This window comes from Ruegeria sp. CDSC051, assembly GCF_059610665.1.
Map to the genome: position 1 here is coordinate 1 of NZ_JBXWOC010000013.1, position 56,520 is coordinate 56,520.

Consider the following 56,520-nt stretch of genomic DNA (forward strand, 5'->3'; position numbering starts at 1 on the left):
GCGTCCGGCCGTCTCTCCAACCCGTCCCACCGTCTCTCCAGTGTGTCACAAGCGCCTCAGCAGCGCCGGTGAAGGGGTATTTACGGATTAGGTCTGGGACCTGCAACCCCCAATCTGAAAAAACTTTGCATTTCTTAACAGAAACTTCTCTAGGTTAATAAAAACAACAGGTTAGCTTAACAATTCTCTCTTCCGAGCCGGTAACGGACCGCACGGAATGGGGGAAAGAACGGCCCCTGGGCGGAATCGTACCCAATGCTGGGTATGCGCCCGGAACCGGGGCAGACAAAACGCCGCCCGAGTCTCCTCGGACGGCGCAAATTCTGCGAAGGTCGCAGGCTTACTTCAGATCGAACCTGTCTGCATTCATGACCTTGTTCCAGGCCGAGACGAAATCGCAGACAAATTTGCCTTCTGCGCCTGCCTGACCGTAGACCTCGACCAGAGCCCGCAGCTGCGAGTTGGAGCCGAAGACCAGATCGACGCGGGTACCGGTCCACTTGACCTCACCGCTGGCGCGGTCCCGACCCTCATAGACGCCCTTGCCCGCGGGTTTCCATTCGGTGCCCATGTCCAGCAGGTTGATGAAGAAGTCGGTGCTGAGCGTGCCGACGCGGTCGGTCAACACACCATGCTTGGTGTCACCAAAATTGGCTCCGATCACGCGCAGACCGCCAACCAATGCGGTCATTTCCGGCGCCGACAGAGTCAGCAGCTGGGCCTTGTCGACCAGAAGCTCTTCGGGTGAAACCGAATAATCCGTCTTCTGATAGTTGCGGAAGCCGTCGGCCTCGGGCTCGAGCACGGCAAAGCTGTCCACATCGGTCTGATCTTGCGTCGCATCGGTGCGGCCAGGTGTGAACGGAACCTCAACCTCCTGACCACCGGCCTTGGCGGCCTGTTCGACACCCACATTACCAGCCAGAACGATCACGTCGGCCAGAGACACTTTCTTGCCCCCGGATTGTGCGCCGTTGAACGTCGCCTGAACGCCCTCAAGCGCGGTCAGCGCCTTGGCCAGCTTCATCGGTTCGTTCGCGTCCCAGTCTTTCTGCGGAGCAAGACGGATACGTGCGCCATTGGCACCGCCGCGCTTGTCCGAGCCGCGGAAGGTCGAGGCCGAAGCCCATGCGGTCGAAACCAGCTCGGACACCGACAGGCCAGTGGCCGCGATCTTAGCCTTCAGCTCGGCCACATCCGCGTCACCGATCAGCTCGTGATCCACGGCGGGGACATTGTCTTGCCACAGCAGTTCCTCGGCCGGAGATTCCTCGCCGATGTAATTCGAGCGCGGGCCCATGTCGCGGTGGGTCAGTTTGAACCATGCACGGGCGAAAGCGTCAGCGAATTCTTCCGGGTTCTCGTGAAAACGCTTTGAGATCGGACCATAGATCGGGTCCATGCGCATCGCCATGTCGGCGGTGGTCATCATGGTTTTGACCTTCTTCGACGCGTCATGCGCCGCCGGGGCCATGTCTTCTTCTTTGACATTCACCGGTTCCCAAATCCACGCGCCCGAGGGGCTTTTGGTCAGGTTCCAGTCATATCCGAACAACAGGTCGAAATAGCCGTTATCCCATTGGATCGGATTTGCGGTCCAGGCGCCCTCGACCCCTGATGTCGTGGTATCGTCACCCTTGCCGGACCCAAACTTGTTGATCCAACCAAAGCCCATCTCTTCGATCGGGGCCGCTTCGGGTTCGGGGCCGACCAGATCGGGATCGCCCGCACCATGCGCCTTGCCGAAAGTGTGACCACCAGCAACCAGAGCAACGGTTTCCTCGTCATTCATTGCCATACGGCCAAAGGTGTCGCGGATGTCACGACCCGAAGCCAGAACGTTGGGCTCTCCGTCCGGACCTTCAGGGTTTACATAGATCAGGCCCATCTGCACTGCGGCCAGAGGGTTTTCCAGATCGCGCTCACCGGAATACCGGCTCTGCGGATTGTCGGTCGGGGCCAGCCATTCTGTCTCGGTTCCCCAATAGATGTCTTCTTCGGGGGCCCAGATATCGGCACGGCCGCCGGCAAAACCAAAGGTTTTGCCACCCATGGATTCGATGGCGCAGTTACCTGCCAGGATCATCAGGTCAGCCCAGGAAATCTGGTTTCCGTATTTTTGCTTGATCGGCCACAGCAGACGACGCGCCTTGTCGAGGTTACCGTTGTCCGGCCAACTGTTGAGCGGCGCAAAACGCTGGTTCCCGGTCGAGGCCCCGCCACGGCCATCTGCCGTCCGGTAGGTGCCTGCACTATGCCAGGCCATCCGAATGAACAGACCACCATAATGGCCATAATCCGCCGGCCACCACTCCTGTGAATCCGTCATCAACGCATATAGGTCTTCTTTCAGCGCCTTCATATCCAGCTTTTTGAACTCTTCAGCATAGTCGAAATCCGAACCCAGAGGATTCGACGCCGCTCCGTGCTGGTGCAGGATCGACAGGTTTAGCTGGTTCGGCCACCAATCCCGGTTGGAACGGGTTCCAGCGCCGTGCATCACAGGGCATCCGCCTGCTTTGGGGTTATCACTTCCGTCCATATCGGTCTCCAATCCTAGCTAATATCCGGCGATCTTGCGCAGTGAAATTCGTGGTAATCAAGAACACAGATTCAAGACACGTCTTCCCCATCCAAATACGCTGAGCATCTGGCAAGGGTATCGGTATTCCTGAAGTCCTGACCTAGTCAGAAATAGCAAATTGCATTCATGCATAAAAGTTTTGTTTAATGATGAAAACCATAGGAAATAATTATGAAGAGAACATCCCCGGATCCCGTGCAATCGGAGCAATTTTCAAATCCCTGAATAACCTTGGGTCACATATAGACCACAACCCTTGTTTTTCATCCGTATGCGACCACTGTCTTTATGAACGACATGAGCGCGGGTTCTTTTGTTCGGATCCGCGCCTAATACAGATTGACCGGCGTATTTGACTGCCGGTTCCGAAAATTTTTGGAGTCTGAATGCAATTTGATTATGTAATTGTCGGCGCAGGATCCGCCGGTTCGGTTCTTGCCGGTCGCCTGAGCGAAGATCCTGGAATACGTGTCTGCCTTCTTGAAGCCGGAAACGGCGGCAACGGCATGCTTACCAGATTGCCCGCGGCAACAGTGGCCTCGCTGCCGGGGCGGCCGAAAATCAACAACTGGGCATTTGAAACCGTGGCCCAACCGGGGCTGAACGGCCGCAAAGGATATCAGCCGCGCGGCAAGACGGTGGGCGGGTCCAGCGCGATTAACGCAATGTTGTACGTCCGGGGTCAGCGTCAGGACTATGATGGCTGGGCTGAAATGGGCTGTGCCTGTTGGGACTGGGACAACGTCCTTCCCTATTTCAAGATGTCCGAACATAACGAAGATGGCGCCGACGACCATCACGGCGACAGCGGCCCTCTGCACGTGTCAAACCAGAAAGAGCCGCGCCCGATCACGCGTGCCTTTATTGAAGCTGCCGAACAGATGCAGCACCGCCGAAGCCAGGACTTCAACCGGGGCGATAACGAGGGCGTTGGTCTGTATCAGGTCACACAGTTTCACGACCCGTCGAAGAATGGCGAGCGATGCTCGGCAGCGGCGGCCTATGTCTTTCCGGTCATGGACCGCCCGAACCTGACGGTCATTACCGACGCCCATGCCAAAGAGCTGACCTTTGAAGGAAAGCGGGCCACCGGCGTGGTGTACAGGAAAAAGGCCAAAGGTGCGGATATCACTGTCTCCGCCAGGCGCGAGGTTCTGGTTTGCGCCGGTGCACTTCAAACTCCGCAGTTGTTGCAGCTATCCGGGATTGGTGCCGCTGATGATCTGGTCAAACATGGGATCGAGGTGCGGCACGACCTGCCGGGCGTTGGCAAGAACCTGCAGGACCATCTGGATTTCACGCTGCTCTATAAAACCCGGGACACCAACACATTCGGCATCGGTGTCGCTGCCGCATTGAATTTGGCAGGGCATATTTGGCGCTGGCGTAAGACCGGTAAGTCGATGGCGGCCACGCCATTTGCCGAGGGCGCCGCGTTTCTGAAAACCTCCCCGGATTTGGATCGCCCCGACATCCAGCTGCACTTCGTCATTTCCTTGGCCGATGATCATGCAAGGAAGCTGCATTATGGCTATGGGTTCGGCTGCCATGTGTGCAAATTGCGCCCCGAAAGCCGTGGCACGGTCGGGCTGCACAGCGCCGATCCCTTTGCCGCTCCGGCAATTGATCCGGCTTACCTGTCCGATGACCGCGATCTGGACACGCTGATCAAGGGCGCGCGTATGACCAAAGACATTCTGCACGCGCCGGCCTTCAGTAAATTCCGGTACAAAGCGATGTACGGCATAGATGACGCTCAAACCGATGCGGATTGGGAGCACCATATTCGCGCTCGCGCAGATACGATCTATCACCCGGTCGGAACCTGCAAAATGGGTGTGGATGCGATGGCCGTGGTTGACCCCGAACTGCGTGTGCGCGGGATCGAGGGGCTGCGCGTGGTCGATGCATCGGTCATGCCTACTCTGGTTTCGGGAAACACCAACGCCCCAACCATCATGATCGCCGAGAAAGCCGCGGACCTGATCAAAGCCACCGCCCGATAAGGGCTCAGCCGTCCTTCATCAGGGCCTGCAGTCCAGCGCGGTAATCCGGATACAAAAGCCGGATACCCAGTTCATCCTTGATCCGGTCATTCCTGACCCGCTTGTTTTCATTATAGAAACTTCGGGCCATCGGGGACATATCGGCCTGGTCGAACGGAACCGCAGCGGGCAGAGGCAGGCCTTGAAGTTCAGCCGCATAGGCGATGACATCCTGTGGCGGCACCGGCTCATCGTCACAGACATTGTAAATCGCACCTGGGTTCGGCGATGCCATCGACGCCGCAAGCACCTGCGCGATGTCCGCCACATGGATGCGCGAGAACACCTGCCCCGGTTTGATTATGCGGCGCATTCCCACCCGTTTAAGTTTGGAAAATGGGCCGCGCCCGGGGCCATATATCCCGGCAAGGCGAAAGATGTGGACGGGCAGGCCCGGAATGTCTTGCCATTGTGTCTCGGCCCGGACGCGCCACCTGCCGCGCTCGGCCATTGGTGAAGGAAGGGTCGCCTCGTCCACCCAACCGCCTTTGTGGTCCCCATAGACTGCGGTTGTGGAAAGGTATCCGACCCAATCGAACTGACCTGCGCGGTCAGCGATTTTGTCGCCAAGCGCCGCCAGCACTGGATCTCCGCCCGCATTCGGCGCGGTAGAAATCAACAGATGTGTTACCCCGTCCAAATCAACCGTCTGACCGGGCCAGATCACCGGTTCGGCACCGGATGCGCGGACCGCACCCGATTGCGCCGGATCGCGCGTAGTTCCGAATACGCGCCAACCCGCCGGTTCAAGATGCCGCGACAGGGCCTGCGCCGAATATCCGTGACCGAATGAAAAGAGTGTCTTAACCATATCCTTCTTGATGATCGCCAATGGTCCAAGATGCAAGCACCCGCCACTGGATACTTGATTCGAATCCCCACATACGCCTTTCATGAGTCATGAGTACAAAATCGCCCGACCTGCATGCAGCTTATGCGCTAGACAGCCCCGAGGACCACAAACGGCTTTATGCCGAATGGGCCGGCGACTATGATGACGGTTTTGCGGCGCGCGAGGACTATCAGTTGCATATCCACACCGCCCGCGCCTTTGTCAGCGCCGGGGGACAGGGTCCGGTTTTGGATGTCGGTGCAGGCACCGGGCTTTGCGGTGCGGTACTGGCCGGGTTGGGCGTTGGTCCGATCGACGCCACCGATATCAGCGCCGAGATGCTGGATCAGGCCCTGCGCAAAGACATCTACCGCGACGCGATTGAGGCTGACCTGAACCAGGGCATCCCGGTGCCGCGCGACAGCTATTCGGGCATTGTGTCCTCGGGCACATTTACCCATGGCCATCTCGGCCCCGAGGCCCTGCCCGCGCTGTTGAACGTGGCCCGGACAGGCGCGCAATTCGCTCTGTCGATTAACGCGAAACACTACGAATCTCTGGGATTTGCTGACGCACTGCACCAGCTTGCCCATGGGCAGATACAAAACCTGTCCCTGCCCGAAGTTCGAATCTACGGCGACCTGGCTGCCGGGCCCAACCGGGACGATACCGCCCTTATCGCAATGTTCGAGAAGATCTGAACCCGCTCAGCGCCCTTTCCAGACCGGGTCGCGTTTCTCGGCAAAGGCGCGCGCGCCTTCGAGGTTGTCTTCAGAACCATATAGAATGTCCACCGTCGGCAACTGCCGCCCGGTGATCCGGTTCATGGCATCCTGAAACTTGGAATCTTCGGCGTCGCGCACGATCTCTTTGATCGCCGCGTAAACCAGCGGGGGGCCGCTGGCCAATAAACGGGCCAGTTCCCATGCCCGGTCTAAAAGCTGATCACTTGGGACAATCTCGTTGATCAGGCCCCACCCTTTTGCCTCAACCGGATCGAACCAGCGGCCAGTCAGCAGCAGTTCCATCGCGATATGGTAGGGGATGCGTTTTGGCAGCTTTACACTGGCCGCATCGGCCACGGTGCCCGACCGGATTTCGGGCAGGGCAAAGCTGGCATGCTCTGCAGCGATGATCATATCCGCACTCAGCGCCAGTTCCAGCCCTCCACCACAGGCAATCCCGTTCACCGCGGCGATGACAGGCTTGTTCATATCCCGCAATTCCTGCAGCCCGCCAAAACCGCCGACTCCATAATCTCCGTCCACGGCGTCTCCGTCCGCGGCGGCCTTCAGGTCCCACCCCGGGCAAAAGAACTTTTCGCCACCACCGGTCAGGATGGCCACGCGCAACTCAGGATCATCGCGGAATTCGCGGAACACTTCACCCATGACCCGGCTGGTGGCCAGATCAATGGCATTTGCTTTGGGTCGGTCCAGAGTGACCTGCAGAATCGCGCCATCGCGCTTGGTTTTAACCGGGTTCATATACGTGCCTTTCGGATCAGAGCATCCACGGCCACAGCGCCATCGGGATTGCAGATGAGTGGATTGATTTCAACTTCGCTGACATGGGCTGCATTGGCAATAACATAGGCTTGCACAGCCTCGGCTGCATTCAGGATCGCCTCGGTATCCGCCGCCGGTTTACCGCGATACCCCGCAAGCAACGGCGCACAGTTCAGCTTGCCCAGCGCCTGACGGACCACGTCCCGGGATGACGGGATCAGCACTGAAACACTGTCGCGCAGAATTTCGGTCAGCACGCCTCCAGCCCCTAGCGTCAGAACATAGCCATGGGCCGGATCACGGGTGACGCCGATCAATAACTCGGCAACACCGCCTTGGGCCATCTCTTCGATCAGAACTTCGTCGGTTCCAAGCTCGGTCGCAACCGCGCTCAGATCGTCCAAGCCGACGCCAAGGCGCACCGCACCGTGTTCGGATTTATGCGCAAGCCCGACGCCCTTGACCGCGAATGGAGCCGTCAGATTCGATGCAGCATGCGCAGCCTTGTCCGGACGCGTCACTACGGATTGAGGAATCCGCAGACCATGATCTGCCAGCGCCCGTTTGGCCTCTGCTTCGGTCAAGACATGGTTTGCCTCAGCCTGCGAGGGCAACAGTACCGGATCAGCCGGTGCCGCAACCGGCCGCGCGGCGGCCTCAACCGCAGCCAAGGCTTCATGCAGACCGGCAAAAGGCACCACACCGCCGACCAGCAGGCGCTGCGCCACTTCCTCTGGCAAAAGTTCTGGTAGGGTCGCGGCAACGGCAAAAGGTCGCCCGGTTTGGGCGGCGCAGTTCAACGCCGCTTGGGTGGCACATTCCCAATCCGATGCGTCGGTATGAGGATAGTCGACAATCGCAATGGTAATGGCTTGTTCCGGCCCGGTCATCGCCGACCACGCGCGGGTCATCGCTTCGGTATCGCGCCATATATAGGTGTGGTAGTCTAGCGGGTTCGCCAACGCCACCATTGGGCCCAAAGCCGCCCGCAGGTCAGTTTTCTGTGCCTCGGTCAAGGGGGGGAAATGCAGATCACGCCCCTCTGACATATCGGCGGCGAGGCTGGCCTCACCACCCGAGCAGCTGATCGTGCTCAACCCGGTGCCGTCCAACCGACCCGTGACATGCAACAGCTTGAGGCATTCCAAAAAGCTGGGAATGTCGTCCAGCCGGGCGATTCCCAACCGGTCCAGAAACGCCTGCGCGCCCGCATCACCACCTGCCAAAGACGCGGTATGCGAAATCGTCGCCGCCTGCGCATGGGAGGAGCGGCCCATCTTCAGGGCAACAACCGGAATGCCCCGGCTGCGTGCCTTGTCGGCCAAAGCCTCCCATTTTCGCAGATCGCCAAACCCCTCGATATGAACACCGATAGCGGTGATCCGGTCGTCGTCCAGAAGTGTTGAGGCAACGTCAGCCTGATGTGTCTGCGCCTGATTCCCGCAGGTCAGCATGAACGCCAGCGGCAGGGCCCGGCGTTGCATGGTCATGTTGATTGCAATATTCGAACTTTGCGTCAGGATCGCTACGCCTCGTTCCACCGGTTGCATCCCATGCTGATCCGGCCAGACTGCGACTTGATCCAGCCCGTTGACGAAACCATAGCAGTTGGGACCCAGAACAGGCATTTCCCCGGCGGCTGCTATCAACTGGTCCTGCAGATCCGCGCCCAAATCATCCTCGGCTCGCGCCTCGGTGAACCCCGACGCGAAACAAACCGCACCCCCTGCCCCGATCGCTGCCAGCGCCTGAACCGCCTCGATTGTTGCATGACGATTGATGCCCACAAAGGCCACATCCGGGGCCGTGGGCAAATCCTCGAGCCGCGCAAAAGCGCGCTCTCCGGCCACCTCAGAGGCTTTGGGATGGACCGGCCAGATATCGCCCTGAAACCCGAACTTGCGCGCCTGTTGAATGACTGACGCGCACCAAGCCCCACCACCGATCACGGCAATGGAGCTTGGGTTCAACGCCCGTGCCAGCGCCGTTGTCATGCGCCAAGTGCCCGCAACAGCTCACGACTGATGATGTGACGCTGAATCTCGCTGGTACCGTCCCAGATGCGTTCGACGCGCGCATCGCGCCAGAACCGTTCCAGCGGGTAATCGTCCATCAGCCCCATGCCGCCATGCACCTGAATCGCGGCATCGGTCACCCGCGACAGCATCTCGGAGGCGTAAAGCTTGGCCGAGGCAATCTCGCGGTTTGCAGGCAGCCCTTTGTCCAGCCGGTCGGCCGCTGCCAGCGTCAACAGGTCAGCGGCATCGATTTCGGTGATCATATCGGCGATCTGGAATGACACGCCCTGGAACTTGCCGATTTTCTGACCGAATTGTTCACGCGTGGCTGCATAGTCCAGCGCATAGTCAAAGGCGCGACGTGCGCGTCCGACCGACATGGTCGCCACGGTGATGCGGGTGGCATATAGCCAGGTATTCATCACCTCGAACCCGCCATCGACCTCGCCCAACACCTGACTGTCGGGCAGGCGACAATCGTCAAAATCCAGGACCATGTTCTTATAGCCCCGGTGGCTGACCGATTTATACCCGTCCCGGATGGTGAATCCCGGCGTGCCGCGATCCACAAGAAAGGCTGTGATCCGTTTCTTTGGACCTTTTGGCGTCTGATCTTCACCCGTCGCGATGAAAACGATGATGAAATCGGCATGCTCCGCGCCCGAGATGAAATGTTTGGTCCCGTTGACGACCCAATCTCCGCCGTCTCGAACTGCGGCACATTTCATACCACGCACATCCGAACCTGCACCTGGTTCGGTCATCGCCAGTGCATCCATCCTTTCGCCCCGAACTGCGGGCATCAGATAGCGTTCGACTTGCTCGCCCTCGCAGGCCATCAGGATGTTTTGCGGACGGCCAAAGAAGTGGTTCAAGGCCATCGATCCCCGACCCAGTTCGCGCTCGACCAGTGCAAATTCCCGATGGTTCAGCCCGGCACATCCGACGCTTTCGGGAAAATTGCAGGCATAGAAACCCAATTCAATTGTCTTGCGCTTGATCTCATCCGCTATTTCCTGCGGAACCTCGCCGGTACGTTCAACCAGCTCTTCATGTGGATAGATCTCTTTCTCGACGAAACTGCGAACAGTCGCGGCGATCATCTCTTGCTCGTCGGTCAGGCCATATTGCATCTGCGGTCTCCACATCTGGGGCTTGCGATATCGTGGCCCGGGTTGCAAAGTTCATCGTGCAGAAATAGACGTTAACCATGCGAAAATGGACAAAATCGCCTGCCGCGATGCAGCAATTCGGGGTTCTGCTTTTTGATGGGTTTTCAAACCATTGCCTTGCCAACACCGTCGAACCCCTGCGCGCGGCCAATTCGCTGGCTGGACGAAAACTGTATGACTGGGAATTCCTGTCGCTGACAGAAGGGCCGGTCACATCATCCTCGGGGTTGCAGGTTACGCCGCACGCAAGACTGCAATCTGCCCGCGGCGGTACATTGATGGTGATGCCATCATATGGGTTTCGCGCGCATGGCGGCTGGCCGACGCTGACCGGATTGCGATCCGCCGCAAATCGCTATGACGTTCTGGCTGGGCTGGACACCGGAAGCTGGCTGCTGGCGCTGGCCGGACTGCTGGACGGGTATCGCGCCACCATCCATTGGGAAGAGCTGACCGGCTTTACCGAGCGGTTCCCCGAGATCGACGCCCGGCGCGAGCGGTATGTCCTAGACCGGAATCGCATTACCTGTTCCGGCGCCATGGCCGCGTTTGATCTTGTGTTGCACCTGATCGGTCAGGACCACGGGCAGGCGCTGGCCCTCGAGGTGGCGCAACTGTTCATGACCCGCGATTCCGCGCGGTCGCATTCCGGAGGGGTCGGGGCAACCAGTGGGTATGTGAACAAGGCCTTGGCGCAGATGCAGGAGAATCTTGAAACTCCGCTGCCCATTACGGAGATCGCCCGACAGGTCGGACGCTCGCACAAGGCGTTGTCCACGCGCATGCAGGCCGAGCTTGGCGCAGGTCCGGCCCAGGTCTATCGCCGCTTGCGCCTGAATCTGGCGCGGAAACTGGTGACAGAGACCGACCTGACCGTCAGCGAGATCGCCCTGCGCGCCGGGTACGACGACCCCAGCGCCCTGACCCGTGCCTTCCGGGCCGAGTTCGGGATCACTCCGCGCGCCCTGAGGGTCGGCTAGGTATACATCTGCTTTTTATAGGCCCGCGTGCGTGTCGTCGCCTCGGCCGAGCCGTCATGATAGGTGCCAAACCACTTGTCGAACGGGATCTCTGAGGTGCCATAGTTGCACTCGAAATACCGGTGATGCAGCTGGTGGAAAAAATCGCCTGCGCGGGCGGCCTCGGTCTCCCCGGCTTTCAGCTTTTCGAACCCGGAATGGGACAGAACCGGGCTGACCTGCTGGAAATAGGCGTGGAATAACAAATGTATCGGGTGCGACGGCACGATCAGGTGGATGAAATAGGTGGTGAAGTACAACAGGTTCTCAAACCAGTGATTTGATATCCCCGACCACGGCCCGATATTGACGTTGCGGTGATGCACGGCGTGGACATGTTTATAGAGCTTGGGGTGATGTTCCAGCCGATGCACCCAATAGAAATGCAGCCCCGACCACATGGGGATTAGCGACATCCAGATCACAAACCAGACCGGTGCGGCGGACCATGTGACCGTGGGGACATAGCCATTTGCCATCGCCCAATAGATCCCCCATTGGTAAATCGTGGCGACACTCATGGCGCTGCCCAGGGTCCACCAGATATTGTCCCAGACCTGATTGCGAAAGGTGAAGGTCCCGTTGTCCCGGGTCAGATCCCGGCGGTCGAACTTCTTGTACATGCCCTGCCCTTTGCGCATGTACAGCCACCAATGCAGCCCGCCCGCGACCAGAATCTGAGGCACCATGTTCAGCAACCAGATTCGGAACATCCAGCCGGGCTGGAAGGTCTTCATCGTCTCTAAACCCGGGAAAAACAGCACATAGGCCACCACCGCAAGCCCCAGGCACAGGGTCAGGGCAGTGACCTGAAGCCATGCACCACCATACCATTTCAACACTGCAGACAGGCGGGGCGGCCAGTTAAACAGCGGGTTCAAAGCCACAGGCCCATCGGGGTGGTAATTCCAGCGGGCGGCCTCGGGATTTTGGTCAGTGTCCGGCATCACGGTCTCTCGTCAGCTTGCGTAATCCGAGCCTTCGGCATCCAACAGGGCCTTGATCTCACGCAAATGTGCCTCGGCCTGATCGGGATATTCTTCCAGTTCCTGAGCTGTCTTTTCCGCAATCTCGTCTGACAAAACGCGCAGGGGTTGGCCCGTCTGTAAGGCACGGATATACGTTTCAGCAGCGCGTTCGAAATAGTAGAGTCTATTAAAGGCATCTGCCGGGTTACTGCCCAAAATCAAAACCCCATGATTACCCATGATCATGACTTTCTTTTTTGGGTCTGCCAGCATGGTTGCGCAACGTTCCCCCTCGCTTTCGAAAGCAAGTCCACCAAATTCGTGATCGACCACATAACGGTTGTAAAACGTAGTGGTGTTCTGATCGATCGGCGGCAATGTGCTGTCGGCCAACGAGGCCAGAACCGTGGCAAAGATGGAATGCACATGCATTACACAGCGGGCATGAGGACAGTGCCGGTGAATCGAACCATGCAGGCCCCAGGCAGTTGGGTCCGGTGCGCCGGGTTGGGTCATGACATCAGCGTCTTTGGCATCCAGAAATAGCAGGTTCGATGCTTTGACTCGTGCAAAATGCATCTGATTGGCGTTCATCAAGAATTGCGTGCCGTCCTGATTCACCGCCAAGCTAAAATGGTTTGCGACCCCTTCGTGCATATTCAGACGTTCAGCCCATCGAAATGTGGCCGCCAAATCCACACGTTCAGGCCAATGGTCAATATTGGGGCGCAAGCTGGCAACGCTCATTTCCGTCTCCTGTCAGCGGATTGCTTGATTGGAAAATCGTGCCCGCAGTAGAAAAAATTGACCAACGAAAAAATCGCGCCTATTTCATAAGCTGAACTAATGGCCAGGTTATGCCCATGCAAAAACAGCTGCCCCCGTTGGGTTGGCTTCGGACTTTCGAGGCCGCGGCCCGCCACCTGTCCTTTACCGCTGCAGCGCGCGACCTGAACATGACACAAAGTGCAGTCAGCCAGCAAATCAAGTCGCTTGAGGCCTATCTTGGCCAACCGCTTTTCCTGCGCCGTCCCCGCGCACTTGAATTGACCGGGGCCGGGATCAGCTATCTCCCTGTCGTGCGTGAGGCATTTCGCACATTACTGCGCGGAACGCGGGCCGTGACCGGGGCCCAGCAGAACGCGGTGCAGGTACAATGCAACATCACTTTTGCGGTCAACTGGCTGGCCCCTCGCCTTCCAATGTTTCAGGCCGAACACCCGTCTGTACAGCTGAACATATTCACCGAGTTGTGGGAGCCCCGGGAAATGGCGGAGGGGGCTGCGGTAGAAATTCGATTTTCGCTCAGACCTTCGGACACGGTGCGAACCGAACTGCTGCGATCCGATCATTATTATCCGGTTTGCGCGCCGGGCTATGAGGTGTCGCTGGATACACTACAGCGAACCCCCTTGTATGACTGCTCAAACCTGCTGTCGAATTGGCAGAATTGGATCGAAGATCAGGGTCTAATTTGGGAAAATCCTCCGATCACATATTCCACCACCTATCTGGTCAGCCTGTCGGTTGCGATGGCCGGGGGTGGCTTGTGCCTGACGCATGACACAATCGCGCGCGACTTGATTGATGAAGGTCGATTGGTTGCACCATTCGAATATCGCGCGGTTGTGCCAGAGGCTTATTACCTGTTGCTGTCGCCTCAGGCAGAAGAGTCACCAGGAGCGATTGCCTTTGCCGAATGGGTCCGGCGCGAGATTGCGAAAACGTTCCCTGGCTAGGCCGTGGCTCTCCTGCCTAGCATAGCGGCTCTTAAGGGACCTTCACGGGGCTAGGCACAACAGCGCTGACGCGCTGCATGACGGAATCATGATAACTGCCGAGCAGGGGTTGCACCTTTCCGTGCGTTCGGGAAAGTTGGGCCATGGAATTCACACCTTTCCCAAGCTGGCCCGATACCGCCCCCCATTTGATCGCTGTCGCCGCAGGGCGTCAAGCCGCTGACCTTGTTGTCCGCAGCGGGATCTGGGTTAACGTGCACAGCCGCGAAGCCCTGCCCGATCATGACATCGCGATTGTCGATGGACGTATCGCCTATGTTGGCCCCGATGCTTCGCACTGCGTCGGCCCGAACACCCGGATCATCGAGGCAGAGGGGCGGTATATGCTGCCCGGCCTGTGCGACGGGCATATGCATATCGAATCAGGAATGCTGACCCCGGCCGAATTTGCGGGGGCCGTTATCCCTCATGGCACGACAAGCATGTTCACTGACCCGCACGAAATAGCCAACGTGCTGGGCCTGGACGGCGTTCGAATGATGCATGACGAGGCGCTGATGCAGCCCGTTAACATTTTCACCCAGATGCCTTCTTGCGCGCCGTCGGCGCCGGGGCTTGAGACCACCGGTTATGAGATCACCCCCGAAGACGTGGCCGAGGCGATGAACTGGCCGGGCATCATCGGACTGGGCGAGATGATGAATTTCCCAGGCGTCATTCATGGCGATCCCAAGATGCTGGCCGAGATTGCCGCGACCCAACGGGCAGGGAAAACCGTTGGCGGGCACTATGCTTCGCCTGATTTAGGGCCTGACTTTGCTGCCTATGTGGCAGGCGGCCCGGCGGATGACCACGAAGGCACCTGCGAAGCCGATTCCATCGCGCGTGTGCGTCAGGGGATGCGATCCATGATGCGGTTGGGATCCGCCTGGTATGACGTCGAAAGTCAGATTACCGCCATCACCGAGAAAGGGTTGGATTCTCGAAACTTCATCCTGTGCACGGATGATTGCCATTCCGGCACGCTGATAAATGACGGGCACATGAATCGTGTGGTGCGCCATGCTATCAGCTGTGGCTGCGACCCTTTGGTGGCGCTGCAGATGGCAACGATCAATACAGCCACGCATTTCGGGTTGGAGCGCGATATCGGCTCGATCACGCCCGGGCGCAGAGCGGATATCATCCTCAGCTCGGACCTGAAGGACCTGCCCATCGAGCTTGTCATAGCGCGCGGCCAAATCGTGGCAGAGGACGGCAAGATCACTGTGGACTGCCCGCATCTGAATTGGCCTGCAGCCGCTCGAAACACCGTGCATCTGGGCCATGCCCTGACCAGCGCGGATTTTCAGATCGAGGCCCCTAAGGGGGCGAACCGCGTTCAGGCCAATGTGATTGGTGTGGTCGAAAACCAAGCCCCGACCAAAGCGTTAAAGGCCGAACTGCCCATCATTGGCGGCCTGGTTGAAGCCGAGGGTGAGGTCTGCCAGATTGCGCTTGTCGAACGCCACCGCGCAACGGGCGGGGTCACAAATGCCTTTGTCTCGGGGTTTGGATATCAGGGGCGCATGGCAATGGCTTCGACCGTTGCCCATGACAGTCACCATATGATTGTTGTTGGGACCGACCGCGAACAGATGGCCCTTGCCGCAAATCGGCTGGCCGAGATCGGCGGTGGCATCACCATTTTCCGAGACGGTGAGGAACTGGCGCTGGTGGAACTGCCCATCGCTGGACTGATGTCTGATAGCCCGGCAGCCGAAGTGGCCGCCAAGGCCGAACAAATGGTTCGGGCGATGCAGGCCTGTGGCTGTAAACTGAACAACGCCTATATGCAGCACTCATTGCTGGCCCTGGTGGTGATCCCGGAATTGCGGATCTCGGATGTCGGGCTGGTGGATGTGCGCAAATTTGAAAAGATCGATCTTTTGGAACCCCTTGCATGACAATAATACGAGCACCTAAGGCCCCCGCGCCCGAGAACTTCACAGATCCCGCAGCCGCGGTCGCAAGGTTGGAAGAACTGTACGAGCAAGCCACCAGCTTCCTGTGCGAGAACTTTGCCAATGTGATCGAGCACGGAGCACCAACTGAACGCTTCAGAGCCTATTACCCGGAAATTCGCATCAAAACCTCCTCCTATGCGCGGGTCGACAGCCGGCTAAGTTTTGGTCACGTCTCGGAACCGGGCATCCACTCGACCACTGTAACGCGGCCAGATCTGTTCCGGTCCTATTTGACCCAACAGATTGCCCTATTGATCAGAAACCATGACCAGCCGGTCACGATCGGGGCCTCGGACACACCCATTCCGGTTCATTTCGCCGTGGCCAACAATCCTGATCTGATCGTTCCGCATCAGGGCGCCGCCGGATTTACCCTACGCGATGTATTCGACGTACCGGACCTGACAACCACCCATGACGACATCGTCAATGGCGTCCATGACCACGAGGAAGAAGACGGCCCGCTGTCTTTGTTTACTGCGCAAAGGGTCGACTATTCACTGGCCCGGCTGGCGCATTACACTGCGACTGATCCCAGTCATTTCCAGAACCATGTGCTGTTCACCAACTATCAGTTCTACGTCTCGGAATTCGAAAACTATGCACGCGCGCAGCTGGCCGAACCAGACAGTGGCTATACCAGCTTTGTCTCGACCGGAAATGTCGAGATCACCACCGAAGGCGGAACGCTGGAACAACCCCTGAAGCTGCCGCAGATGCCGACCTATCACCTAAAGCGGGCGGATGGATCGGGTATCACGCTGGTCAACATCGGCGTCGGTCCGTCGAACGCCAAAACCGCGACCGATCATATCGCCGTGCTACGCCCGCATGCCTGGCTGATGGTTGGCCACTGTGCCGGGCTGCGCAACACACAGGCATTGGGCGATTTTGTTCTGGCCCATGCCTATCTGCGCGAAGACAAGGTTCTGGATGATGACCTGCCGGTCTGGGTGCCGATTCCGCCTTTGGCCGAGATTCAGGTTGCGCTGGAACAGGCTGTAGCCGAGGTCACCGAGCTGGAAGGTTATGAGCTGAAACGGGTCATGCGCACAGGCACCGTCGCTTCGGTCGATAACCGCAACTGGGAACTGCGCGACCAATCCGGCCCGGTACAGCGACTCAGCCAATCACGGGCAATCGCGCTGGATATGGAAAGCGCGACCATTGCCGCCAACGGCTATCGGTTCCGTGTTCCCTATGGCACGTTGCTCTGTGTTTCAGACAAGCCGCTGCACGGCGAATTAAAGCTTCCTGGCATGGCCTCTGCCTTCTATACCACGCAGGTCAGCCGCCATCTCGCGATCGGAATTCGTGCGATGGAGCACCTGAGGGGCATGCCGCTGGAGCGCCTGCACAGCCGGAAATTGCGTTCCTTTGATGAAACGGCCTTTCTCTGAAGCAAAAAAGCAACGAATTCCCCCTATTTTTAGGGTTTTCGACGCTACTATTCGTTGTGTTCACCTACAATATCCCGTTACAGTTACGCGGTGAGGCCCTATTTATCGGGCACGTTAAGGAGACCAAGAAATGGCAAAGCCTATGACAAAGACTCAGCTGGTTGCTGCTCTCGCTGAGGAAATGGGAACCGACAAGAAAGCTGCGAACACTGCGCTGGAGGCCATGACCGGCCTGATCACCCGCGAAGTGTCGGCGGGCGGCGCGGTGACCCTGCCTGGTGTCGGCAAAATCTACTGTCGCGAGCGCCCCGAGCGCATGGTGCGTAACCCTGCCACCGGCGAGCAGTTCAAGAAAGAAGCCGACAAAGTGGTCAAAATGACCATTGCGAAGGCGCTGAAGGACAGCGTGAACGGCTGATCCCAGCTTTCACCGCAAAACGATCAAGGGCCGCCGCTTGGGGGCCCTTTTTCTTTTACCCCCCTATTGAAGCCAGTTTTTTATAAGGCTTTGGGAGGCCGGCCGTGGTCAGACTGGTGTTATGCAATCTGAGATCAGCGAAGAATAAATCTAGCGCCGCGCTCATTGGCTGGGTGCGCAACAGGACCGGTGGCCTAAGCTGGCGAATGCCACAAATTCGCGAGGCTGGCCCCGTCACAGAGCAAGAACGGACAATATCCGGTCGACTTTCGGACCAGTAATTTGTTTTGCCGCACTCGCCCCAAAAAGAAATTCATTCTAGGCGATGGATATTTTGATTGGCTCATCCGAACCAATTTTTAGTCATGTGTCACCTTTCGAAGCGAGTGAACTGTCTAAAGTTCGGAAAAAAAATGATTTCATTAGATATCTTGGCGACCCCGGCAGGATTCGAACCTGCAACCTGCCCCTTAGGAGGGGGCTGCTCTATCCAGTTGAGCCACGGGGCCGCGCAAAACTCTCTGTAGCGTGGTTTTTTCGGGTTGTCATCGGCTTTGAAGGGCAGTTGTAAAATGCGTCCTGTTCACGCTACCATCGGACAAAACAACAACGCAGGTGCACCCCGTGACCACAGAAAACAAACGCCCGCTCACCCTTCGTGATGTTTCTGAAGCGTCCGGAGTGTCTGAGATGACGGTCAGCCGGGTTCTGCGCAATCGGGGTGACGTGTCGGATGCGACCCGCACACGCGTTCTGGCCGCAGCAAAAGAGCTGGGATACGTGCCGAACAAAATCGCTGGTGCGCTTGCCTCAAGCCGGGTGAACCTTGTGGCAGTGATCATCCCGTCACTGTCGAACATGGTGTTCCCCGAGGTGCTGACCGGCATCAATCAGATTCTTGAGGATACCGAGCTGCAGCCGGTGGTCGGCGTCACCGATTATTTGCCCGAAAAAGAGGAAAAAGTCCTGTACGAGATGCTCTCGTGGCGGCCCTCGGGCGTGATCATCGCCGGATTGGAACATACCGATGCCGCACGCGCTATGCTGGATTCGGCGGGGATTCCGGTGGTCGAGATCATGGACACCGATGGTAAGCCGGTGGACGCGATGGTCGGGATATCCCATCGCCGCGCTGGACGTGAGATGGCACAGGCGATCCTGAAAGCGGGCTATGAACATATCGGCTTTATGGGCACCAAAATGCCCCTGGATCACCGCGCTCGGAAACGGTTCGAAGGCTTTACCGAAGTGCTGGGCAAGCATGGGATCGAGATCGAAGACCGCGAGTTTTATTCCGGCGGCTCGGCCTTGGCCAAAGGCCGCGAGATGACTCAAGCCATGTTGGAACGCTCACCGGATCTGGATTTTCTGTATTATTCCAACGACATGATTGGTGCTGGTGGATTGCTGTATCTGTTGGACCAGGGGATAGACATTCCAGGCCAGATCGGTTTGGCAGGGTTCAACAATGTCGAACTGTTACAGGGTCTGCCGCGCAAGCTGGCCACAATGGATGCATGTCGACACGAGATTGGGCGCAAGGCAGCCGAGATAATCGCCGTTCAGCTTTCCGATCCCGCTTCCGAGGTCGAAAACCGCATAACTCTGACCCCCAAGATCAGTTATGGCGATACGCTGAAACGCCGCTGATCCATGGCGATGCAAAGGCTGAACAATCGGGCGGCCCGCGCTCTGTTCATGGACCGGCACGCGCTGGCAGAACAGCCGTCCGGGGCTGCGAAAGGGCCTGACCTGCTTGAATTGATCAGGCGTCTGGGATTTGTTCAGCTGGACAGTATCAACACGGTCGCCCGCGCCCATGACATGATCCTGTTTTCGCGCAGGCCCGCCTATCGCGCCAAAAACCTCAAGCATGTGTATGAACGTGACCGTGGGCTGTTCGAACATTGGACCCATGATGCCGCAGTCATTCCGATGGAGTTCTACCCCCATTGGCATCTACGGTTTCAGCGCGACGCTGACCAGTTGAAATCGCGCTGGAAAAACTGGCGTCGCGATGGGTTTGAGCAGCAATTTGAAACCGTATTGCAGCATATACGCGATCATGGGCCAGTTTCCTCGTCGGATGTGGGAAAAGACGAAAAGAAAGGCTCCGGTGGATGGTGGGATTGGCACCCGTCGAAAACCGCGCTTGAATTCCTCTGGCGCTCGGGCGCACTGACCGTGATCGGCAGACAGGGGTTCCAGAAACGCTATGACCTGACCGAGCGGGTGATCGAGACGCATCTTTGCCCCGGCAATATGCCTTGTGACGCCGAACATACCGTGGATTGGCTGTGCCATGCGGCACTTGACCGGCTTGGGTTTGCGACTTCGGGCGAATTGGCGGCGTTTTGGGACACGGTCAGCGCGGCTGAGGCGCGAGACTGGTGCAAAACCGCCCTCGCCGAGGGGCGTGTCGAAGAGATCGAGATCGTATGCGCCAATGGCCAGGCCAGAAAGCTGTTCGCACGTCCAGGAATCGCGGAACAGGCCGCGCAAATCGCCCCGGCGCCGGGTCGGATCAGGGTGCTCAGCCCGTTTGACCCCATGCTGCGTGACCGTGACCGTGCGCAGCGGCTGTTTGGGTTTCACTACCGGATCGAGGTTTTTGTTCCTGCCCCTAAACGCACCTATGGCTATTATGTTTTCCCGCTTCTCGAAGGAGACCGACTGATTGGCCGGATCGACATGAAGGCCCATCGCGATCAGTCGGTGCTGCGGGTCAGCGCCCTGTGGCCAGAACGAACAGTACGGTGGTCAGATGCCCGCACGCGCCGCCTACAGGCCGAACTGGACCGGGTTCGTCGCTTTGCCGGGTTGGATGACATAGAATTTGCCGAGAATTGGCAAAAAGACCCTATTTAGGGTCTGATATACTCAATTTGACCGGCTGCAACCCGTCAATCTCACCCTCGAGTGAATCTCCGGGCTGAACCGGCCCTACACCAGCCGGCGTTCCGGTCAGGATCAAGTCCCCTGGTCGCAGATGATAATAGCCGGACAAGTGACTTATGATCTCGTCAATCGACCAGATCAGCTCATCCAAGGTTGCGTCCTGCCGGGTTTCGCCATTAACGCGCAAAATGATGCGTTTTTGCGGGTCGGGTTGCCAATCGCTCACGCGGGTCAGAGGGGCAAATACGGCTGCATTCTCGAAATCTTTTCCAAGATCCCAAGGGCGCTGTTTGTTGCGCTCGCGAATTTGCAGATCACGTCGGGTCATGTCCAGGGCGCAGCCAAAGCCAAACACCGCTTCCTGCACCTGAGAAGTATCAGCTTGAAAAACCGGCTTTCCGATTGCAACAGCCAGCTCCATCTCATGGTGAAAATTTTCGGTCCCCGGAGGGTAAGCCGTCGTCACCCCAGACAGGACCGCGTTTGCAGCGGCCTTGGTGAAATAGAAAGGGGCCTCACGGTCGACCTCATGTCCCATTTCAGCCGCATGTGCGGCATAGTTCCTGCCCACACAAAAGATTCGCCCAACCGGGTATGTGTCGTCCTCGCCGGTAACCGGCAAAGCGATCGGATCAGGAATAGAGAACAGGCTACCCATCATCATGCCGCCATAACACAGGTTAGTTAAAGTGGATAATAAAGGGCATAAACCAGAGCAAGTCGCAATCCTTGGAAACTCGCACGCCGGTTTTTGCCGACAAATCCGGGATAATTCGGCGCAGGCTTGCCCAAATCGAACCGGTAAGCCTGCACGTGTTTCAAAATTCGCAGACATGGCTACTTATGGCGCTGGGCTTACTTTCAACATGCGACTGAAAACACTGCGACAGCTCATTCAGTTTTTAGCCGTCAAACCTTGGAAAACGGCTGTATCGCGCTAGCTTGTTGCTAACAGAAAGCGTTCAGCACTGAGACGTCACCACTCACAAAGGCGGCGGACCACCAATCCTCCGCCTTCTTGCGAAGACACCCGCGTGGACGGCAGAAATCGCTGAAATCCGGGTGCGAGTATTCAGAGGACCACGGCCAAACACCCATCCCCCTGGGTAAGTTTGCGTCTGAGAAAACCCGATTTTCGGGGTCTGATGTTCTCTGAAACGTTGCCGGATCGTTTGAACACCCCTCGTATCCGGCTGTAGGCCAGGCACATGGTCCACTCGGGCCTGGCCACTCCGCCAGAGAGGTCACAAAGGCCCTCTGGCGGAGCCCACACACCGTTAGTCCCGAGAATCTGATTGTAATTTCAACTCGTGCAGATCGTTGAGAAGATCCAGCAACGCCTCATGCCGCTCTGGTCCCAGCGTGTTGCGGATTTCTTCAGCCAAAAGCAACGTATAGTCGATGTTATCCCGGATAATCCCTGCCCCTTTGACCGTGATCTCAACAATCTGCCTGCGCTTGTCGACCGGATGGCTTTTCCGCACGACAAGGCCCTTGGCCTCAAGCTTTTGCAGAATGCGGGTCAGGCTGGGCAAAAGCAGACAGGCACGGTCAGCAATATGCGTGGGCTCTTGCGGGCCTTCCTCTTCCAGCACCCGCAGAACCCGCCATTGCTGTTCGGTTACGCCCGCCTCGACAAGCATTCTACGGATAGGCCCCATAACCCGTTCCCTCGCGCGCAGCAGCGCAATAGGCAAAGACCGGGACGTCAATGGAATTTCATGAGCCATGTTAAATTCTGGCCGAATTCGGTTCATTCTTCAACTGACCTTTCCGTGTTCGGGATTCCAGGCATTCATAGCTTATTAGAGCCTAAATTATTCCACTTCTCTCTGCGGAAACATATTCAGAAAAACCTCGGACCACTGGATTCCTGCAAAGGGCGTTGACGTTTCAACCCGGATATTCATCACTGGCACAGGATCGAAAGCGGTGTTCAGAGAAGATTGGAAGATAAAATGAACTGGGATGAATTCTCGGATTGGGGCGCCAAGATTGCTGAGTGGGCACAGGATTACCATCTGACTGTCGGCGACAATCCGGTTAGGGCCAGAACGGAACCCGGTGATATTCTTAACGCTTTACCCGCGCGCCCTCCCGAGCGCTCCCAGGCGATGGAGGAAATCTTTCACGATTTCGAACAGATTGTGATGCCTGGGATTACCCATTGGCAACATCCTCGCTTTTTTGCCTATTTTAATGCAAACGCCTCGGCCCCGTCGGTTCTGGCCGAGTTTCTAACCAGCGCCATCGCTCCGCAATGCATGTTGTGGCAGACATCCCCCGCCGCGACCGAGATGGAGACGCGGATGATGGATTGGTTGCGGCAGGCCCTGGATCTGCCCACGGGCTTTGCAGGTGTCATTCAGGATTCCGCCTCGTCCGCGACCCTAGCCGCTGTGCTGACCATGCGGGAAAAGGCGCTGAATTGGCAGGGCAACCAACAAGGGTTGTTCGGACAGAAACCGCTGCGCGTATATTGCTCGGCCGAGGTCCATACCTCGGTTGATCGTGCCATATGGGTTGCGGGGATCGGGCAGGAAAATCTGGTGCGGGTGCCCATACAAGGCGACTGGCGCGGGATGGACCCACAGGCGCTGGAAACAGCAATCCAAGCCGATTTAGACTCTGGTTATCAACCAACCGGCGTGATCCTCTGCGTCGGCGGCACCGGAACCGGCGCGGCCGATCCGGTAGAGGAATGTCTGAAGATTGCGCAAAAATACGGGCTATATTCGCATGTCGATGCAGCTTGGGCTGGCTCGGCCATGATATGCCCCGAATACCGCCATTACTGGGAGGGAGTCGAGCAAGCCGACAGCATCGTGTTCAACCCGCATAAATGGCTGGGCGTTCAGTTCGATTGCTGCGCCCATTTTCTGAAGGACCCCGATGATCTGGTACGGACACTCGCGATCAGCCCGGAATTCCTGAAGACCCACGGCAAGGACGGGATCATAAATTATTCTGAATGGTCGGTACCGCTGGGCCGCAGGTTCCGAGCCCTGAAACTGTGGTTCGTCATCCGCGCCTATGGTCTGGAAGGGCTACGTGAAAGGTTGCGCAATCATATAACATGGTCAGTGGCTCTGCATGACCGGCTGAAAGCTGAATCCGATTTCGAAATCACCACTAACCCTATGTGGTCATTGTGGACATTCCGCTATGCCCCCCTTGGGTCAACCGATCTGGACGATCTGAACCTACGGCTGGTCAATGCGATCAATGATGATGGCCGCATTTACTTGACTCAAACCCGCGTTGATGGCGACTTGGTGATCCGCTTTCAGGCCGGTCAGTTTGAAACCACGCAGGCAGACGTCCAAATGGCATTTGACGTGATCACTGAAATCGCCCGCTCGCTAAACTAGAGGTTCCACATGTCCGCACCCGTCAACACGTTCAAACAAGCCCTGAAAAACGGCAACCATCTGATTGGTTGTTGGTCCAGCTTTGCTGAGGCGGTAACAGCCGAGATCATGGGCACTGCCGGATTCGACTGGCTGGTGATCGACGGTGAGCACGCGCCGAATGATATCCGGTCCATCCGGGATCAGCTGATCGCGCTGGCCGCCAGTCCGACACATCCCGTCGTGCGAATCCCGGTGGGCGACACCGCATTGATCAAGATGGTGCTGGACGCAGGTGCTCAGACAATCCTGGTACCGATGGTGGAAAGTGCCGAACAGGCGCGCGATCTGGTTCGTGCCTGCCACTATCCGCCCCAAGGTGTGCGGGGCGTCGGCGCGATGGCCTCACGCGCAACGCAATACGGAACGGTTCAGGACTACATTCAGACCGCAGACGATCAGATATGTCTGCTGTTACAGGTGGAAAACCGCGCCGGTATCGCCGCATTGGATGCCATTGCACAGGTAGAAGGCGTGGATGGCGTGTTTATAGGTCCGTCTGACCTGTCCACTGACATGGGTTTTCAGGGAAACAGTGCCGCGCCCGAGGTCCAGGCGGTGATCGCCGACGCGATGAAGCGCATCGTTGCAGCAGGCAAAGCCCCGGGCATTCTTGGTGTCACGGATGAGGCATCGCAGACCTATAAGGACATGGGCGCCCAGTTCCAGGCGGTGGGGATCGACGTGATGCTGCTGACACAGGCGGCGCGTGCCCTGGCCGCAAGGTGGAAGGCCTAAGCCCGCATCGCCGAGGCCGCCTGAGCATACCCGCCCGAGGCACCATCGACGAAATGGACGTGATCGTCACGGGTGGCCGAGGGGACAAAGCAGGTCATCATCGCCTCATCCTGCGCGTGCAGCCCGTATCGGATCCTGCCCTGTTTCCGGGCCTGTTCAAGAACGGTCTGAATCTGGTTCAGGGTGGCCGGGTCACAATCCAGCGTCATTTTCAGCCCGTCATCGAATTTGCGGAAATCCGCATTGCGACTGACCGTGCGCTTATAGTGTTCCGGCTCAAAATTCCCCAATCGCTTGCCAGATTTGAACAGCAGCCCGATCATCAAATTCTGCGCCAACAGCTTGATTTTCTGCAGCAAAAGATTGCGACCCGCACGGGACACATGGGCGTCCAGCGCCAAACCAGGCGGCGGCCAGCGGATCGGAGGGCCGCTTTCCGGCATCGGGTGGCCGGACCGGTCCAATCCTTCAGCGGCCACTAGAACAGCCCGTGACAGGTCGGCGAAATCGGTCTCGGTAGCGCGGGCAGTTGGCTGCACCACCACCGAGACAATCTGACCATTCTGCGCCTTGCTGTTGGACCAGCGGCAGGACAGCCCGGTCAAATCCGGCAGCGCACCGGGGGCTGCGTACGGAACCTCAAACCGGCCTGCTTTCATCTCGGCCTCGGCCCAGGCCAGACCACCGCCCGAGAACATCGCATAATCCACCCCCTCGGATGGCGCGTAACGCGCAACCCGAAGATCCTTGCCCGCCTGCCGGATTTCGGCGACGGGCACGACGGCCCCGCGCAGTGCGATCTCGAACTCTTCTTCCGCCCAGCGCCGCAAATCGGCCAGAACGCTACGTGCTGCCTCTGCCGCGCTTGCCGGTACGGCGAACCCGGCACCATCACCCCCAAAGACATAGGGAAATTCTTGCCCGCGCAGCGCATTGATCATGGCCGAGATCACCGCGGCCCCAACCATGTTCACGGCCTTGTATCGTCCCCGCTCTATCTGACCAGTGGAATCCACGACATCTGCGACACCAAGAACCCATTCCGTCGGCACCGCGGTAAAGCGTTCAGGATCGGTCAGATTGTTAAAGTCCCGCAACAGCGGAAGGCTGTCATAAAATGCGGCCTGTGCATCTTTCATTGGTTCCTCGACAATATGAATAGACCTTCAGATAGCCCAAATTTGTTCGATGTCCGCTGAAAACATCATAGCACACGCGCTTGTACATATCACGGGGACATGCCAAGCATTTGCTGGCGGGTTGGGCGAAAGAGGCGTCTCATGAAAACCGGACTGGTGGTTCTGTGTCTGGGCTATGTGCTCAGCCAATTTTTTCGCGCCTTTCTTGCCGTTCTCAGCGTCGATCTGGGGCGTGACATCGGGGCAAGGCCCGAAGATCTGGCCTTTGCCTCGGGGCTTTGGTTTCTCGTCTTTGCCGCCATGCAACTGCCAGTGGGTTGGGCGCTGGACCGGATCGGGCCGCGTTTGACGGCTGCGGTTTTGTTGCTGGCAGGTGGCGCGGGCGGCGCTGCGTTGTTTGCAGTGGCCAGCACCCCGTTTCATATCGCAGTCGCGATGGGGCTGATCGGAGTCGGGTGCTCGCCCGTTCTGATGGCATCCTATTACATCTTTGCCCGCGAATACCCGCCCGCCCGCTTTGCCACGCTAGCAGCCATCATGCTGGGCGTTGGGTCGGTCGGCAATCTGGTGGCCTCCTACCCCACAGCACTTGCGGTCGAACTGATGGGCTGGCGCGCCACAATGGCTACACTGGCCGTCGTTTCGGCCATTATCGCAGCGGGCATCTGGATCAGCGTTCACGACCCCAAACCGGTTGTGACCGAGCATCGCGGGTCAGTGCTGGACCTGCTGAAAGAACCTGCCCTGTGGGCCATCCTGCCGCTGATGCTGGTGGCCTACGCCCCCGCGGCTGCGACACGAGGCTTGTGGGCAGGTCCATATCTGAACGACGTTTTCGCCCTCAGCACCACGCAGATCGGAACCGCGACGCTGGTCATGGGGGCGGCTATGATTGCCGGCACCTTTGCCTATGGGCCGCTCGACCGGCTTTTGGGCACACGGAAATGGGTGATCTTTGGCGGCAATGCCTTGGGCGCGGCGGCGCTGGGGCTGTTGTGCCTGTGGATCGACATGGCAGTCTGGGTGTCAGTAAGTCTGATGGCGGTGATCGGTTTCATGGGCGCCAGCTTTCCGGTCATCATGGCCCATGGCCGCGCCTTCGTGCCGCCGCATCTGGTCGGGCGTGGCATGACCCTGTTGAATCTGTTCGGCATCGGCGGAGTGGGTCTGGCGCAATTTGTCACCGGCCGCGTCCATGCCGCGACAGTGGACATCAGTCCAACCGCGCCCTACACAGCGATATTCGGCTTTTTTGCAGTCACGCTTGCCATTGGATGCGTGATTTACCTATTCAGCCGCGACAGCGTTGACTGACGCTGGAACCATCGGGAGAGCCCATGTCCGACCCTGTTGTCATCGCACCCAACCTCAAACGCAGGCTGTCCGGCGTGACCGCGACGATTGCGCGGCTGGTGCCTTTGCAGGTGCAATGGATCGACATCGCCGCCACCGGACCGGGCCTTCCAGCCGACCTGCCCTATATCCCGCTGGGCCGCCTGCCCTTTCTGTCGCGCAAGACCACGCGCGTCTGGCATGCGCGCCGCAATACCGAGATGCTGTTGGGCCTGATCCTGCGCAATGTCTTTCGTCTGCGCCTGAAACTACTGTTCACAAGCGCCTCGCAGCGGGCGCATACGGGCTATACCAAATGGCTGATCGACCAGATGGACGCGGTGGTTGCCACCTCGCGCAAAACCGCCGGATATCTTGAGCGGGACGCGCAGGTCATCATGCATGGCATCAACCTGCAGAATTTCACCCCGCCCGCGGACAAAGCCGCCCTGCGGGGCAAACTTGGCCTGCCCGGTGGTCTGCTGCTTGGGTGCTATGGCCGTATCCGGCACCAGAAAGGCACCGATGCTTTCGTCGATGCGATGATCGACCTTTGTGGCCGTTTCGAAGACGTCCATGGCATCGTCATGGGCCGCGCGACCGAAAAACACACCGGCTTTCTGGCCGAGCTGAAATACAAGGTCGCCAAGGCGGGCCTGTCTGACCGCATCCTATTCAAACCCGAGGTCACGGTGGATCAGATCGCCGAGTGGTATCAGGTGCTGGACCTGTTCATCGCGCCGCAACGCTGGGAAGGCTTTGGCCTGACCCCGCTTGAGGCGATGGCCTGCGGCGTGCCTGTGGTGGCCACCGATGTCGGCGCCTTTGCAGAGATCGTGACCGACCCCTCGCTGGGCCATGTGGTCGAACCGGGGAACATTCCCGCCCTGGCTGATGCCGCCGCTGAAATGCTGTCGAACCCCGAGTCGCTGGCGCTATCCGGCAGCGCAGCCCGCGTCCATGTGGAACAGAATTTCGACATCTACGGCGAGGCAAAGACCTTGGTGGCGCTCTATGAACGGCTTCTGAACGACGCCTGAGACGATGCACCGCGTCAAATCGGTGTCTTTGGGGGAAATATCCCGTGAAACCTCTTTTTTCTTTGCTGCAACGCGGCTATGAACGCGCGTCCTTAACTTTGGAGACATGAAATGGGCTATCGCGTCGTAGTCGTCGGCGCCACAGGTAATGTGGGCCGCGAAATGCTGAACATTCTGGCAGAACGCCAGTTCCCCATCGATGAACTTGCCGTGCTGGCAAGCCGTCGGTCGCTGGGAACCGAAGTAAGCTTTGGCGACAAGACACTCACGACCAAAGATCTGGACACGTTTGATTTCACCGGCTGGGACATGGCGCTGTTTGCCGTGGGATCCGAGGCGACCAAGGTCTATGCCCCCAAGGCGGCGGCGGCTGGCTGCGTGGTGATCGACAACTCGTCCCTGTATCGCTATGACCCTGCAATTCCGCTGATCGTGCCGGAATGTAACCCCGAGGCGATCCACGACTATAAGAACAAGAACATCATCGCCAACCCCAACTGCTCGACCGCGCAGATGGTTGTCGCGCTGAAACCGCTGCATGACCGCGCCAAGATCAAGCGCGTCGTCGTGTCGACCTATCAGTCGGTTTCCGGTGCAGGCAAAGAGGGAATGGATGAGCTGTGGGATCAGACCAAAGCCATCTATAACCCCACCACCGAAGTTCCGCCGAACAAGTTCCAGAAGCAGATCGCCTTCAACGTCATTCCGCAGATCGACGTCTTCATGGAAGACGGCTCGACCAAGGAAGAGTGGAAGATGGTTGTCGAAACCAAGAAGATCGTCGATCCGTCGATCAAGGTTACAGCCACTTGCGTCCGCGTTCCGGTTTTCGTTGGCCATTCCGAGGCCGTGAATATCGAGTTCGAGGAATTCTTGGACGAAGACGAAGCCCGTGACATCCTGCGCGAAGCACCAGGTATCATGGTGATCGATAAGCGCGAACCGGGCGGCTACGTCTCGCCGATCGAATGCGCGGGTGATTTCGCCACCTTCATCAGCCGCATCCGTCAGGATTCAACCATCGAGAACGGCCTGAACCTGTGGTGCGTCAGTGACAACCTGCGTAAGGGCGCAGCGCTGAACGCGGTACAAATCGCCGAATTGCTGGGCCGTGAGGTCCTGAAGAAGGGATAACTGATACCCTTTCTTTATGTATTGACCAAACCCCGCAGCGCCGCTTGCGGGGTTTGTTTTTTCTTAGGCCGCAAAAAGAAATCCGGGCCCATCTCTGTAGTGGACCCGGATCAGATTAAAGTGATTGGTGTTCGTGTAGCCCGCCGATACGGCGCAGCCCCAATCAAGAGGCGATCTTGATCGCATCCTCGTACAGCAGAACCGCACGTTCGGATTCTTTCTCGAGCACATCCATTTTTGCACAGAATTGCATAACGTCCTCCAGGCTTGGCACCTCTGCGGCGTTCAGGGCCTCGACGGTTGGTTGCAGCTCATTCCACTGGGCCTTTACCTGTTCCAGTGCCTCAAGCGAGGCATCGCTGGGCGGTTCAGACATCTTGAGATAGTCATTGCCGCCGCCAATCAACGCATCGACGATCTTGCCAAACTTGGCAGCATTCTTCTTGAACTTTTCGTGGTGTTCTGCGGTTTCTTTTCCGGTGGCGGCCAGCGCAATTTCTTTGCAGATCTTCTGGGTGATCATCCGCTGACGACCTGCGAATTCCAATGCCAGGGCCATCGACGGTTCAATATCGACCTCGCCATAGGCCGCTTCTAGCTTGCGGACCACGGCGTGGCAGGATTCTTCAAGTGCCTCGACATTGCCAACGATCATGTTCAGTTGCGCTTCGTTGATCGACTTGTCAGCAACGATGTCTTCGACCGCGGTCCGGTATGGCACCCAAACGCTGGCGACTTCCTCAAGCGCTTTGTTGACGGAATAGAATCTTTCCCGGTCAATTCCGGACGACCCCTCGCCTTCTTTGAAGCCAAGCAGGATATCGTCAAATTCATCATGCGCCTGCTGCAATTCACTCAGGTTTCGATCAACTGCTCCGCCGATGCTGACCAGAACTGCGGATTTGGCGACCTTCTCGGACAGAAAGCTCAGCTTTTCAGCGGCCAGAATTCGGTGCGCGACCTGACCCGCGGCCATAGCCAACGCATAGCCCCCAACCGGTAAGAATGCCGTTAGCCCGATTCCCAACGCTCCGGAGGCGAAAACACGACGATTGATACTCATGGCGGTCTACCTAACCCTGCTGCTTTAACATGTGTTTATCGAGGAAAAAGCGCGTTAAATGTCCCAACACGGTGTTCAGAAAATGAAATAATGGTGGCTTTTTGAGTTTCAACTGGCCAATCCGGCCCTCGGCTGATCACTCCGGTCAAGTGTTTGACCTCGTTTACCCTTCGACCAGCGTTTTCAGATTATCCAACCCGCGCTGGTAATCTCCGCCAACCCATTTATCCATCATCAGCCCCATCCAGCGGGACATGGGATTCATACCCAATTCGGATTCAAACCCCCAGGTCACTTTGGTGCCGCTGCCCTCCGGCTGCAGTTCAAACATGGCAATGGCAGTTCCCATTGGACCAAAATCCAAGGCGGTTCTGACCATCTGGTTTTCAACGCTTTCGGTAATCTCTTGCGAACCGGTGCCGACCTGCCGGTGATCCGACGACCAGTTCAGCACATTCCCGACCCCAGAATCAGGCCCGCCATAGGTCAGCTTCGTCTCGGGATCACGAGATAACCATGGCGACCATTTCTCGGTCTCCTGCATGGAGTTGACATAAGGAAAGATGACCTCGGGCGAGGCATCAATCGTGATGCTACGCGAAACCTCTGCCTTGCCTGGCAATATAAAGGACACCCCTACCAGAACCAGAATCAAGACTAGCAAGGTGACAAGAACACGTTTGATCAATCGCATGGAATGCTCCGAATCCCTAAAATGACATCCCAAACTTATCAAAAAAACAGCGCGGAATCAGTAGTCTGATCCGCGCTGCCTGAAATTGTCGAAAATCCGCCGGGTCAGACGACCACGAATTTCTTTTCGCCGGGATCATAACACTGAAGGCCACCTTCACCGATATCTGTCCACAAACCGTGCAGGCTGAGCGAGCCGCTCTCTACCGCCGTGGAGATGAAGGGGAAGGTCATCAGGTTTTCGAGCGAAGCAACAACCGCCTGCCGTTCGAACTGGCGCGCTTGGTCGGTGCTGTCTTCGATATCGGCAACCAGATCATATTTTGGTTTGAGGATATCCATCCAGCGACCAACAAAGCTTTCTTTGGCTTCCAGCAGTGGTGCCTGGCCCTTGCACATGTCGATACAGCCCTGCACACCACCGCATTGGGAATGGCCCAGCACGATCAGATGCGCCACTTTCAGCGCGGTCACCGCGTATTCGATGGCAGCACTGGTGCCGTGATGATCACCGTCGGGCGCATAAGGCGGAACCAGGTTTGCAATATTGCGGTGAATAAAGAACTCACCCTGATCCGCCCCAAAAATCGAGGTGACATGAACCCGGCTGTCGCAACAGGAAATCACCATGGCCCGCGGACGCTGCCCTTCGGTGGCCAGACGGCGATACCAGACCTGGTTTTCCGAATATGTGGTGGCTTTCCAGCCATGATACCGATTGACCAGATAGTTTGGCAGAGGTTTGGCGAATTCCATTCTTGTGTCCCTGTTCATGTCTCGGTGGACTGCTGTAACCTGAATTCGAAGAAAATTCGAGCCATTATCCTGCCCCATGGCAAGGTTTTGCAAAGGAATTGCGCACCACATTCGGGCTATGCCGTGGGGGCGTATAGAATTGGGGTGAATGTGGTGGAAAAGATCGTCACGCTTGAACACAAAGAAACAGTGCGGCTGGATTCGGATCGTCTGAATGGGCTGTATCGACAACTGGGTGAGAAAAACGCGTTGGACGTGCTGTGTCGCACGGTCGAGGAATTGGCGGTGCGCCTGTCGAATTGCGAGCGGTTCTGGAGACAGCGTGACTGGGCCGGGCTGCGCAAATGTGCGCGATCCATTGTGGCCATTGCCGAACAGATCGGAATGATGGCGCTGGCCTGTGTGGCGAATGATGTGGCGCAGAATGTGGACGCGGGCGACTCGGTCGCCGCCGGGGCCACGCTGTCGCGGCTGATCAGGGTGGGTGAGAAATCGCTGACCGTGATCTGGGATCAGCAAGATCTTTCGGTCTGACAGGGCTTGCGGACGGTCCATGGACGGCTAGGTTGGGCATAAGCCACAACAGTCGAGATTTCCATGACCCTGTCTTTCGCTCCATCGTCGGACGCATCTGTCCCCCTTCAAGTCATTGCCCAGCCGGATCTGGACGACTGGCTGGCGGGCCAGCCCGAAGCCGTGACGACCTGGGCCAAGATCAGTGGATTTACTGGTGCACTGGGTCAGGTCTTACTGATTCCCGGCGCTGACGGTGCGGTACAGTCTGCTTTGGCGGGGTATGGCACAGCCACAGGTCGGGCCCGCAAGCGGTTTCCGCTGGCCGCCGCCGCCGAAGCCCTGCCCGAAGGCACATATCACATCGCATCGGGCATAGACCAAGCGGATCTCGAAACCGAATGCCTGGGGTGGTTGCTGACCGGCTATGCCTTTGACCGCTATGCCAGCCAATCCCCGGCCAAGGCCCGATTGGTTGCCCCCGACGGCATCGACGCCGCCCGGCTAGAGGTTCTGGCCGGGGCCGAGGCCTTGACCCGCGATCTGGTCAATACACCGGCCTCTGATATGGGACCGGAACAGCTTCATAGCGCAGCCGAAGCCCTGGCGCAGGAATTCGGCGCCTCTTTCGAGGTTGTTCTGGGCGATGCCCTGCTAGAGCAGAACTTCCCCATGATCCACACGGTTGGCCGCGCCGCCGCACAAGCGCCCCGTCTGATTGAGATGAACTGGGGCGTGACAGGCCCAAAGCTGACCCTTGTCGGCAAGGGCGTCTGCTTTGACACTGGCGGGCTAAACCTGAAACCCGGCGCCTCGATGGGGCTGATGAAGAAAGATATGGGCGGGGCCGCAAATGTATTGGGGCTGGCCCGGATGATCATGGCGCTGGAGCTGCCCGTGCAGCTACGCGTGCTGATCCCGGCGGTAGAGAATTCCGTTGCAGGCAACGCCTTCCGGCCCGGCGACATCCTGACCTCGCGCAAGGGGCTGACGGTTGAGATTAACAATACCGATGCCGAAGGGCGCTTGGTTTTGGCCGACGCATTGGCGCTGGCGGATGAGGGCGAACCGGATTTGGTAATCTCGATGGCGACACTGACCGGGGCGGCACGTGTGGCGGTGGGCAGCGATCTGGCGCCGTTCTATACCGACAGCGATACTGCGGCGAACGCCTTGACCCGCGCAGCGGGCAAAGCGGCCGATCCGGTCTGGCGCATGCCTTTCCACGACCCCTATGAGGGCCTGATTGAACCCGGTATTGCGGACCTGGATAACGCACCGGCGGGTGGTTTTGCCGGTTCGATCACCGCCGCGCTGTTCCTGCGCAGATTTGTCGGTGACAGCCCCTATATGCATTTCGACATCTTCTCGTGGCAGCGCAGCAAGGAACCCGGACGCAGCAAGGGCGGGTTCGGTCAGGGGCCCCGCGCCCTTCTGACTGCCCTGCCCGAGATTTTGGGCCTATGACCCGGCAGCGCATCATACAACCGGTCATCGACCTGTTGCGCGCCCCGGACGGGCCGCGAGATCGCCAGCTTTTGTATGGGGATGGTGTTTGCACGCATGAAGAGAACAACGGCTGGAGCCGGATCACCTCGGACAAGGACGGCTATGCGGGCTGGGTCCGGTCAGACTGTCTGGCCCCAGATGTGCCTGCCACCCACTGGATCACGGCACCGTCAACACATGCATATGAGCAACCGAACATGAAATCCCGGGACCGAACCTCGTTAAGCTTTGGCAGCAAGGTTCAGACAATGTCCGAACAGAATGGATTTATTGAGACGGAGCTAGGCTTTATCCCGGCCATACACGCCAAACAGATCAACGTCACCCTGACCGATCCGGTCGCCGTGGCCGAACTGTTTCTGGGAACGCCCTATCTTTGGGGCGGCAACAGCCGGTTCGGGCTTGATTGTTCAGGTCTGGTTCAGGCCGGAATGCTGGCTTGTGGGCTGCCCTGCCCCGGTGATAGTGGCGACCAGGAGCGTGATCTGGGTCAGGCGCTGACCCCTGGCACACCCGCTCAGCGCGGTGATCTGTTGTTCTGGAAAGGGCATGTGGCCTGGGTCTACGGCGACAATATGCTGCTGCACGCAAATGCGTTCCACATGGACGTGACCTTTGAGCCGATGGATGTTGCAATCACGCGCATTCTGGAACAGGGCGATGGGCCCGTGACCGCCCATAAAAGGCTCTAATCCAAGTCGACCGACCGTATCAGCTTGCGTTCCAATACCCGCAGAACTGTGCGCAGATCATGACCGCGTTTCAGGATGCGGCCATCCATACCGACCACCGAATACATCCCTTGTCGTGCCCGCAGACGCGGATCTTTTTCGACCCGATAAATCGGATGCTCTGCCGTGCGGCGGAAGATGGAAAACACCGCCATATCACGCAGGTTCGAGATCCCGTAATCGCGCCATTCTCCGGCGGCGACCATCCGGCCATAGACAGAAAGGATTTGGGACATCTCGTGGCGGTCAAACGCGACAGGCATCTGGGTCGGGTTTGCAGAAAACCGGCTGGGAGGCTGCATGTTCATGCCCCAAGCCTTGCCGGAAAACGTGTTCGAATCAAGCCTATCCGCAATCGGGTGTGACTTTTTCGTCGGTGCTAGCGCTGTCGCCCAACCTGTCGGCAGATCAGGATCACCGGCAACAACCCCACTGCCAGTATCACCAGCGAGGGCACAGCAGCGCCCTCTAACCGCTCGTCTGATGCCAGCCGATAGGCCTGCACCGCCAGCGTATCGAAATTGAAAGGCCGCATGATCAGGGTCGCGGGAAGCTCTTTCATCACGTCCACAAAGACGATCAACAAAGCTGTCAGCAGCGACGGCGTCAGAATCGGCAAATGCACCCGGCGCAACGTCCCCAGCGGCGTTTGCCCCAAAGACCGCGAGGCCGCATCCATATTGGCATGCACCGTGCTCTGCCCTCCCTCATATGCGCTGAGCGCGGCGGCCAGAAACCGCACCATATAAGCGGCTACCAACAGCCAGATCGAACCGGTAACAAGCAACCCGGTCGACAGGTCGAAATTCTGCCGCATCCATGCATCCAGTGCGTTATCGAAACTGGCAAATGGCACCATCAGCCCGACGGCGATCACACCGCCTGGAACCGCATAGCCCAGCCGCGCCATGTACCCGGCACCAGAGGACACCCTCCCCGGCCGCAATCGCTGAAAGAACCCAACGCTGATGGCCGCAAAAACCGTGACAACCGCCGCCACACCGGCCAGCGTCAGCGAATTCTGAATGAACCCGAGATAGCGCCGTGACAGAAGGTTCTGTTCGGACTCCATCCCCATCTGAACCAAAATGAACACCGGCAACAGAAATCCGAACAGCACCGGTATGGCACACAGGGAAAAAGCCGCGCCCGCTTGCCAGCCCTTCAGCCGGGCGGATGGCAGCGAGGCGTGGCTTTTGCCTGCCTGATAGTATTTGGCCTTCCCGCGCTGCATCCGTTCCGCCACGGCCATGACCAGCGCAAAGCCCAGAAGGCAGAGCGCCAGCTGCGCCGCACCCACCCGATCACCGATCGAAAACCAACTGGTATAGATGCCCGTGGCAAATGTCTGCACCCCGAAATAGGCCACGGTGCCGAAATCGGCGATGGTTTCCATGATGGCAAGCAGCACGCCACCCGCAATCGCCGGGCGCGCCATTGGCAGCGAAACGTGCCAAAAGGCCAGCCACGGACTTTTGCCCAACGCGCGCGCTGCCAGAAAGGCCGTTGCACTCTGCTGCAGAAAAGCGGCCCGGGCCAACAGGTAGACGTAAGGATACAAGACCAAGATCAACATCACCGCCGCACCCTCGGTCGACCGAATCTCGGGGAACCAATAGTCGCGCGGGCCCCAGCCCGTTACCTGACGCAGGGTGGTCTGGACAATGCCCGGATGATCAAGAATGAATGTATAGGCATAGGCCAGCACATAGGCCGGGAAGGCCAGCGGCAGCACCAACGCAATTTCCAGAATGCGCACGCCAGGGAACCGCGTCATCGTCACGAGCCAAGCTGCGCCCACGCCGATGGAAAACGTGCCCGTGGCCACCAGCACGACCAGTATCAGTGTCGTCATCGCATAGCCGGGCAGAACAGTTTCCAGGAGATGCGAAACCGTATCCGTGCCGCCCGTCGTTGCGGCCAGAACAACCGCAAGCATCGGCAACAGACAGGCTGCCGCCACAAGGCAGGCCACCACGCCGACGAGGCGTGTACCTACAGCGCCGCGGTTGCGCCTTCCGTGCTCAGAGATTTCAATATCGGCCATGATCCCGGCTTTAACTGGCTAAGGCGCAGAGTCCGTCTTTAATCGACCAAAACGCTCGGAAACACCAGTGGGCAGCGAAACAAATCTGCGACACATACTGCCGCAGAGTTGCACAGCCTTCATTCGTAGACGCGCTGATCCTCGATCACCAAACCATCTTTCGGCAGCGATCCCGGCGCCACGACTTCGATCGCGCCTTTCAGCTTCAGCACCTCGACGACGGATTTCGCATAAGCCAAGTCATTTCCGCCGGTGCTTTCGATCTGAACCGTCATCGTGTCCATCTCACCCTGGCGGGCGGCAATGACGCGCGCCTTGACGATTTCATCATGCTTGTCGACCAGCGCCGCGACCTGTTCAGGGCGCACGAACATACCCTTGATCTTGGTTGTCTGATCCGCGCGTCCCATCCAGCCCTTGATGCGCATGTTGGTGCGACCGCAAGGTGACTGACCAGGTTGAACCGCCGACAGATCACCGGTGGCAAACCGGATCAGCGGATAATCGGGGTTCAGTGAGGTCACGACAACCTCACCCACTTCACCCGGCGCGACCGGGTTTCCGGTTCCGGGGGTGACGATCTCGACGATGACATGCTCATCAATGATCATCCCGTCCATCGCCGGGCTTTCATAAGCGATGCTGCCCAGATCGGCGGTGGCATAGCATTGCAGACAGGCGATACCGCGATTGGCGTATTCCTGACGCAAAGACGGGAACAAAGCACCACCGCCAACTACGGCAGTCACGAAATCCAGTGCCACGCCCATCTCATCGGCCTTGTCCAAAATGACCTTGAGGTAATCCGGTGTGCCCGCATAAGCGGTGCAGCCGATATCGCGCGCGGCGGTTACCTGCAGTTCGGTTTGGCCGGTGCCGGCAGGCAGCACAGCAGCCCCCACCGCCCGCGCGCCACTTTCAAAGATCATGCCCGCCGGGGTCAGGTGATAGCCAAAGCAATTCTGAACGATGTCTCCGGGCCCGACACCTGCTGCGTGCAGGAACCGCCCCATCCGCCACCAGTCGTGATCGGTGCTGCCGGGCTCATAGATCGGGCCGGGCGACTGGAAAACATGATGGAAATGCCGGGCCGGTTTGACGGTAAACCCGCCAAAGGGCGGGCGCGACGCCTGCGCCTTAGCCATATCGGACTTGCGCAGAACTGGCAGCTTCACAAGGTCGTCCAGCGACTTTACAGCTGCCTTATCAACATCCGCCATATGCGCCGCAAACCCCGGAGCCGAGTTCGCGCGCGTGATCTGTACCTGCAACGCCTCAGACTGTTCAGAGGCGCGCTGGTCGGCCGAGCGGGTTTCTAGCGCATCGTAGAATTTCGTCATCGCCAAATCCTCCATCCGCCTACAGCCACCTCTTGCGGCGGCGGTATGAGCGCACATCGCGGAAGCTTTTGCGGCCGTCATCCGACATGCCCAGATAGAATTCCTTAACATCGGGGTTTTCGCGCAGCTCGGCAGCTGGGCCATCCATCACCACGCGGCCGGATTCAAGAATATAGCCATAATGTGCGAACCTGAGCGCCACATTGGTGTTCTGCTCGGCCAGCAGAAACGAGACGCCCTCTTTTTCGTTCAGATCTTGGACGATGCCGAAAATCTCTTCGACAAGCTGCGGGGCCAGTCCCATGGACGGCTCATCCAGCAGGATCGTCTCGGGCCGCGACATCAGCGCCCGACCCATCGCAACCATCTGTTGCTCTCCGCCCGACGTGTAACCCGCCTGGCTGCGGCGGCGTTCCTTCAGACGTGGGAAATAGGTGTAAACAAGGTCCAGATCCTGTTGGATCGCGGCCTTACCATCTTTGCGGGTATAGGCGCCGGTCAGCAGGTTTTCCTCGACCGTCAAGTGTTCGAAACAATGGCGGCCCTCCATCACCTGGATGACGCCTTTTTCCACCAGATCTGCAGGATCGCTTTCATGCACGCTGGTCCCGCGATACTTGATTGATCCCTTGGTGACTTCGCCCCGTTCCGAATGCAGCAGGTTCGACACAGCCTTGAGTGTGGTGGTCTTGCCTGCCCCATTGCCGCCCAGCAGGGCCGTAATGCCCCCTTTGGGCACCGTTAGGCTGACGCCTTTCAGCACAAGGATCACATGATTGTAGATCACCTCGATATTGTTGACCTCAAGCAGGGTTTCCGCCTGCACGTCAGTGGTTTGTGCCGCATCCAGCATCAGCGCGTGTCCTCATGCCTGTCCCGAGAGGGACCGTTGGGATAGAGCGGCGGCTACCCGCCGCTCTGGTCAGTTTCGCGGCCCCGGATCAAGACCGGGGCCAGCCACTTATTCACACCCAGGTGTGATGTTGTTTTCCGCTGCATAGGCTGCAGAATCTTCTTCGATCAACGTGTTGATCACATCTGCATCGGTCGGCTGGAAGTCCTGAACCGGGTTCCAGGTTCCGGCCGCAGCATCCCACTGCACAACGCCGACAAGGCCGGGTCCGCCGTGATTTTCGCACGAGACCGAGAATTCAGGCCCGAAACCGGTCATGCCCAGCGCTTCCATCTTGGCGTTGGTCATTTCCAGCGCCTCCATACCATCGCGCATCATGGATGCGTCGATATCAGCGGTATTGTGGATTCCCTGCGCAGTCTTCACAGCTTCAGCGGCCAGCATGGCGGCATAGAGACCGCGGTTATACTGAACCGAGCCAAGCTGATCGCCCGCACCCGCCGCTTTGCCTGCATCCACCACGTATTTCTGCAGATCGTCATAGACCGGATAGTCCATGCCCAGCCCGGTAAAGGTCAGTGCCTTATAGCCGTTTGCCTTGTCGCCCGCGGGCTGCACGTCAAATTCAGCGCCAGACCACCAGACTCCGATGAAGTTTTCCATCGGGAAGCGGATGTTCGCAGCTTCCTGCACCGCGACCTGGTTCATCACGCCCCAGCCCCACATGATTACATAATCAGGCTTTTCGCGGCGAATTTGCAGCCACTGCGATTTCTGTTCCTGACCGGGGTGGTCAACAGGCAGCAGCGTCAGGTCGTACCCGTGCTTTTCAGCCAGAGTCTCCAGCGTGCGGATCGGTTCCTTGCCATAGGCCGAGTTGTGATAGACCAGTGCGATTTTCTTACCGTTCAGGTCACCATCGTTTTCGCTCAGCAGATAGTTGATCGCGCCCGACGCTCCGTTCCAGTAGTTGGCCGGATAGTTGAACACGTGGCTGAATACCTTGCCGTTCGCAGCAGAGGTCCGGCCATAGCCCATCGTGTGCAGCGGAATTCCATCTGCGGTCACTTTTGGGATCAACTGGTAGGTAATGCCGGTCGACAATGGCTGATATACCAAGGCGCCTTCGCCCTTTGTGGATTCATAGCATTCTACGCCTTTTTCGGTGTTATAGCCGGTTTCGCATTCGATCACATTGGCCGAAACACCTCCGATGCCGCCGTCACGCTCGTTGAGCAGTGTGAAATAATCGGCATAGCCGTCAGCAAACGGGATACCGCCTGCCGCATATGGTCCCGTCCGATAGCTGAGCGACGGGAACACAAGGTCGGCCATGGCCGGACCTGCGGCCATCATGGCGCTCAGCGCCAGGGTTGCCAGTTTCGTCTTCATCGGGTGTCTCCTCCCTTGATTGGTCCGATGTTGAATTCGGGCTTTGCACCCGTCTTGTCTTTGGGCCTGCCCGTCAGTGCGGAAACGGCCAGAGTCTGAGTTTCTCTTTCGCCACACGCCAAAGCTGCGCCAGCCCATGCGGTTCCAGAATCAAGAACATGATGATGAGTGCGCCGACGATCACCAGATTGAGATGCGCAACGATATCAGTGGGCCAGCCCAGTAGATCGACACCGACCACCTTCAAAACAACCGGCAGCAATACCAAGAAAGCTGCCCCGGCGAAGGAGCCGAAGATAGACCCTAATCCGCCGATAATGACCATGAATAGGACCAGGAACGATTTCTGGATGCCAAAGACTTCGCCAACCTCAACCGCGCCCAGATAGACCGCAAAGAATAGCGCCCCCGCGATACCCACAAAAAATGAGCTGACAGCAAAGGCGGTCAGTTTTGCCTTGAGCGGGTTTACCCCGATGATCTCGGCCGCGATATCCATGTCGCGGATCGCCATCCATGTCCTGCCGGTCGTTCCCCGAGTCAGGTTCCGTGCAATGATGGCGCAGAAGGTCAGGAAGATCAGGCAGAACAGATAGGTTGCCCAGGCCGGAGCATTCGGGCCTGTGATGATGATGCCGAACACATCCCGCTCGGGCGCGTTGATCTGCCCAGATGCCGAGTAGTTGTAGAACCACGGCACACGGTTGAACAGCCACACCAGAAAGAACTGCGCCGCAAGCGTGGCCACGGCCAAATAGAACCCTTTGATCCGAAGCGAAGGCAATCCGAACAGAACACCGACAATGGCGGTGATCCCGCCCGCAAGGATGACATGGATGAACATGCTGACTTCGGGAAAGGCCGTCATCAGCTTGTAGCAGGCATAGGCTCCCACAGCCATGAACCCACCGGTACCCAGCGACACCTGCCCGCAATAGCCAACCAATACATTCAATCCGATGGCGGCGATCGCATAGATCAGAAACGGAAGCAGCAGCGCGTTCGCCCAGTAGTCATTGATGATGAATGGAATGATCCCAAATGCCACTGCCAGCACCACATAGTACCGATACCGGTCAAATTTGATCGGAAAGGTCTGGCTGTCTTCCACGTAAGAGGTTTTGAAATCTCCGGCCTCGCGATAAAACATGTCTTACTTTCCCCATTCTTCCTGCGCCCGGTCGCGGGCGACAGTGTTCAGTTGGCTGGAGCCTTTGGCATATCCGCTCGCCTCTGAGGCGCGCACAAGTTTCATGTAGGCCATGACACCCGTGACCAACCCGGCAAAAGCCAGGATCGCGGCAATCGTCAGTTGGCTGTCGGTCAGATCGTCCGAGGTCAGGGCGATATACCCAAACGCCCAGAACCCGGCCCATGCGATCACGTTGAGAATGGCGATGAGCTTGGTCATGACTACACCCTTTCGATGATCTTCTCGCCGAACAGGCCCTGCGGCCGGAACACAAGGAAGATCAGCGCAAGCACGTAGGCAAACCAGTTCTCGGTCGCACCGCCAACCATCGGGCCAATGGCGAACTCGAACAGTTTCTCACCCACACCGATGATCAACCCTCCGACGATGGCTCCTGGGATCGAGGTAAATCCGCCCAGCATCAGCACCGGCAACGCTTTGAGCGCGATCAGCGACAGTGAGAACTGCACGCCAGACTTGGTGCCCCACATGATGCCCGCGACCAGCGCTACAAACCCGGCCACAGACCAGACCATGATCCAGATGAAGTTCAACGAAATCCCCACCGACAGCGCCGCCTGATGGTCATCCGCCACAGCGCGCATCGCCCGGCCCTGCTTGGTATATTGGCTGAACACAACCAGCGCCGCCACCAGCAGCGCCGCAATTACCGTTGCCACAATGTCCAGATTGTCGATGAAGAACCCATAGCCGAAGACGTTAAAGGTCGCTTCATCGAGCCAGAGGTTGATGCCCTGCGGCAGGCCTACATCCAGTGTCTTGATCTCGGACCCCCACATCAAGTCGGCCACGCCCTCAAGGAAATAGGCCAGCCCGATGGTGGCCATGAACAGGATGATCGGCTCTTGGCCAACCAGGTGGCGCATCACGAACCGCTGCACCGCCCAAGCCAGCAGAACCATCACCGCCATAGTCAGAATAATCGCCAGCAGCGCAGGGACACTCCAGCCAAAGTAATGGATATGCGTCCCGAAAGTCGCATTGATCAGATGTGCAAACGGCACCTGCCCGTTCATGATCCCGACCAGAGTCATCGCGGCAAACAGGGCCATAACCCCTTGCGCATAATTGAAAATCCCTGACGCCTTGTAGATCAGCACAAAGCCCAGCGCGACCAGCGCATAGAGCACCCCGGCCATAAGACCGTTGAGGATGACTTCCATCGCAAATACGAGTTGTTCAGGCATCCTATGTCCTCCGAACAGATTTCATCTGGCGCGTCATCCCGGAAAATTCGTCGAATTTTCTCAGCCCGTTCCGTATATCAGTCATGGCTCACCCCCAGATAGGCATCGATGACTTCCTGATTGTTGCGCACCTCATCAGGCGTGCCGTCGCCGATCTTCTTGCCGTAATCCATCACGACCACCCGATCGCTCAGATCCATCACCACGCCCATGTCATGTTCGATCAGGGCGATTGTGGTGCCGAATTCATCATTCACGTCGAGGATAAAGCGGCTCATGTCCTCTTTCTCTTCAACATTCATCCCGGCCATCGGCTCATCCAGCAGTAACAGCTTGGGTTCAGCGGCCAGCGCCCGGGCCAGTTCGACCCGCTTTTTCAAGCCGTAGGGCAGGCGTGAAACGGGCGTCTTGCGGATATGCTGGATTTCGAGAAAGTCGATGATCCGTTCAACCGCCTCGCGGTTTTCGGTCTCTTCGGCCTCGGCCTTACCCTTCCACCAAGCCTGCTGCAGGATATTGGTCTTCATATAGTTCAGGCGCCCGGTCATGACGTTGTCCAAAACGCTCATCCCTTCGAACAGGGCGATGTTCTGGAATGTTCGTGCAATCCCCTGCCGCGCGACCTCATAGGGCCGCATTGGAGGGCGCTTGGCCCCGTGAAACCAGACCTCGCCCTCTTGCGGGACATAGAACCCCGAGATTACGTTCAGCATCGAGGACTTACCCGCCCCGTTCGGACCGATAATGGCGCGGATCTCACCCTCACGGATGTCGAACGAGATATCCTTGATCGCCACCACACCGCCAAAGCGCAGAGTGATGTTCTTCATCTCCATCACGACGCCGCCGATCTTGCGGCCGTCTTCGGTGACATATCCTTCGGAACTATCCAACATCAGCCCCTCCTTGACTTACGCAATACACGGAATGGCGGGCGGGCGATGACCATAGGTCGAGCGACGCAGGACCGGACTTCATTCCGCCGCTACCTTGTGTTGCGCGACCGTTACAACCGGCGCATCCACGATCTCAAGTGTGGCACTGATCGAACCCTTGCGGCCGTCCTCATAGGTCACCTCGGTCGTGGTCGAAACGCTTGAAGACCCGTCGTAAAGGGCGGTGATGATGTCGTGGAATTTCTCTTCGACAAAGCCCCGGCGCACTTTGCGGGTTCGGGTCATCTCGCCGTCATCCGCATCCAGTTCCTTGTGCAGCACCACAAAGCGATGCACCTGACAGCCCGACAGCATTTCATCGGCGGCGACCGATTTGTTGACCGCTTCTACATGGGACTTGATTGTCTCTAACACTTGCGGATGTGCCGTCAGTTCCTGATAGGACCCATAGGCGACGTTGTTGCGCTCGGCCCAATTCCCCACGGCGGTAAGGTCGATATTGATGAACGCCACGCAGCGATCCTTGCCATTCCCGAACAGCACGACCTCAAGAATATCGGGATAGAACTTCAGCTTGTTCTCAACATATTTCGGCGCAAACATCGAGCCATCGACCATTTTTCCGACGTCCTTGGCCCGATCAATGATCCGCAGATGACCGCTGCTTTCCTCAATGAACCCGGCATCACCCGTGGCCACCCAACCCTCGGCATCCTTGGTCGAGGCGGTCGAGTCCGGGTTGTTGTAATATTCGACAAACACACCTGGCGAGCGATAGTAGATCTCGCCCGTTTCGGCGATCTTCAGCTCGACATCTGGCGCGGGCACACCAACCGTATCGGCGCGCACCTCGCCATCGGGCTGCACGGTGATGAAGACCGTCGCCTCGGTCTGCCCATAAAGCTGCTTCAGGTTAATCCCCAGCGAGCGGTAGAAATCGAAAATCTCAGGCCCGATCGCCTCGCCTGCCGTATAACCGACCCGGAACCGGCCATACCCCAGCGTATCCTTCAGCGGCCCATAGACCAGCAGATTGCCCAGCGCGTATTTGATCCGATCACCAAACCCGACCGCTTTGCCATCCAGCAGTAACCCACCCACCTTTTTGGCATGGGCCATAAAATGGTGGAACATACGCTGCTTCAGCTTGCCCGCATCTTCCATCCGGATCATGACATTGGTCAGCTGCGTTTCAAATACCCGCGGCGGGGCAAAGAAATAGGTCGGACCGATCTCGCGCAGGTCGGTTATCATCGTGTCAGCGCTTTCGGGGCAATTCACACAGAACCCGCACCAATAGGCCTGACCGATGGAAAAGATGAAATCACCTACCCAAGCCATTGGCAGATAGGACAGGATGTCCTCCTTCCGGGTCAGGTGATCAAAATCGGATGAGTTTCTGGCGCTTTCGATCACATTGCGATTCGACAGCACCACGCCTTTCGGCTTGCCGGTGGTGCCCGAGGTATACAGCATCACACAAGTGTCGTCATAGGTGATCGCAGCGATACGCGCGTCCAGCTCGGCATCAAAGCGCGCATGACCTGCGCTGCCTTCGGCCTTGATGTCGTCCAGCGCGTTCATCTGGGAATGATCATATTTCCGCATCCCACGCTTGTCAGTGTAGAGGATGTGTTTGATCTGGTGAACTTTTTCCTGAATCTCGATGACCTTATCGACCTGTTCCTGGTCACCGCAGACGACATATTTCGCACCGCAATGTTCCATCACATATGTCATCTCTTCGGCGACCGCGTCCTGATAGAGCGGCACCGGAATCGCACCCACCATTTGGGCCGCAACCATCGACCAGTAATGCGCCGGGCGGTTCCGGCCTATGACGGCGATATGGTCGCCCTTCTCAACGCCAATCTCAAGAAACCCCAGCGCAATGGCGCGGATTTCCTTGGCCGCCTCGGCCCAGGTCCAGCATTGCCAGATCCCGAATTCCTTTTCGCGATAGGCCGGGGCATCCCCGAACTGAACCACATTGCGGTGTAGCAGCGCCGGAAGAGACTGCATCCCTTCAGCGCCTGACTGCGTCTGAGTCAATCTTTTTCTCCTCCCCACCCGGCCCCTCCCCGGGCCGGAAATGGCGGGTCCGGGTCTGGCCCGGACGCCAATGCCCCGATTAAGGGACGTCGACACGATCAGCGTCAAGTTTTGCCTGATGTTTTCTCAATTCTTACGAAATGTAACAAGTTGGGCCGTGCCGCCCGGGTCATACACCTCGTCAGAGACCCGACCCGAGATGACCACAAACTGTTCCGCGAACTGCAAATTTGCAGCAGGTAAGCGCATTCATCCACGTATACCGGTATTGGCTTGGGGTTTTGTATGTTTACCGCGCCTGGAATTCACCGTATGCATCCCGCAACTGAGTAGGATATTCAGAGCGGTTTTTCATGCCCATTTGCTATGCATGTGTATCAACCGAAGGCATCGGTTATGCGGAATGATCCAGATCGCATGACCAAAACCGTTCGAATTGTGCGATCAGAGGCGTGCGTCTTTGAAATCAACCGTTTTCTTGGACGGTCGTGCAGCACGAATTCCGACCCCTTTCCCACCCCAATACGCAAGGCAGGACTGCCGAGATGAATGTCACTCACCAGAGCATCACGAATGTGCTTTCTCAGCATTATGACCTGACACCTTCGACCGGATTGGTCGCGGATATGCAGGATATCTATGCACGGATGGACCGGGTGGTGGCGCCACCGGATTTCGCGATCTATGCGCCCTATATCAAGGCGATCAATGCGCTTAAAAAAGAGCGGAACGCGGTCATTCTGGGCCATAACTACATGACGCCTGAAATTTTCCATGGCGTGTCGGATTTTGTGGGTGACAGTCTGCAACTGGCGATGAAGGCCAGCGACGTCGAAGCCGACGTGATCGTACAGGCGGGCGTGCATTTCATGGCCGAAACCTCGAAAATCCTGAGCCCCCAGAAAACCGTGCTGATGCCAGACATGGCCGCGGGTTGTTCGCTGGCCGAAAGCATCACCGCCGAGGGGATTGACGAGATGCGCGCCAAATATCCCGGCGCGCCGGTCGTCTCTTATGTGAACACCACCGCCGAGGTGAAGGCGGCATCCGATATCTGCTGCACATCGTCCAATGCCGTTCAGATCGTCGATGCGATGGAATCCGACACCGTCATCATGACGCCGGACCAGTATCTGGCGCAGAACGTGGCAAATGAAAGCCGCAAGAACATCGTGTACTGGCCGGGCTCGTGCATCGTGCATGAACAATACACAGCGCAGGACCTGCGCGATTTTCGCAAATGGAATCCGGGCACGCGGTTGATTGCCCACCCGGAATGCCCGCCCGAAGTGGTGGCCGAGGCCGATTTCTCTGGCTCGACCAGCGGGATCATCAAATATGTCAGCACCGAGAAGCCCGAAAAGGCGATGCTGATCACCGAATGCTCGATGGCCTCGAACATCGCCGATGAACTGCCCGAGGTCGACTTTGTCGGCCCCTGTAACATGTGCCCCTACATGAAGAAGATCACGCTGCAAAAGATCCTCTATGTGCTGCACACGATGGAAGGTCAGGTCGAGGTTGACGCCAAGATCGCAGAAAAAGCGCGCCATTCGGTGCAGGCGATGATCGACCTGTCGCGAAAGCTGGGTCTCTGATCCGAGATGGAAACCCTCACCACCGACCGCGTTATCATCGTGGGCGCCGGGCTGGGCGCGCTCTATGCTGCGCTGAAGCTGGCGCCGCATCCGGTGGTGATGATCTCTCCTGAGGCGTTGGGTGAAGGTGCAAGTTCCGCCTGGGCGCAAGGCGGGGTGGCTGCGGCGATGGACGCCCATGACAGCCCGGAAAGCCATGCGGACGACACTGTAAATGCCGGTGCGGGCACCGTGGATCCGCAGGTTGCCGAATTGGTGACGCGTCAGGCACGCGACTATATTCTGGACCTGACCACGCTGGGCACGCCTTTCGACCGGACCGCGGGCGGCGATTACGTGCTGTCGCGCGAGGCCGCGCACAGCTTTGCCCGCGTCGTCCGGGTCAAGGGCGATCAGGCGGGCGCACAGATCATGGCCGCCCTGATCGAGCAGGTCCGGGAAACACCCTCGATCCAGGTGCTGGAGGGCACCATGGCCCTTGGGCTGGACGTCGAGGATGGGCGTGTTACCGGCGTCAGCATTCAGCGTGCGGATAAGGGCGGGTCAGCCCCAGTGATGCTGCGCGGGGCTGCCGTGTTGCTGGCCGGGGGCGGGTCCGGTGGGCTCTATGCGCTGACCACCAACCCGCCGCGTATCCGTGGGCAGGTCATCGGTATGGCTGCGCGCGCGGGGGCGCTGATTGCGGATGCCGAATTTGTGCAGTTTCACCCCACCGCCATGGATGTCGGCGAAGACCCTGCGCCGCTGGCAACCGAAGCGCTGCGCGGTGAAGGCGCCATTCTCGTCAACCGTCATGGCGCGCGGTTCATGCAGGCCATCCACCCGGATGCCGAGCTTGCCCCGCGCGACGTCGTCGCCCGCGCCATCTATGCGCAGGTTCAGGCGGGCAACCGTCCCATGCTGGACACGCGCGAGGTTCTGGGCGAGGCGATCAAGGCTCAGTTCCCCTCGGTCGCGGAATATTGCGCCCGCAATGGGATCGACCCAGCGCAGGAGCCCATCCCCGTCGCCCCCGCAGCGCATTACCACATGGGTGGCATCGCAACCGACACCAGCGGATGCGCCAGTATCGACGGCTTATGGGTCTGCGGTGAGGCATCCTCGACCGGGTTGCACGGCGCCAACCGTCTGGCCTCGAACGGTCTACTTGAGGCGCTGGTCTACGCCCGCATCTGCGCGGAAGGCATCGCCCGGACCCTGCCAACACCTAGCGCGACGCCGCCGCTGGAAATCAACTTTCAGGACGGCAGCACTCCGTCAGACCCCGCCGCCGTGGCCGAGCTGCGCCAGACCATGACTCGCAATGTTGGCGTTATCCGTGATCGCAAGGGCCTGACCAAAGCGCTTGGCACCATCGCGCGGCTCGAGGCGGCAAACAGCGACAACCCGTCTTTCCTGAACATGTGTGCCACCGCCACTTTGATCGCCGCGGGCGCTTTGGCACGCAAAGAAAGCCGCGGCGCGCATGAACGATCCGATTTTCCCGACCCCTCGGCCGGACCCGGCAAAAGGTCCGAAATGTACTTTTCCCAAGCACTCGCCATCCGCGCGCAGGCCTGCAAGGAGCAATCATGAGCTTCTCTACCGTTCCCGATCTTGTCCTTGAACCGATGATCCGCATTGCCCTGATGGAAGATCTTGGCAGCTATGGCGACGTCACCACCCGCGCGGTGATCCCGGCGGATACCACCTATGATGCCTGCCTGAACGCGCGCGAGGATGCGGTCGTGTCCGGCATGCAAGTCGCGGCGCTGGCGTTTCGCCTGATCGACCCCTCATTGGACATCACCACGCATATTGCCGATGGCCAACCCTGTATGGCAGGCGATACGCTGATGACCATCAAGGGATCGGCCGCCTCAATCCTGTCGGGCGAACGGGTGGCCCTGAACTTTGCCGGTCGCCTGACCGGGATCGCCACAAAGACCGCCGGCTTCGTGGCTGAAACTAAAGGCACAAATGCCCGCGTCACCTGCACCCGCAAAACAACCCCTGGAATGCGTCTGGTTGAAAAACTGGCCGTGCTGCATGGCGGCGGCTTCAACCACCGTTACTCTCTGTCAGATGCGATCCTGATCAAGGACAACCACATCGCAGCCGCTGGCGGGGTGCGTCAGGTGCTGGAGGCCACCAAGGCACATGCCAGCCACATGATGGCCGTCGAGATTGAGGTGGACCGCCTGGACCAACTGGCCCAAGTGCTTGAGGTCGGAGGCGCCTCGGTCGTCCTGTTGGACAATATGGACAATGACATGCTGCGCGAGGCGGTGGCGATGGTGCATGGCAGGCTCAAGACCGAAGCCTCAGGCAATGTGAAACTGGAACGCATCGCCTCAATCGCGGCAACGGGTGTTGACTATATCTCTTCAGGTGCATTGACCCATTCGGCGCGCACCGTGGATTTGGGATTGGACTTTCCGGTCTAGACCACGGTCGCGCGTCAGCACTGACACATGGGCTACAGCTGCTAACCCTGTGCGCAAAGCTCCACCATTTCCCTGTGCCGGTCCCGCGCCTGCCCCTGTACACGCTTGACGAAGGGTTGAGGCAGCTCCGGGCCGAGACGTGTTCCATATTTTTCGCAGGATTTATCACCGATCAGCTCAGCGAACCTGACCCATGTGCGAAAGGCAAAAACGTCCCGCAAGCTGAGGATCGGTTTGGAATTGCTTGGTCTTTCCGGGGCAGGCATCGGAATGTCCGTGAAATACGCCTCTTCGATCCCGCTCCAATCGGATGGTGTTTCAAAGTCGTCCCCCGCACCCTCGGAATACTTAAACGCGGGGTATTCCATACTGTATTCAGAACATCCGTGGGATATTTTTGAGTGAACCCCGGTGATCTCAAATTCCGCCTGTGCGGCACGGAAAATCGCAAGACACTCTTTCGCCTCTGCGATCGACTCACAATAGATATACGCCTTATAGGGAAACTTGACCGCTTCGCGCAGCTCGATCATGCTTTTTCTGGCATTGTCCCTGGGCAGCTGCAGGTTGAGCAGCAAGAAATAGACCTGAAACATCCCCTCAAGGTTCTCAGGCAGGATCTGCACCTTGTAGCACTCGTGGCACAGGCCACAAATCACCTTGGTTTCTTCAAAGAAATTCAGGCGTTGGCCGCAATTCCCATGCTCGCCATTGATGGTGATGGTTTGACCCACATAGATCTGGGCGATGGGCACGGCCAACTGGATATTCTGTGTGTCCAGGGCTTTCATCCAACCGGAATAGGCGGCGGTCTGCCGTCCGGTGTCGACCAGGGCTGCCTGCCAGCCCTTTTTCAACCCGCCCGTCACCTCAAGCTGCGCTTTACTGTAGGCGCCCAGATGCTGTTTCGGCAGGTTGGAATATTCCAGCATCGTCACAAGCTGCCGGATGGCCTGTCGGTCATTGGGCTTGAGTGAAACCCGCTTCTCAAGACGTTCCAGCTGCGCGTAATCCATCACTCTGGCCTCCTGCTTCGGGTTTGGCCCGCCAGTTTTTCTTGTGATTGCGCCGAATGAGGTCGCCGTCAACTGAAATGCGCGAAACTGGCTAGCTGCCGGATTGTTCTGAGACGATCTCTCCGAGCCGGGTAAAGAATTTCCCCGACAGTTTCTTGGCAGTCCCGGCAATCAAACGGCTGCCAAGCTGGGCGATCTTGCCGCCGACATCCACCTTAGCAGTATAGGCAAGAACCGTCTCGGACCCGTCTTCGGTCAGGGTCACATCGGCACCGCCCTTGGCAAACCCGGCAGCCCCGCCTTTGCCCTCGCCCTGCAGCGAAAATCCGTCCGGTGCCTTGGATTTATCCAGCGTGACCTGACCCGCGAACCGCGCTTTCACCGGGCCGATTTTCAGAACCACCTTTGCCTCAAGGTCTTGCGGCGAAGATTGGGTCAGCTCTTCGCAGCCGGGGATACATTCCTGCAGGATATCGGGGTTGTTCAGCGCCTCATACACCACGTCCCGCGGGGCAGCGATGCGGATTTCGTCACTGAGTTCCATTCTGGCATCCTTCGCACAACAGCTTTGTGCCTATCAATAACGCGGTTTTTGCCAAATGTTTCAATTTTTTGTTTCAGATCAGGATACGCGACCCCAAACCTTACCTAATCGGGCGCCACCGGTTTGCGGTGAAGCCCAATGCGGTCAGTCGCTGATCGCGCCCTCTTCGTCGCGGCGCTGATGCATCTTGGCTTTGACACGCGCGCCTACGATCAGAGGCAGAACAAATCCGATCAGGGCAATGGACCACAAGCCGATGGCCAGCGGGCTGTCAACCAGCGTCCACCAGTTGCCATTGTCGATGGTGACTGCGCGGCGCAAGTTATTCTCCATCGAGTTGCCCAGCAGCGTGCCCAGAATGATCGGCACCAGCGGCACGTCCAGCTTGCGCAGAACCCAGCCCATGACACCGAACCCAATCATCACCAGTAGATCAAAGCTGGACCCCGAGATGCCGTAAATACCCACAAAGCTGACCATCGCCACGACGGGCATCAGGATACGCGAAGGCACCATCAGGACGCGGGTGAACAGGCCCACCATCGGGATATTCATCGCGAGCAACATGAAGTTGGCAATGAAGAGCGCAGCGATCAGGCCCCAGACCACATCCGGGTTCTGGGTAAACAGCAGCGGTCCGGGCGTGATATTCAACGCCAGCAGAACCGCCAGCAGCACGGCGGTGGTCCCTGACCCCGGCACGCCCAGCGCCAGCATCGGCACCAAGGCCCCCCCGGCGGCGGCGTTGTTGCCGGCCTCGGGCGCGGCGACGCCACGCGGATCACCGGTGCCAAATGTGTTGTCCTTGTCGACCAGCCGTTTCTCCATCGAATAGGAAATAAACGAGCCCAAAGACGCCCCGGCCCCCGGCAGAACCCCCGCCAGAAAGCCCAGGAATGAGGTGCGCAGCATGGTCGGCATGCATTGCTTGATCATTGACATCGGCGGGTAAAGCCGCCCGATATTCAACTTGCGCCCAGCGGCATCCGACCCGCCATGACGGTTTTCCAGAAAGATGAACACTTCGGACAGGGCAAACAGGCCGACAATGGCGACAAGGAAATCCAGCCCATCATACAGGTGCACCTCACCAAAGGTGAACCGCGGTACGCCGGTCTGGGTATCGACACCAATGGTCGCCAACCCAAGGCCCAGCGCAGCGGCAAAAGCCGATTTCGCCTGATTGGTCGAGGACACGCCGCCCAGCGTCATGAAGGCCAGCGCGAACAGGGCGAAATACTCAGCCGGTCCAAACAGCAGCGCGATCTTGACCAGCTGCGGCGCCAGAAAGATCAGGCCCCATGTGGCCAGAAACGCACCAATGAATGAGGCGATACCGGACAGCGAGAGCGCCTCGCCCGCAAGGCCTTTTTTGGCCATCGGATGCCCGTCCAAGCAGGTCATCATCGCAGGCTCGTCCCCAGGGATGTTCAGCAAGATCGACGAGATTCTCCCGCCATACATTGCCCCATAATAAACACTGGTCAGCAGGATCAGAGACGGCGTCGCGCCCAGCCCCAGCGTGAACGCAAGAGGAATCAGAATGGCCACGCCGTTCGACGGGCCCAGACCGGGCAACGCGCCCATGATCGTGCCCAGAAAACAACCCAACAGGGCCAGCAACAAGTTTTGCCATGTTAGCGCGATAGCGAATCCATCGCCAAGGGATGCAAGAGTTTCCATGACGTTCCCCTTAGAAACCCAATGGTCCGCGAGCCAGTGACAGGCCCAGAACCAGATGGAAGATGACGTAGATACCGACAGAAGTACCGATTCCGACCATTACGCTTTCGATCGGACCAGATCCCAGCCGCCAGGCCAGGTAAGCCGCAGCAAAGGCGGTAGAGATTACAAATCCCAGAACCGGCAACAGCTCGGCATAGAACATCATCACGACTACAGCGGCGCCGACTTCGACCAGCCGGCCCAGCGCGGGCCACTCGGGCTCGGCATCCGGGCGCAACGCGATGACCGCGCTGGAAAGGCCAAGGATGGCGGCGACAATCAGTGGAAAGGCCTTGGGGCCAACCGCGTCTGACAGAAAGCTCTCTTCAATCGCCAGCGCTGACAGGGCAAAGCCGATGGCAAGAAGAATGCCGAAGACCCCGAATATGCGATCACTCATGGGTATCTCCTATGTAAGGGAAGTATGGGTCTGGTCGGGGTGCCGCGCGCCCGGCGCGACACCCCGCTCTCAGGTGAGTGCCGGTCTTATTTGATGATCCCGATCTCTTTCGAGATGGTCTGGATCTGACCCACGGATTGCGCAACAAAATCCTGGAAAGCTGCGCCTTGCAGGTCCAGCGGGGCCAGACCATTGGCAGCCATGACCTCTTTCCATTCATCCGAGGCGTAAAGATCACCGATCTTACCAACCCAATCGCCATAGGCCTCATCGCTCATTCCGCCAGGGGCGTAGAACCCGCGCCAGTTTGCGCCGATGGCATCAATGCCCTGTTCCTTGGCCGTCGGGAAATCGGCGAATTCGCCGGGCAGACGTTCAGGCGCCAAAACGGCGATGACTTTGATATCGCCCGAGTCGACAAAACCCTTGGCTTCCGAGATGTCACCGGTAAAGGCTTGAACCGAACCGGCCAACAGCTGGGTCACAGCTTCGCCGCCGCCATCAAAGGCGATGTATTTGACCGACCTTACGTCCTCGATGCCATAGGCATTGGCCGCGATCAGAACCTTCAGGTGATCCCAACCGCCCACGGCGGAGCCGCCCGCCACGGACACAGACGTCGGATCGGATTTGATCTGATCCAACAGGTCGGGCAGCGTGTTAACCGCGCTATCGGCTGCAACGGCGATCACGCCATAATCCGCACCGATGGCCGCTAGCCAACGCACCTGATCCATGGTGTTGCCTGGATAGGCGCCCTGCGCCAGGCGGGTCGCCGTGGCTGCGCTGGCCGCTACGATCAGCTCATTATCCTCGCCGCGCTTGTTGACGACCTCGGCAAAGGCAACACCGCCACCGCCGCCGGCCAGGTTCACAACCTGCATGGTCTGGTCGATCAGACCCAGATCCTGCAGAGATTTACCGACCTGACGGCAGGTGAAATCCCAACCGCCGCCGGGGTTGGCCGGGGCAATACATTCCTGTGCGCTGGCGCTCACGCCGGACAGGGCAAAAACAGCAGCCGCAATCGCGCCGCTTGTTCCAAACAGTTTCATTCGTGTCTCCTCCTCTGGTCTTTTTGGGCTGCGTCCTGCAACCGAAACCTGTTCCCGCAAGGGACTGTCCTTGCGGGCTGGTACTGTTTACAGAATAATGCTGTCACGAACCTGTCACAGAAATTCAGGGCAGGGCGCGGGGGGACAATGCGCGTATTGATGATCGAGGATGCCGTAGATCTGGCCGAAGGCGTAATAGCTCATCTGGCGCGGTCGGGCGTCGTTTGTGATCTGGCGACCACCGTCGAATCCGCAGGTGATTTCCGCGCAGTTCAAACCTATGACGCGATGCTTCTGGATATAAACCTGCCTGACGGGTCCGGCCTGAACTTTCTGGGCAAAATCCGAGACAGCGGCGACCGCACCCCAGTGCTAATGCTGACGGCACTGACTTCGGTCGAAGATCGTGTCGCCGCTTTGGACAAAGGTGCCGACGATTATTTGGGCAAGCCTTTTGACCAGCGCGAGCTTGAGGCGCGGTTGCGCGCCCTTGTCCGGCGCGATGCCGATCGCAAAAGCGAACAGATCACGCTGGGTCCGCTGATCTATGCCGCCAAGGATCGCAGCGCCACGCTGAACGGTAAACGCCTGAACCTAACCGCGCGCGAGGCGGCGGTCCTGGACGCCCTGATCCGGCACGAAGGTCAGTATCTGTCGAAATCCCGGCTGTATAACTCGCTATATGGGTTCGAAGACGCCGATGTGGGGGAAAACGCGATCGAGCTGTATATCGCACGGCTCCGCAAAAAATTCACCGGCAGCGCCATCAGCATTACCACCCAGCGTGGGGTGGGGTATCGGATCGGTCTGAATGACTAGGCTGCGCCTGCCCCACAGCCTGACGGCCCGCGTTCTTAGCGCGGTGGTTTTGATCCTGATTCTGGGCGGGTTTCTCGTTGGTCTGTCGATCTGGGCCAATGGTCGCCTTGCTGCGCGGCAGGCCTATGACCGGCTGCTGCTGGGTGCGGCCAGCGACATTGCCGAATCCGTTCGCATTCAAGATGGCCAACCCTTTGTCGACCTTCCAGTCTCGGCCTTTCAACTGTTGGCACAGGCGCCTGATGACCGTATTTTCTATGCGGTTCAGGTACCGGATGGCCCGTTCATAACCGGGCTGGACCGGGACACCGTGATCGAGGTGCCGCCACAGACTGGCACTGCGCCGTTCTATTTCGCCGCTGATCTGAATGACGAACCCGCCCGTTTCGTCCGCGTTACCCGCCTGTTTGCCGAGCGCGATTTCTCGGGCGAGGTGGAAATTCTGGTCGGCCAAACCCTGCGCGCGCGCCAATCCATGACCGTGGGCCTGATGCGCGATGCCTTGCTGCCCATGGCGGTGGCTGGGATGTTGCTGCTGATCATGTCGTGGTTTGTCACCCGCTCGGCCCTGCGCCCGCTTGAGGCGCTGTCCGATGACCTGACCCGCCGCGATCCTTATGACCTGACACCGATGGCCAGCGACGGGTTGCCACGCGAATTGCAGGTGATGCTAAGCGCAATGAACCGGTTCATGGGGCGGCTGGACCGGCAAGTGGACACGATGCGCAACCTGATTGCCGACACCGCCCATCAGCTGCGCACACCCGTGGCCGCAATCCGGGTACAGGCCGAGATTGCGCAGGACGATCCCGGCCTTCCAGCCCGCACGCGCGCGCTGGATCGGCTGTTGGGGCGCACCCGGTCACTGGGCACGCTGCTGGATCAGTTGCTGTCGCGCGCCATGGTGATCCACCGTATCGACAGCGCCCCGCGGCTGCCCGTTGACCTACGCGAAGTGGCGCTGGACGTGCTGGAACACAGCGATCATGAATTGATGGCCCCCACCATCGAGGTGCGTCTGGAAATCGGCGATACGCCAGTTCTTGTGAATGGCGATGCCTTTTCGATCGGCGAAGCCGCCAAGAACCTGCTTGGCAACGCTCTGCGTCATGGTCTGCCACCCGTCCGTATTGGCGCCGCGCAAGAGGGCGCGCGCGCTGTTCTATGGGTGCGCGATCAGGGACCCGGGCCTGCGACCGTAATCGCTGATCAGCTGGGGGACCGGTTCAATCGCAGCACCGGTTCGGGCGAGGACAGCACCGGCCTGGGCCTGTCCATCGTGAAATCCACCG

At 58.4% G+C, this 56,520-nt stretch carries 50 protein-coding genes and 1 tRNA gene (1 of these 51 only partly in view); 22 read left to right on the forward strand and 29 right to left on the reverse strand.

Going from position 1 to position 56,520, the window contains the following annotated elements; genetic code table 11:
* Positions 1 to 340: 340 nt before the first annotated feature.
* The gene (katG, locus tag AC2FH0_RS20140) at positions 341 to 2,542 is read right to left on the reverse strand and encodes a catalase/peroxidase HPI (protein ID WP_496790188.1); all 2,202 of its coding nucleotides are present in this window, start codon (positions 2,540 to 2,542) and stop codon (positions 341 to 343) included.
* A 428-nt stretch (positions 2,543 to 2,970) separates the two neighbouring features.
* Here katG and AC2FH0_RS20145 point away from each other — a divergent pair, with 428 nt between their 5' ends.
* Entirely contained in the window at positions 2,971 to 4,590 is a 1,620-nt protein-coding gene (locus AC2FH0_RS20145) for a GMC family oxidoreductase (RefSeq protein WP_496790190.1), read from the forward strand.
* A gap of 4 nt (positions 4,591 to 4,594) precedes the next feature.
* On the opposite strand, the gene AC2FH0_RS20150 is transcribed toward AC2FH0_RS20145, so the two are convergent.
* Complete coding sequence (locus AC2FH0_RS20150; RefSeq protein WP_142637589.1) at positions 4,595 to 5,440, reverse strand: SDR family oxidoreductase; 846 nt, start codon at positions 5,438 to 5,440, stop codon at positions 4,595 to 4,597.
* Between the two features lie 89 nt (positions 5,441 to 5,529).
* On the opposite strand from AC2FH0_RS20150, the gene AC2FH0_RS20155 reads away from it, so the two are divergent.
* Positions 5,530 to 6,162 carry a class I SAM-dependent DNA methyltransferase gene (locus tag AC2FH0_RS20155; RefSeq protein ID WP_142637587.1) on the forward strand — a complete coding sequence of 211 codons (633 nt, stop codon included), beginning with the start codon at positions 5,530 to 5,532 and terminating at the stop codon, positions 6,160 to 6,162.
* Between the two features lie 6 nt (positions 6,163 to 6,168).
* Here the strand turns inward: AC2FH0_RS20155 and AC2FH0_RS20160 are convergent, their stop codons facing one another.
* From AC2FH0_RS20160 to AC2FH0_RS20170, 3 genes are read right to left on the reverse strand one after another with little or no spacing between them, the layout of a single operon-like run.
* Positions 6,169 to 6,948 carry a carnitinyl-CoA dehydratase gene (locus AC2FH0_RS20160; protein ID WP_496790192.1) on the reverse strand — a complete coding sequence of 260 codons (780 nt, stop codon included), beginning with the start codon at positions 6,946 to 6,948 and terminating at the stop codon, positions 6,169 to 6,171.
* Entirely contained in the window at positions 6,945 to 8,963 is a 2,019-nt protein-coding gene (locus AC2FH0_RS20165) for an acetate--CoA ligase family protein (RefSeq protein WP_496790195.1), read from the reverse strand. The genes AC2FH0_RS20160 and AC2FH0_RS20165 overlap by 4 nt, the downstream gene beginning before the upstream one ends.
* Positions 8,960 to 10,120, reverse strand: coding sequence for an acyl-CoA dehydrogenase family protein (locus AC2FH0_RS20170; RefSeq protein WP_281973960.1), 1,161 nt, complete (start codon positions 10,118 to 10,120; stop codon positions 8,960 to 8,962). The genes AC2FH0_RS20165 and AC2FH0_RS20170 overlap by 4 nt, the downstream gene beginning before the upstream one ends.
* Positions 10,121 to 10,197: 77 nt before the next feature.
* On the opposite strand from AC2FH0_RS20170, the gene AC2FH0_RS20175 reads away from it, so the two are divergent.
* Positions 10,198 to 11,139, forward strand: a complete 942-nt coding sequence (locus AC2FH0_RS20175; RefSeq protein ID WP_496790196.1) for a GlxA family transcriptional regulator — start codon at positions 10,198 to 10,200, stop codon at positions 11,137 to 11,139.
* Here AC2FH0_RS20175 and AC2FH0_RS20180 read toward each other — a convergent pair.
* Both AC2FH0_RS20180 and AC2FH0_RS20185 read right to left on the reverse strand, forming a co-directional pair.
* Positions 11,136 to 12,125 carry a sterol desaturase family protein gene (locus AC2FH0_RS20180; RefSeq protein WP_271952593.1) on the reverse strand — a complete coding sequence of 330 codons (990 nt, stop codon included), beginning with the start codon at positions 12,123 to 12,125 and terminating at the stop codon, positions 11,136 to 11,138. The two genes, AC2FH0_RS20175 and AC2FH0_RS20180, sit on opposite strands and share 4 nt — an antisense overlap.
* A 12-nt stretch (positions 12,126 to 12,137) precedes the next feature.
* Positions 12,138 to 12,893 carry a class II aldolase and adducin N-terminal domain-containing protein gene (locus AC2FH0_RS20185; RefSeq protein ID WP_271952596.1) on the reverse strand — a complete coding sequence of 252 codons (756 nt, stop codon included), beginning with the start codon at positions 12,891 to 12,893 and terminating at the stop codon, positions 12,138 to 12,140.
* Between the two features lie 116 nt (positions 12,894 to 13,009).
* Here AC2FH0_RS20185 and AC2FH0_RS20190 point away from each other — a divergent pair, with 116 nt between their 5' ends.
* The 4 genes from AC2FH0_RS20190 to AC2FH0_RS20205 all read left to right on the forward strand — a co-directional run bounded on the left by AC2FH0_RS20190 (position 13,010) and on the right by AC2FH0_RS20205 (position 17,709).
* The gene (locus tag AC2FH0_RS20190) at positions 13,010 to 13,885 is read left to right on the forward strand and encodes a LysR family transcriptional regulator (RefSeq protein WP_496693079.1); all 876 of its coding nucleotides are present in this window, start codon (positions 13,010 to 13,012) and stop codon (positions 13,883 to 13,885) included.
* Between the two features lie 143 nt (positions 13,886 to 14,028).
* Positions 14,029 to 15,831, forward strand: a complete 1,803-nt coding sequence (gene ade, locus AC2FH0_RS20195) for an adenine deaminase (RefSeq protein ID WP_496790198.1) — start codon at positions 14,029 to 14,031, stop codon at positions 15,829 to 15,831.
* Positions 15,828 to 17,291 carry an AMP nucleosidase gene (locus AC2FH0_RS20200; RefSeq protein ID WP_496707753.1) on the forward strand — a complete coding sequence of 488 codons (1,464 nt, stop codon included), beginning with the start codon at positions 15,828 to 15,830 and terminating at the stop codon, positions 17,289 to 17,291. The genes ade and AC2FH0_RS20200 overlap by 4 nt, the downstream gene beginning before the upstream one ends.
* A 130-nt stretch (positions 17,292 to 17,421) precedes the next feature.
* The gene (locus tag AC2FH0_RS20205) at positions 17,422 to 17,709 is read left to right on the forward strand and encodes an HU family DNA-binding protein (RefSeq protein WP_142637567.1); all 288 of its coding nucleotides are present in this window, start codon (positions 17,422 to 17,424) and stop codon (positions 17,707 to 17,709) included.
* Positions 17,710 to 18,141: 432 nt separating this feature from the next.
* Here the strand turns inward: AC2FH0_RS20205 and AC2FH0_RS20210 are convergent.
* Positions 18,142 to 18,218, reverse strand: a tRNA-Arg gene (locus tag AC2FH0_RS20210).
* 115 nt (positions 18,219 to 18,333) lie between these two features.
* Between AC2FH0_RS20210 and AC2FH0_RS20215 the strand changes: the two genes are divergently transcribed.
* Both AC2FH0_RS20215 and AC2FH0_RS20220 read left to right on the forward strand, forming a co-directional pair.
* Positions 18,334 to 19,359: a LacI family DNA-binding transcriptional regulator gene (locus tag AC2FH0_RS20215; protein WP_496690504.1), complete on the forward strand. Its 1,026-nt coding sequence runs from the start codon at positions 18,334 to 18,336 to the stop codon at positions 19,357 to 19,359.
* Between the two features lie 3 nt (positions 19,360 to 19,362).
* A complete protein-coding gene (locus AC2FH0_RS20220) occupies positions 19,363 to 20,577 on the forward strand; it encodes a winged helix-turn-helix domain-containing protein (RefSeq protein ID WP_496790201.1) in 1,215 nt (404 codons plus the stop codon).
* Here the strand turns inward: AC2FH0_RS20220 and AC2FH0_RS20225 are convergent.
* Positions 20,570 to 21,268, reverse strand: a complete 699-nt coding sequence (locus AC2FH0_RS20225; protein WP_496693083.1) for a fumarylacetoacetate hydrolase family protein — start codon at positions 21,266 to 21,268, stop codon at positions 20,570 to 20,572. The two genes, AC2FH0_RS20220 and AC2FH0_RS20225, sit on opposite strands and share 8 nt — an antisense overlap.
* A 616-nt stretch (positions 21,269 to 21,884) precedes the next feature.
* Positions 21,885 to 22,337: a homoprotocatechuate degradation operon regulator HpaR gene (gene hpaR / locus AC2FH0_RS20230; protein WP_281973862.1), complete on the reverse strand. Its 453-nt coding sequence runs from the start codon at positions 22,335 to 22,337 to the stop codon at positions 21,885 to 21,887.
* Positions 22,338 to 22,565: 228 nt separating this feature from the next.
* Here hpaR and AC2FH0_RS20235 point away from each other — a divergent pair, with 228 nt between their 5' ends.
* Both AC2FH0_RS20235 and AC2FH0_RS20240 read left to right on the forward strand, forming a co-directional pair.
* Positions 22,566 to 23,978: a pyridoxal phosphate-dependent decarboxylase family protein gene (locus AC2FH0_RS20235; protein ID WP_496693084.1), complete on the forward strand. Its 1,413-nt coding sequence runs from the start codon at positions 22,566 to 22,568 to the stop codon at positions 23,976 to 23,978.
* A 9-nt stretch (positions 23,979 to 23,987) separates the two neighbouring features.
* Positions 23,988 to 24,755, forward strand: a complete 768-nt coding sequence (locus AC2FH0_RS20240) for an HpcH/HpaI aldolase family protein (protein ID WP_496790203.1) — start codon at positions 23,988 to 23,990, stop codon at positions 24,753 to 24,755.
* Here the strand turns inward: AC2FH0_RS20240 and AC2FH0_RS20245 are convergent.
* The gene (locus tag AC2FH0_RS20245; RefSeq protein ID WP_496702974.1) at positions 24,752 to 25,894 is read right to left on the reverse strand and encodes a DUF3095 domain-containing protein; all 1,143 of its coding nucleotides are present in this window, start codon (positions 25,892 to 25,894) and stop codon (positions 24,752 to 24,754) included. The genes AC2FH0_RS20240 and AC2FH0_RS20245 overlap by 4 nt on opposite strands.
* Positions 25,895 to 26,035: 141 nt before the next feature.
* Here AC2FH0_RS20245 and AC2FH0_RS20250 point away from each other — a divergent pair, with 141 nt between their 5' ends.
* The 3 genes from AC2FH0_RS20250 to AC2FH0_RS20260 all read left to right on the forward strand — a co-directional run bounded on the left by AC2FH0_RS20250 (position 26,036) and on the right by AC2FH0_RS20260 (position 29,400).
* Positions 26,036 to 27,208: an MFS transporter gene (locus AC2FH0_RS20250; protein WP_496693087.1), complete on the forward strand. Its 1,173-nt coding sequence runs from the start codon at positions 26,036 to 26,038 to the stop codon at positions 27,206 to 27,208.
* A gap of 23 nt (positions 27,209 to 27,231) precedes the next feature.
* Positions 27,232 to 28,266 carry a glycosyltransferase family 4 protein gene (locus AC2FH0_RS20255; protein WP_496790204.1) on the forward strand — a complete coding sequence of 345 codons (1,035 nt, stop codon included), beginning with the start codon at positions 27,232 to 27,234 and terminating at the stop codon, positions 28,264 to 28,266.
* Between the two features lie 111 nt (positions 28,267 to 28,377).
* Positions 28,378 to 29,400: an aspartate-semialdehyde dehydrogenase gene (locus AC2FH0_RS20260; RefSeq protein WP_142637551.1), complete on the forward strand. Its 1,023-nt coding sequence runs from the start codon at positions 28,378 to 28,380 to the stop codon at positions 29,398 to 29,400.
* Positions 29,401 to 29,563: 163 nt separating this feature from the next.
* Here AC2FH0_RS20260 and AC2FH0_RS20265 read toward each other — a convergent pair whose 3' ends face one another.
* The 3 genes from AC2FH0_RS20265 to AC2FH0_RS20275 form a co-directional block, all read right to left on the reverse strand.
* A complete protein-coding gene (locus AC2FH0_RS20265; protein ID WP_496693090.1) occupies positions 29,564 to 30,463 on the reverse strand; it encodes a type IV pili methyl-accepting chemotaxis transducer N-terminal domain-containing protein in 900 nt (299 codons plus the stop codon).
* Positions 30,464 to 30,626: 163 nt separating this feature from the next.
* A complete protein-coding gene (locus AC2FH0_RS20270; protein ID WP_496693091.1) occupies positions 30,627 to 31,157 on the reverse strand; it encodes an SRPBCC family protein in 531 nt (176 codons plus the stop codon).
* Between the two features lie 104 nt (positions 31,158 to 31,261).
* Complete coding sequence (locus AC2FH0_RS20275; protein ID WP_496693092.1) at positions 31,262 to 31,912, reverse strand: carbonic anhydrase; 651 nt, start codon at positions 31,910 to 31,912, stop codon at positions 31,262 to 31,264.
* A 144-nt stretch (positions 31,913 to 32,056) separates the two neighbouring features.
* Here AC2FH0_RS20275 and AC2FH0_RS20280 point away from each other — a divergent pair, with 144 nt between their 5' ends.
* The 3 genes from AC2FH0_RS20280 to AC2FH0_RS20290 all read left to right on the forward strand — a co-directional run bounded on the left by AC2FH0_RS20280 (position 32,057) and on the right by AC2FH0_RS20290 (position 34,626).
* On the forward strand, positions 32,057 to 32,446 hold the full coding sequence (locus AC2FH0_RS20280) for a hypothetical protein (protein ID WP_496690522.1): 390 nt from the start codon (positions 32,057 to 32,059) through the stop codon (positions 32,444 to 32,446).
* 63 nt (positions 32,447 to 32,509) lie between these two features.
* A complete protein-coding gene (locus AC2FH0_RS20285; RefSeq protein ID WP_496693093.1) occupies positions 32,510 to 33,892 on the forward strand; it encodes a leucyl aminopeptidase family protein in 1,383 nt (460 codons plus the stop codon).
* Positions 33,889 to 34,626 (forward strand): C40 family peptidase, encoded by a 738-nt coding sequence (locus tag AC2FH0_RS20290; RefSeq protein ID WP_496709960.1) that lies wholly within the window; start codon positions 33,889 to 33,891, stop codon positions 34,624 to 34,626. Before AC2FH0_RS20285 ends, AC2FH0_RS20290 begins: the two co-directional genes overlap by 4 nt.
* Here the strand turns inward: AC2FH0_RS20290 and AC2FH0_RS20295 are convergent.
* The 10 genes from AC2FH0_RS20295 to AC2FH0_RS20340 all read right to left on the reverse strand — a co-directional run bounded on the left by AC2FH0_RS20295 (position 34,623) and on the right by AC2FH0_RS20340 (position 45,615).
* Positions 34,623 to 34,973 carry a DUF2794 domain-containing protein gene (locus tag AC2FH0_RS20295; RefSeq protein ID WP_496693095.1) on the reverse strand — a complete coding sequence of 117 codons (351 nt, stop codon included), beginning with the start codon at positions 34,971 to 34,973 and terminating at the stop codon, positions 34,623 to 34,625. The genes AC2FH0_RS20290 and AC2FH0_RS20295 overlap by 4 nt on opposite strands.
* A gap of 71 nt (positions 34,974 to 35,044) precedes the next feature.
* Entirely contained in the window at positions 35,045 to 36,712 is a 1,668-nt protein-coding gene (locus tag AC2FH0_RS20300; RefSeq protein WP_496693096.1) for an ABC transporter permease, read from the reverse strand.
* A 119-nt stretch (positions 36,713 to 36,831) separates the two neighbouring features.
* A complete protein-coding gene (locus AC2FH0_RS20305; RefSeq protein WP_496790206.1) occupies positions 36,832 to 38,052 on the reverse strand; it encodes a phenylacetate--CoA ligase family protein in 1,221 nt (406 codons plus the stop codon).
* 19 nt (positions 38,053 to 38,071) lie between these two features.
* Positions 38,072 to 38,905, reverse strand: a complete 834-nt coding sequence (locus AC2FH0_RS20310) for an ABC transporter ATP-binding protein (RefSeq protein WP_271950688.1) — start codon at positions 38,903 to 38,905, stop codon at positions 38,072 to 38,074.
* A 108-nt stretch (positions 38,906 to 39,013) separates the two neighbouring features.
* On the reverse strand, positions 39,014 to 40,297 hold the full coding sequence (locus AC2FH0_RS20315; RefSeq protein WP_496693098.1) for an ABC transporter substrate-binding protein: 1,284 nt from the start codon (positions 40,295 to 40,297) through the stop codon (positions 39,014 to 39,016).
* Positions 40,298 to 40,370: 73 nt separating this feature from the next.
* Positions 40,371 to 41,447 (reverse strand): branched-chain amino acid ABC transporter permease, encoded by a 1,077-nt coding sequence (locus AC2FH0_RS20320; protein WP_142637529.1) that lies wholly within the window; start codon positions 41,445 to 41,447, stop codon positions 40,371 to 40,373.
* Between the two features lie 3 nt (positions 41,448 to 41,450).
* Entirely contained in the window at positions 41,451 to 41,708 is a 258-nt protein-coding gene (locus tag AC2FH0_RS20325) for a hypothetical protein (protein ID WP_496693118.1), read from the reverse strand.
* Between the two features lie 2 nt (positions 41,709 to 41,710).
* A complete protein-coding gene (locus AC2FH0_RS20330; protein WP_142637525.1) occupies positions 41,711 to 42,697 on the reverse strand; it encodes a branched-chain amino acid ABC transporter permease in 987 nt (328 codons plus the stop codon).
* A 77-nt stretch (positions 42,698 to 42,774) separates the two neighbouring features.
* Positions 42,775 to 43,593, reverse strand: coding sequence for an ABC transporter ATP-binding protein (locus AC2FH0_RS20335; RefSeq protein ID WP_142637523.1), 819 nt, complete (start codon positions 43,591 to 43,593; stop codon positions 42,775 to 42,777).
* Positions 43,594 to 43,671: 78 nt separating this feature from the next.
* A complete protein-coding gene (locus AC2FH0_RS20340) occupies positions 43,672 to 45,615 on the reverse strand; it encodes an AMP-binding protein (protein WP_496790214.1) in 1,944 nt (647 codons plus the stop codon).
* Positions 45,616 to 46,190: 575 nt separating this feature from the next.
* Here AC2FH0_RS20340 and nadA point away from each other — a divergent pair.
* From nadA to nadC, 3 genes are read left to right on the forward strand one after another with little or no spacing between them, the layout of a single operon-like run.
* Complete coding sequence (nadA, locus tag AC2FH0_RS20345) at positions 46,191 to 47,243, forward strand: quinolinate synthase NadA (protein ID WP_496790207.1); 1,053 nt, start codon at positions 46,191 to 46,193, stop codon at positions 47,241 to 47,243.
* A 6-nt stretch (positions 47,244 to 47,249) separates the two neighbouring features.
* On the forward strand, positions 47,250 to 48,818 hold the full coding sequence (locus AC2FH0_RS20350; RefSeq protein ID WP_496790209.1) for an L-aspartate oxidase: 1,569 nt from the start codon (positions 47,250 to 47,252) through the stop codon (positions 48,816 to 48,818).
* Positions 48,815 to 49,669, forward strand: a complete 855-nt coding sequence (gene nadC / locus AC2FH0_RS20355; RefSeq protein WP_496790210.1) for a carboxylating nicotinate-nucleotide diphosphorylase — start codon at positions 48,815 to 48,817, stop codon at positions 49,667 to 49,669. The genes AC2FH0_RS20350 and nadC overlap by 4 nt, the downstream gene beginning before the upstream one ends.
* A gap of 41 nt (positions 49,670 to 49,710) precedes the next feature.
* Here nadC and AC2FH0_RS20360 read toward each other — a convergent pair whose 3' ends face one another.
* The 5 genes from AC2FH0_RS20360 to AC2FH0_RS20380 form a co-directional block, all read right to left on the reverse strand.
* The gene (locus AC2FH0_RS20360; RefSeq protein WP_496703587.1) at positions 49,711 to 50,685 is read right to left on the reverse strand and encodes a hypothetical protein; all 975 of its coding nucleotides are present in this window, start codon (positions 50,683 to 50,685) and stop codon (positions 49,711 to 49,713) included.
* A 91-nt stretch (positions 50,686 to 50,776) separates the two neighbouring features.
* The gene (locus AC2FH0_RS20365) at positions 50,777 to 51,229 is read right to left on the reverse strand and encodes an SRPBCC family protein (RefSeq protein ID WP_142637510.1); all 453 of its coding nucleotides are present in this window, start codon (positions 51,227 to 51,229) and stop codon (positions 50,777 to 50,779) included.
* A gap of 144 nt (positions 51,230 to 51,373) precedes the next feature.
* Entirely contained in the window at positions 51,374 to 52,912 is a 1,539-nt protein-coding gene (locus AC2FH0_RS20370) for a tripartite tricarboxylate transporter permease (protein ID WP_142637508.1), read from the reverse strand.
* A gap of 10 nt (positions 52,913 to 52,922) precedes the next feature.
* A complete protein-coding gene (locus tag AC2FH0_RS20375; protein ID WP_496693124.1) occupies positions 52,923 to 53,354 on the reverse strand; it encodes a tripartite tricarboxylate transporter TctB family protein in 432 nt (143 codons plus the stop codon).
* 86 nt (positions 53,355 to 53,440) lie between these two features.
* Positions 53,441 to 54,409, reverse strand: coding sequence for a Bug family tripartite tricarboxylate transporter substrate binding protein (locus AC2FH0_RS20380; RefSeq protein WP_142637503.1), 969 nt, complete (start codon positions 54,407 to 54,409; stop codon positions 53,441 to 53,443).
* Positions 54,410 to 54,556: 147 nt separating this feature from the next.
* On the opposite strand from AC2FH0_RS20380, the gene AC2FH0_RS20385 reads away from it, so the two are divergent.
* Entirely contained in the window at positions 54,557 to 55,228 is a 672-nt protein-coding gene (locus AC2FH0_RS20385) for a response regulator transcription factor (RefSeq protein WP_142637501.1), read from the forward strand.
* Positions 55,221 to 56,520, forward strand: the 5' portion of a protein-coding gene (locus tag AC2FH0_RS20390; protein WP_496790211.1) for a sensor histidine kinase. 98 nt of this gene lie beyond the right edge of the window; only the first 1,300 of its 1,398 coding nucleotides appear in the window; it begins with the start codon at positions 55,221 to 55,223; the stop codon falls past the right edge of the window. The genes AC2FH0_RS20385 and AC2FH0_RS20390 overlap by 8 nt, the downstream gene beginning before the upstream one ends.

What these genes read in the sequence shown, in the direction of transcription:
- katG (WP_496790188.1), bottom strand. Translation starts at nt 2,542, where the DNA reads ATGGACGGAAGTGATAACCCCAAAGCAGGCGGATGCCCTGTGATGCAC.
- AC2FH0_RS20145 (WP_496790190.1), top strand. Translation starts at nt 2,971, where the DNA reads ATGCAATTTGATTATGTAATTGTCGGCGCAGGATCCGCCGGTTCGGTT.
- AC2FH0_RS20150 (WP_142637589.1), bottom strand. Translation starts at nt 5,440, where the DNA reads ATGGTTAAGACACTCTTTTCATTCGGTCACGGATATTCGGCGCAGGCC.
- AC2FH0_RS20155 (WP_142637587.1), top strand. Translation starts at nt 5,530, where the DNA reads ATGAGTACAAAATCGCCCGACCTGCATGCAGCTTATGCGCTAGACAGC.
- AC2FH0_RS20160 (WP_496790192.1), bottom strand. Translation starts at nt 6,948, where the DNA reads ATGAACCCGGTTAAAACCAAGCGCGATGGCGCGATTCTGCAGGTCACT.
- AC2FH0_RS20165 (WP_496790195.1), bottom strand. Translation starts at nt 8,963, where the DNA reads ATGACAACGGCGCTGGCACGGGCGTTGAACCCAAGCTCCATTGCCGTG.
- AC2FH0_RS20170 (WP_281973960.1), bottom strand. Translation starts at nt 10,120, where the DNA reads ATGCAATATGGCCTGACCGACGAGCAAGAGATGATCGCCGCGACTGTT.
- AC2FH0_RS20175 (WP_496790196.1), top strand. Translation starts at nt 10,198, where the DNA reads ATGCGAAAATGGACAAAATCGCCTGCCGCGATGCAGCAATTCGGGGTT.
- AC2FH0_RS20180 (WP_271952593.1), bottom strand. Translation starts at nt 12,125, where the DNA reads ATGCCGGACACTGACCAAAATCCCGAGGCCGCCCGCTGGAATTACCAC.
- AC2FH0_RS20185 (WP_271952596.1), bottom strand. Translation starts at nt 12,893, where the DNA reads ATGAGCGTTGCCAGCTTGCGCCCCAATATTGACCATTGGCCTGAACGT.
- AC2FH0_RS20190 (WP_496693079.1), top strand. Translation starts at nt 13,010, where the DNA reads ATGCAAAAACAGCTGCCCCCGTTGGGTTGGCTTCGGACTTTCGAGGCC.
- ade (WP_496790198.1), top strand. Translation starts at nt 14,029, where the DNA reads ATGGAATTCACACCTTTCCCAAGCTGGCCCGATACCGCCCCCCATTTG.
- AC2FH0_RS20200 (WP_496707753.1), top strand. Translation starts at nt 15,828, where the DNA reads ATGACAATAATACGAGCACCTAAGGCCCCCGCGCCCGAGAACTTCACA.
- AC2FH0_RS20205 (WP_142637567.1), top strand. Translation starts at nt 17,422, where the DNA reads ATGGCAAAGCCTATGACAAAGACTCAGCTGGTTGCTGCTCTCGCTGAG.
- AC2FH0_RS20220 (WP_496790201.1), top strand. Translation starts at nt 19,363, where the DNA reads ATGGCGATGCAAAGGCTGAACAATCGGGCGGCCCGCGCTCTGTTCATG.
- AC2FH0_RS20225 (WP_496693083.1), bottom strand. Translation starts at nt 21,268, where the DNA reads ATGATGGGTAGCCTGTTCTCTATTCCTGATCCGATCGCTTTGCCGGTT.
- hpaR (WP_281973862.1), bottom strand. Translation starts at nt 22,337, where the DNA reads ATGGCTCATGAAATTCCATTGACGTCCCGGTCTTTGCCTATTGCGCTG.
- AC2FH0_RS20235 (WP_496693084.1), top strand. Translation starts at nt 22,566, where the DNA reads ATGAACTGGGATGAATTCTCGGATTGGGGCGCCAAGATTGCTGAGTGG.
- AC2FH0_RS20240 (WP_496790203.1), top strand. Translation starts at nt 23,988, where the DNA reads ATGTCCGCACCCGTCAACACGTTCAAACAAGCCCTGAAAAACGGCAAC.
- AC2FH0_RS20245 (WP_496702974.1), bottom strand. Translation starts at nt 25,894, where the DNA reads ATGAAAGATGCACAGGCCGCATTTTATGACAGCCTTCCGCTGTTGCGG.
- AC2FH0_RS20250 (WP_496693087.1), top strand. Translation starts at nt 26,036, where the DNA reads ATGAAAACCGGACTGGTGGTTCTGTGTCTGGGCTATGTGCTCAGCCAA.
- AC2FH0_RS20255 (WP_496790204.1), top strand. Translation starts at nt 27,232, where the DNA reads ATGTCCGACCCTGTTGTCATCGCACCCAACCTCAAACGCAGGCTGTCC.
- AC2FH0_RS20260 (WP_142637551.1), top strand. Translation starts at nt 28,378, where the DNA reads ATGGGCTATCGCGTCGTAGTCGTCGGCGCCACAGGTAATGTGGGCCGC.
- AC2FH0_RS20265 (WP_496693090.1), bottom strand. Translation starts at nt 30,463, where the DNA reads ATGAGTATCAATCGTCGTGTTTTCGCCTCCGGAGCGTTGGGAATCGGG.
- AC2FH0_RS20270 (WP_496693091.1), bottom strand. Translation starts at nt 31,157, where the DNA reads ATGCGATTGATCAAACGTGTTCTTGTCACCTTGCTAGTCTTGATTCTG.
- AC2FH0_RS20275 (WP_496693092.1), bottom strand. Translation starts at nt 31,912, where the DNA reads ATGGAATTCGCCAAACCTCTGCCAAACTATCTGGTCAATCGGTATCAT.
- AC2FH0_RS20285 (WP_496693093.1), top strand. Translation starts at nt 32,510, where the DNA reads ATGACCCTGTCTTTCGCTCCATCGTCGGACGCATCTGTCCCCCTTCAA.
- AC2FH0_RS20290 (WP_496709960.1), top strand. Translation starts at nt 33,889, where the DNA reads ATGACCCGGCAGCGCATCATACAACCGGTCATCGACCTGTTGCGCGCC.
- AC2FH0_RS20295 (WP_496693095.1), bottom strand. Translation starts at nt 34,973, where the DNA reads ATGAACATGCAGCCTCCCAGCCGGTTTTCTGCAAACCCGACCCAGATG.
- AC2FH0_RS20300 (WP_496693096.1), bottom strand. Translation starts at nt 36,712, where the DNA reads ATGGCCGATATTGAAATCTCTGAGCACGGAAGGCGCAACCGCGGCGCT.
- AC2FH0_RS20305 (WP_496790206.1), bottom strand. Translation starts at nt 38,052, where the DNA reads ATGACGAAATTCTACGATGCGCTAGAAACCCGCTCGGCCGACCAGCGC.
- AC2FH0_RS20310 (WP_271950688.1), bottom strand. Translation starts at nt 38,905, where the DNA reads ATGCTGGATGCGGCACAAACCACTGACGTGCAGGCGGAAACCCTGCTT.
- AC2FH0_RS20315 (WP_496693098.1), bottom strand. Translation starts at nt 40,297, where the DNA reads ATGAAGACGAAACTGGCAACCCTGGCGCTGAGCGCCATGATGGCCGCA.
- AC2FH0_RS20320 (WP_142637529.1), bottom strand. Translation starts at nt 41,447, where the DNA reads ATGTTTTATCGCGAGGCCGGAGATTTCAAAACCTCTTACGTGGAAGAC.
- AC2FH0_RS20325 (WP_496693118.1), bottom strand. Translation starts at nt 41,708, where the DNA reads ATGACCAAGCTCATCGCCATTCTCAACGTGATCGCATGGGCCGGGTTC.
- AC2FH0_RS20330 (WP_142637525.1), bottom strand. Translation starts at nt 42,697, where the DNA reads ATGCCTGAACAACTCGTATTTGCGATGGAAGTCATCCTCAACGGTCTT.
- AC2FH0_RS20335 (WP_142637523.1), bottom strand. Translation starts at nt 43,593, where the DNA reads ATGTTGGATAGTTCCGAAGGATATGTCACCGAAGACGGCCGCAAGATC.
- AC2FH0_RS20340 (WP_496790214.1), bottom strand. Translation starts at nt 45,615, where the DNA reads ATGCAGTCTCTTCCGGCGCTGCTACACCGCAATGTGGTTCAGTTCGGG.
- nadA (WP_496790207.1), top strand. Translation starts at nt 46,191, where the DNA reads ATGAATGTCACTCACCAGAGCATCACGAATGTGCTTTCTCAGCATTAT.
- AC2FH0_RS20350 (WP_496790209.1), top strand. Translation starts at nt 47,250, where the DNA reads ATGGAAACCCTCACCACCGACCGCGTTATCATCGTGGGCGCCGGGCTG.
- nadC (WP_496790210.1), top strand. Translation starts at nt 48,815, where the DNA reads ATGAGCTTCTCTACCGTTCCCGATCTTGTCCTTGAACCGATGATCCGC.
- AC2FH0_RS20360 (WP_496703587.1), bottom strand. Translation starts at nt 50,685, where the DNA reads ATGGATTACGCGCAGCTGGAACGTCTTGAGAAGCGGGTTTCACTCAAG.
- AC2FH0_RS20365 (WP_142637510.1), bottom strand. Translation starts at nt 51,229, where the DNA reads ATGGAACTCAGTGACGAAATCCGCATCGCTGCCCCGCGGGACGTGGTG.
- AC2FH0_RS20370 (WP_142637508.1), bottom strand. Translation starts at nt 52,912, where the DNA reads ATGGAAACTCTTGCATCCCTTGGCGATGGATTCGCTATCGCGCTAACA.
- AC2FH0_RS20375 (WP_496693124.1), bottom strand. Translation starts at nt 53,354, where the DNA reads ATGAGTGATCGCATATTCGGGGTCTTCGGCATTCTTCTTGCCATCGGC.
- AC2FH0_RS20380 (WP_142637503.1), bottom strand. Translation starts at nt 54,409, where the DNA reads ATGAAACTGTTTGGAACAAGCGGCGCGATTGCGGCTGCTGTTTTTGCC.
- AC2FH0_RS20385 (WP_142637501.1), top strand. Translation starts at nt 54,557, where the DNA reads ATGCGCGTATTGATGATCGAGGATGCCGTAGATCTGGCCGAAGGCGTA.